The organism is Gallintestinimicrobium sp., assembly GCF_046968865.1.
In the GTDB taxonomy this organism is placed as follows: domain Bacteria; phylum Bacillota; class Clostridia; order Lachnospirales; family Lachnospiraceae; genus Gallintestinimicrobium; species Gallintestinimicrobium propionicum.
Genome location: NZ_JBKVPW010000023.1, coordinates 1 through 47,207 on the forward strand (window position 1 = coordinate 1; position 47,207 = coordinate 47,207).

Sequence of the window (47,207 nt, forward strand, 5' to 3'; positions counted from 1 at the left end):
TATCGCCCCTCATTTCTATTTTATCTTGTTTGTACCCCTTGTACACCGATGTTTGGGAGTGTTTATAATTGGATTAGGAATAAAAGATATGTTTTCTAAGAATCCCGTTGGATTCTGGGCTAATGCCGAAACAATAAAAGTAAAAGATGTGAAAGGTTACAATCGTGCGAGCGGACTATTGTTTATAATCTATGGAATCATTTTTGTTATATTAGGAATTTCGCTGTTAGATGGTCAAAATACACCATACGTTCTGTTGTCGGTTATTGGTGTGATGGTGGAAACAATTGTAATTATGGCTGCTTATAGTTTAGTTATCGTTAAAAAGTATGAAGAGAAGTAAATAACTTTGAAGTTGCAAGGAGGAAATTATGAAATTTATGCAAACAGAGAAAAAACAGCTATTGATCTATGTGATTATAGCATACGGAATCACATATGTAATGGGACTTCTGATGTGGTATGGCTATGGAAAAGGTCTTAATCTCAGCGCTTTTCCAAATGCGCAGATGCTGTATCCAGCAGCAGGTGTGATGATGGCTTATTTAATTACCAAAAAAGGAGATAAAAATCTTCCAACGGCTTTTTACATATTCTTTGTAGCTCTCACGGCGGTGCTGGTTGTCTGCACGGCGGCTTCTGTTCTGGCTCCCCAAAATAGAGATCTGATGAGCATGCCATATTCTCAGTGGGCACCGATCATGGAGTACGTTATAATAGGTGGCAGCGTTATTTTCTGGATTCTTCTTCTGCAATCCGGTAAAGAAAAGCGCAGAGCCTATGGACTGAACAGCGAACATTGGAATATATCTATTCGTATGATCCTGTTGTTTATTGGATTATATCTTCTCAGATTTGTGATTGCCAGTGCTCTGAGCGGCCAGCTTTCTGAATTTGGCAAAATAATGGCAAATCCTACTACCTGGATCATATTTTTTACTGTTTTGGTAAACTTTTTCCTTTCAGTAGTGGCATTCTTTGGAGAAGAATACGGATGGAGATATTATCTTCAGCCTCTTCTTCAGAAGAAATTTGGACTAAAAGGCGGCGTAATCCTTTTGGGCTGTGTGTGGGCTGTATGGCATCTGCCAATAGATTTCTTCTATTACACTACGCCGGATATGGGGCTGGCGGCTCTGGCAAGCCAGTTTGTTACCTGTATTTCACTGGGGATTTTTATGGCATATACTTATATGAAAACCCAGAATATCTGGGTTCCGATAATTATTCATTTTCTGAACAATAATATGGTGGTAGTTTTTTCAGGAACGTACTCTGCGGATGTACTTCAGAATCAGCAAATCCACTGGGGAGATATTCCTGTGGCACTGGTAATGAATCTGCTGATCTTTGGATGGGTGATCTTTCTGAAGTCATTTAAGGAGAAAAAAGCATAATATTGAATTCATTCAAATCATTTAGAACAATTTGCAGGAGTACCGGCATTTTTAGGAATAGTTATTTAAATTTCATGTATTGCAGATTGGATGATATTTGCAAAAATTGAAGTGGCATAACTTATAATAGGTTAATCATAATTGTAATCAAAAATCAATGTCCATTCTGTGGCAGATCGTAATAGCTGAAACATTCGGGTTTACGGATGCTTCGTATTCTCGTGTGATCTTTTCAAATTCTCGAATAAATGATTTAATCTCAGTTTTAGAAACTTTCAGTAATTTCAAGTAATAACAAATGAGAATAATATAGTCACCAATAGTTTTGAAATTTATGTAAGGCATTCCCATTTCTAAAATCAGACACTGCTTCATTGGTCTGGATGGATCCATTTTTTTGAAACGGGTATCGTATACTACATCATTATGGGCAATAGCATTTCTCAGATCCTTTAAGGCATATACATATTTATAAAGCAATTCCCGATAGGTATCACTGGATAGATTTATGCCGATTGAACGGGATACTTTTTCACGCATATCAATAGTCAGACAGGAAAGTAGATAACCAAAATCGCCCATAGTAAGAATTTCGAAAATTGCCCAAATTGGAACCTCATTATAGTTGACATTATTATAAAAATGGGTGATTTTAGGGTTCTCTTTGCGGTATGCAGCGGCTATGGCATTTTGTATGGAACCTTGAAGATTCAGTTTGTTATTTTGGTATTTCTTTTTTATATCTTCGCGAGTTCCAGCCGGAGCATTTTTGTAACTGCTGATTGCTTTATCATACATATCATAGACACTGCTTGAATCTATTTCTGTCATAATTGTGTTTAATGCAATATTTTTAAGGGCAGTTTCAATAAACATCATTTTTCCATATAAAAGAGACTTTAGTTTTGTGTCATTGAAGTGCTATACTAACATAGATAACATGATGGCAATGATAATGCTAAGGTGTTCCGACATAAAGGTTCAACTGTCATGGGAAACGGATGAATGGTCTTCCTTCTTCTGCTTGGGCTAGGATATCCGGTATATAAATCAGCCGCAAGGGTGCATGCACCACTCCGTGGAAACCCTTGCCCCTGATTTATATACCAGATGAAAAGTAGTCAAGCAGAATAAAGGATAAGTATGTTGCCAGAGGCAGCTACCTGCTCACACATTCTGATGATGCCTCAGGTATGAGAGAGATTTCGGAGAAGGAGGCTGCTGAGCTTGGTATAGATCTTACAATGATAAAGGTCTGTAGAAGATTTAGGCATCTTGCGAAATTAGACAGGCTACGAATTGATATGACTGAGCATCGTAGTGGTTTAAATAAGCACTTGTTTGGATATATTGAGTACTGCGGTATGACATCTTTGGATTTTGTACGGCAGTATCAATAAAGAAAATGGTAATGTTTCGTTGAATGTTTTTGTGCAACGAGGGATGAGAGTGCTACCGTTGTCGATGATTGGATTTTGCTGTAAGGATATATTTTCGTCTATCTCGCTATTGATTGATTCACTTGTTATTCAGACAGATGCTAACAGTAAGCAGGTAGCGGATTTTGCATTAATCACTTTTGTACAGTCGCTAAATCTGACAGATAATCAAAGGCATGAATTAATTAGCCTGTTAGATGATAAGTACAGAGTCTCAAGTATAATGGCTATTGCAGCTGGAAATTTAAGTATCTAAACAGGTGAAAAACAATCGTGTAGAATGGAGTAAGGTATGGTTTTAGATCACACAAAAGTTGTTTATACGGCAGAAGATGAGCAGGGATTCACATTTCGACAAATCAATGATGAGGATGCAGCCGTGGAGCTTAGGGCACGGAGAAAAAAGAGGAACAGGTGGGTTTTGATAGCATTTGTGGCATTGCTCATAGGTATGGTTGTCAGCACTTTTTTCAATTTTGATGGGAGTGATATCTTTGTTTGTCTGTATTATGTTATAGTAATATTTATAGCTGGAGCATGCGTTCTGACAGAGAATGCAAATATAAGACAACTGAGAAAAAAGCAGGTGTTACAGCATGATGTTGTACTTGTGCAAAAGCAACCAGTGATTGAGACGGAGTCTTATGGCGCTGAAAATATCCGGGATACGAAGCGGTTTTACCCAATATTGGGAAGGGATGTACATTCGGGATATGAGAGTACGTGTTTCCTTTCAGAAGAAGACTATAAGAAAAGAGAAATTGGTGACACGATAACAATGACACGATTTATATGGAAGTAGGGAATGATTGCTGATGTATCCATTGCATTTTCTGGGGTAGTAGCATCAAGTGTATTGATTACAAAACGTAGATCGCATTCTAAATGAGATTTTCTTATATGATCTCTCGGAAGGGAAATATAAAAAAAGATCTGGCGATTATGTTTAACCACGGAGATATCGGCGAAATTGTCTGCAGAGGATACGAAGATGATGAACGGAGATTCCGCTCGTTATTTTTAAATACAGGAGCATAATGTGATGAAAAAGATGTATTTCCTTAAAGATAGAAAAGAGGCGGTTATCGATCGACTGACCTATATGAGTAAACATAGACAGGAGTATCTGCAGGATAAGGAACATGGCATGATAACGCTTCAGTTCAAGCAAGGCATGCCGGTGATTCGTTTCTCATCAGGCAGGGTAACGTCATATTGGGATTTTTCTTTTGATGGGAAAAAGATGACCGTGCAGCGAAGGTGTTCTTTATCTGATAAAATTATCTGGGTAACATTTTTGATTATAGATTTGTTTATTTTATATTTGTTCAGACAGTCGATATGGCTGGGGCTGGCATGGTTTTGTGCGTTGCTGTTACTGGAAGTATTACCGTTCTATGCGCTGGAATCTTGTGTTACTTTTAGACATGTGAAAATGTTTGTGACTCATTATCTGGCTGATTATATAGGGGAAAGCGAGGAAATCTACGAAATGTAAAAGTGGTTGATGGGAAGGTTGTTCCTAAAAAAATAGAGTATACAATGATGGAGAAATAGAAAATGATTATTGCGATTGTAATAGGCGTCTCATGTCTGTTCTGGATCATAGCTGCCATATTGTTTGTATGTGCAAAAGGTGTGGATCGCAGGATTAGTAAGTCGAAGAAAGACTGCGTGGAGAAGACGACTGCGACAGTTGTGGATGTTGAAGAAGTCTACAAGAGAAATGTGGATACCTATAATTACACATGGTATCCCGCATACGAATTTTATGTAAATGGCGAACGGGTAGTACAAAAGAGTGTGATTGGAACAGGAAAAAATTCTGTTCAAACAGGGCAGCAGACAATCTTATATTATAATCCGGAGAATCCACATATGATATATGTTCCGGCAGAAAATCAGACGTCTGTATCGACGATCCTGAAAATAATAGGGATTGCTTTTGTGATTTGCGGATGTTTAGCGGGAATCATTGGTTTCGTTGTGTCTAAGAATATGTAAACATATAGCGTGAGATATTTACGGACAGATGATACAGGTTCTGATAATATAATTGAGATTAAGGGGGCAATGATTGTATAATTTAATTTATCAAAAAGCAAGGAGGGATTTGATATGACATTGTACTACAAGAACTGAGATCGTATTACAACAAAGATTGACGTTGATTATAAGACCAATACAGTTACAAAATCTGTAAAAAGACGCATGGGCGCTTGGAGGGTGATTATTACTCCATTGAATTTGCATAATTCGGAAAGTTTGGTGATCATTTATGGAAATGAACAAAGATTACGATGGCGGAAGGCTTTCCGCATCAAAAGGCAATCATGGTGTAGCTGGTAAGTCAAGCGTGTTCTGAATGTAAGTTAGTTTTGGGGTGTGAAAATTTCCGCACCCTTTTTGCGTTCTGTAGAATTAGATTTTGCGTATGATTGAGTATTGTTGAATGCATGAATAAAAAAATGTTTATTGAAAACCGCTAATGTTTTACTTTGACTGTAAACGCTGAACTTAAATAAAATTCAGTATAGGGATATAGATATTATTCATTATACAACCAATTTTTATGGATGGACACGCCCAGTAAAAGCTAAGATGGCAAGAGACACTTGTGATACATTGCATTTATCAGAAGAGTATCCAAGTATTGAAAGTTTTTCAAATGCTGAGGGGAATATTTATAAAACGATATGTGAGTTTGAGATGTCACTAAGAAGAATGAAAGATGAGTAATTCCATCAACTTTTTCCACCATTTACCAGACTATAGAAACATACTACAATGTCAATAAATAAAAGAGCGGTGTTTGCATTATGACCAAAGAATTACGCGGAATTATTGAAAAGATGGTATCTGAGAATCCTGATATCATGCAGATTGCAACGGATTGGAGCCCAAGTAATATTGGTACAACGATCTGGGTTCAATTTCCTAGTATAGAAGATCAGGAGTTAGCTAATCAGTTTATGGAGAAATACACTGATTATGTAAACGATTTGTTTACACCAGATTACATGTATGATGATAGCCATACTCTAGTATTCCCTCAGTTAGAAAGATTTGATGATGATCCGAATACACCATTAGTTTATGATAAGAAAAGAGGAATTATAGATGCTGTATAACTGTACGTTGACAAATGACAATCAATATATTTGCAAGGAGTGACCTATAAAGTAGCAGAGGTATTCCTATTTGGAGCAGATCCATACTTGGAATATTTGCTCATCATCATTTCATCTGTGTAGTAAAGATCGAGATTCCCAAAACGATCGATAATATCCCAAGTGTCACGGGAAATGGCATCAGGATTCGGATAATATTTGCGAAGATTTTCAACAACAAAGTTTGGTAGTCGGAATGACTGCCGCAGTTAACAGGTAACAAAAAATTGCCTTCAATAAAAAACTTACCGGCTGTGCCGGAACAATATGCTTCTTGATTAAATAGGCGCGAAGCGCCACATTTTGGAGACATATGTCAAGTGTTTTTGGTGAAAAAAGTGGGGGATTTTAATAAAAATGGAATCTGAAAGCCTTATATTTACTGGCTTAGAGATTCAGAGAGAGTATTTATATGAAACGGGGGTACACATTGAGAAAAATAAATTGGGTAATACCTGGTGGCAGAAGCAAGCGCATGTTTCTTATGCTAGGATGTGTGTCATGGATACTTATGCTTCTGTGTAGTTGCGGAAGAAATCTGCCTGATTCAGAACAGGTGATTAAACGATATTTGAAGGAAAAATACAATCAGGAGTTTCAGATTGTACATACTGAGAGAAAAAATATTGGTCAGAATTTTGGTGAGTTCATAAATACTGGGGAGGCAGTATCACTAAATGAATCAGATGATGCTTTTTCATTTACGATTTATGAAGATGGAAGAATCACAGATAATTATCCCAAGGTGATACTTGGGAATCAGATCAAACAGGATATTTATTCAATATTAGATCACGGGAAACTAGAATACACGAATGTTGATATTCGTTTCATAGAGAGTGATCAGGAATATGTTACTTTTGAGGATTATAAAAGCAACCATAATGTTTTAATATTCAGTGACTTGAAAGGTTTGGAGACCAATGTCGATAAGAATATTGAAAATGCATATGACCTTTTATGTGCACTGAGAGACCAAGGCTATTATTTTTGTTTGACAATAGATATTGATAAAGCCAGTAAAACGATTATTTATGATCAAGACAATGAAATGATTTCCAAAGATTCATTCATTCAAAAGTTCAGTTAACCGGAATGTATGCAAGGTGGATTGCTATGCCGAAAAATAGTAATAGTGGAAGTGATCTGGCAACATATATTGCAAGCAATGCGGAACTATTGACAGAGCAAAATTATACAGATATTGATGCGTTGGTCTTTGCAGAAATTATTCATAGGGGGTTTTACGGATGAGGAAGGTGAAGTTTTTACGAATAAATATTATTAATTTCTTATTGTAAGAAGAGATGATAGCCTACAAAAGTAGGAATGAGAAATCGTACGTGACTATCTGAAAAGATATGAAGGAATGAATCATGAGTACATTATTTGTAGATGCAGATAAGCTGGAGGCACAATCAGAGAATATAAATTTGTGCAAAACTGCAATAAAAATGTAAATATAACGCTTCATGAAATCATAGATGAGATACAACTGGGAGAGAGTACGGTTGAAATTAGAAATGCAATAGAAATTATCAAATTTATACTGGGTTTTATTCCAGTGATCAACTGTATTACGGATATATATCAGTTGGTTGATGATGTGACTCAGGCATTGAGCGATGATGGAAAAATAAGTAGTGGTGAGTAGTTGGCACTAGGTGCCGATGTAATATTTTTAGGACTGGATGTTGTGGCGGCTGGTGATATTATAAAAGCAGTTAAGGTAGCGAAGGTTGCAAACACAGAGGCAAAAGCCGCCAAAAAGGTGGCGGAGCAGGCAGCAAAGACTGCAGAAAAAAAGGCAGCAAAGCGTGCTGGATCGGTACCAACGACAAAAGCTGCGCAAAAGGCAACAAAAGCGGCAAAAAATGCAGTTCGAAAAGCAGCTCAGGCAGATGAAGCAAAACAAATTGCAACGGGGGCAGCCAAAGATGTTATCAAGAAGGTGACAGAGGGTGCCGCGAATAATGTGATGGATGAGTATGTGGCTACACCGGAAAATGCAGGTATGCCAAATGCAGTAAAGAGAGAATCAAGAGATAACTTGATATTATCTTATTGATCAGACGATGGGAAGGAATACAAAAGGGAATGTATCGATTGAAAGTGCAGCATATATTGTATTTGATAGCAGTAGTGTTTGGTGTAATTGGCTTTTTGAATTTTCAGAGCTCTATGCGTACATCATCCTATGAGAAAGTATCTGGCTACATAACGGATGTAGAGGAAACATCAGAATTGACGAAGGCAGGATATAAGCCAAGATATAATTATATTATTCATTGGTTCCGTGATGGTGAGGAATATCAACGAGCTGTATATGAAGCATTATCGGAGCCGGATGAGTCCGCAACAGAGTTTTGGGCAAGCCTGGATAATACAGACGCTATAGCTTCTGAACCGGCGGGTATTCGGACAGAGGCTTATCTGAACTGGCTGGTTGCCGCTTTGAGTGCGATCCTGGGGGGGATGATAGATGCCAGAAATACCAGGAAAACGGGAAAAAACAGAAGCAGACGTAGAGATGAAAGGGAAAATGCGCAGATTCTATGGTCAGTTGTTGCATTTTGCATGGCTATTGGTGTTGCTATTACAGGATTTTCACTATGGATTTCGTATAGAGACGGTTATTACATAAATTCGGTTATGAAGGATTTACTTCTTGTTTTTGCCATTGGATTCATTGGCTGTCTGATCGGAGTGAAAAAGAACAAGACAAAATAGGGGCTAGTGATTCATATTGGGAAAGATAATCATGAGAATCATGGAACGGGCTTGTGTTTTGAGTATCATGGGTTTATAGTTCAAAAGAATACAGGAAACGTGAATTGGAATAAGCACTGAGGGGAAATGGCTAATTTAAAAAAATGTGATTTTATGGTTCATCCTAATGAACTACGGAAATGCATAATAGAGATTGATGAGGTATGGCATGAGTTGTCACAGCAACAGCGCTATTTAGCCGAGATTACAAATCAGATTCATGGACATGCCCATGCCCATATGTCTATAGATATTATAGAACAGCAGAACGAGCGGCTTAGGCAGGAGTGTGCTGATGTGAGAGAACTGATGGCTGGTTTGCGTGCCATTCATACCTTTTACGAGAAAAATGAGGGTATGATTACGGGTAACTGAAGCGGTGAATGTGTGGCTGGTTGAAAATGGGGATGGATATCATGGCAGGATAAAAGGTACTTCTGAACAAACGCTTAGGGAAAATATACTGGCTATTGTAGATAGTATCGAAGACTGTAAAGCAAGGACAACGGTATTGTCAATCATTAATTATTTAATACAATTATATAAAACAGCATCAGATGCGGGAAGCCCAAATGCATTTGGAACAGCAATCGGTGTAGGAGGATTGATTACAGGTGTCGTAGCAGATATTATGGGTGGAATGAATAGTGGTTTGTCGCAAAATGCTATAATTGCTGATGTCATTGTTGATGTGGCGCTGTGGGGAGTGACCGAATATGGTGATGATGTGGGGCAGGCAGTAGGCGCTATGGTTGGTTCCGGAGGAGACCCGGCAGGAATAGCTATTGGAAAAATTGTTGGTTCTGCGGTTGGTGGAGTGGTAGGAAACGGTGTTTCTATAGCTATGAATGTGGATTTAGATGGTGACGGAGAAACTGGAAAAGAGTTATGATTTATGGGAGAAAACAGAAACATTTGGAGTCGAACAAAGAGTACGACTATATTGCATGTTTATATCCGGAGGGCAATCTGAGAGCGGATAAATGTGTTTTTTTCAATAATGAGGATATTGCAGAAATTATTCATAGGGGGTTTTACGGATGAGGAAGGTGAAGTTTTTACGAATAAATATTTGACTGCTGGGGTGAGACAATGAAAAAAATCCAAACGAATCAGACGAAAGAGAAATTCTATGAAAAATTGAATATGGAATATCAAAAAGAGCGTAACCATGACAAATGGCATCCGTGTACACATCTGATAAAAAAAGATGGGAAGTATTATGTATATTATCGTTCAGGAAAAAATGTCTATAAATGGTCTGTGCAATACCTTGAGGATCAACAGATCATTGAACTGCAACATGTGTGGAATATAGCGGATTATGTGATGTGGATTCCGTTAGCGGCAATGGATGTATTTTTTGCGTGCTTTTGTGTGTTCAATAAACTATGGCAGTATATACCTGTATTATGCATGGTAATTGCAGTACTTGAATTTCTGCCCTATTATGTGTTTGTGGCTCGTTTAGGAGAAAATGTAGTGACGAAGTATATAATAAGCTGTTTGGAAGACAAGGATCTATAGAACAGATACTAGGATGAATGATATGCTGAAAGCAAGGAAATCTACGAAATGTAAAAGTTAATGAAATGTTTGTGCCTGATTCTGGGCAGCAGACAATCTTATATTATAATCCGGAGAATCCACATATGATATATGTTCCGGCAGAAAATCAGACGTCTGTATCGACGATCCTGAAAATAATAGGGATTGCTTTTGTGATTTGCGGATGTTTAGTGGGAATCATTGGTTTCGTTGTGTCTAAGAATATGTAAACATATAGTGTGAGATATTTACGGACAGATGATACAGGTTCTGATAATATAATGAATAATATCTATATCCCCCATTTGAAATGGGGGCCGAGGCAAAGCCGGAGCGTTACCTAGAGTATTAAAAAACTCCTATGCTATAATGATATTGGTTTCGCAGGCCATATCAAAAGCATAGGAGATATCCAAAATGGATAATCAAAGTATAACACATACACGATGGAACTGCACATATCATATTGTTTTTATTCCAAAGTTTCGAAGAAAAATAATGTATGGAGAAACGAAAAAGGATTTAGTGGAAATCATAAAAAAATTGTGTGAGATGAAGCAGGTGCAACTTATTGATGGAAAGGTGTGTGTAGACCACGTACATATTATTATGTAGCGTTGTTTTTTCTGTGGCAGTTCAAAGAAAACGTTCATTTGTTGAAGGAGTCGTTATCGAAAAAAACGAGCAGTTTTTATTATTTTGATGAAGAGGGATATGCAGGGATTTATAATTGATAGGACGAAATCTCCGGAGTTTTCGGGCAAAATAGATTTCGTCCTTTTTCCTGTCCAAAAGGGAAAAGTTTTCAAAAATATAGACATGAGAAAATATGAAGTGCTATAATAAAACTCATGTTTTTATTCATGACAATAGAATGTGAATATTACGGTACGGCAGAGCCGCCAGTCCGGTGTGGCGAGAGCCACCTGTCCGGACTAACGGAGCCACTCCATTTTGTTTATTAAGTTTACTTTGCCATTGCTGGATCCAGTCCATATATTTCTCTCATAGAGAGGTCTTTAGACGGGTCAACACTTTCAATATCGATCTTATAGGAATCATACGATATACGATCCATGATAGCATCGGCAAGAGTACTTTCACCATCACAGATTTGCTGGTACCATTCACTTTCACGGAACTGAGAACAAAAGATCGTTGAAGATTTTTTACGTCTTTTATGTATCAGTTCAAAAAGATTTCTGGCTTCAGCTTCTGTCAGTTTAAGAAGCAGCCACTCATCAATGATCAATACTATTGGCTTGGTATATTTCTTCAGGACAGTTGCGAAAGTCCCATTGTCCCTGGCAGTCTGTAAGTCCAATAATAGATCGGGAAGTCGTACATACCGTACTGAGTAATAGCGCTTGCATGCTTCCATACCAAAAGCACAGGCCATATAAGTTTTACCACTCCCAGTTGCTCCAGTAATAAAGATGTTCCGGTATTCTGTAATGTATTCACAGGTTGCCAGACGGTTGATCAGTGCTTTGTTCAGCTTTCGTCCAGAATGGTAATCGATCGCTGCGATGCTGGCATCTGGCTGTTCAAACTCAGCCTGACGGATCAGTCTTTTCAGACGATTGTTTTTACGGTTGCTGTATTCGACATCAATAAGCATGCCGAACCGATCTTCGAATGGAACTTCCTTCATTGCAGGATCATCTATCTGGATGCGGAATGCATCTGCCATAGCAGTCAGACGCATTTCAATAAGTTTATCGATTGTACTTTGATTTGTCATGCTTGTTTACCTCCATAGTATCTGGCTCCTCTGGTTATGCCGTGTGGTTTTACTGCCTGAGATGATTCTGATCCGGTATCAGGTTCATCCTTTGTTGCGGCCAATAGATTTTTGATACTTTTATAGCTGGGTTTACCGGAATAAGAGAGCGCCGTGGCGCAGACCTGTTCCAGTTTTTCTGGCGAATGTTTTTCTGCCAGTTTCAATAATCCCATGCAGCTTCTGTAGGATTGCTGTTCAATCCTGCCGGAGGTAAGTATTGCATCGACAACCTTACTTGTGTTAATTCCAATCGAATCAGCCCACTTACGGAACCGTTCACCGTTCCATTCCAGATATTTCTGGTGTTCCGGTGGCATATGTTCTGTCACTGTAGAATACTGACCGCTTCTTCCATAGAGCCGTCTGTGAGAGGCAATACGATTGTGATTATAAAATATTTCAACCGTTGTATCTGTTATACGCACATCAACCTTATTTTTGATATACTGATAAGGCACGGAGTAGAACATTCTGTCTACTGCGATGTGATAGTTAAACTGGACGGTGGCTTGTTTCCACTCAGCCAGTTCAAAAGGTGTAGCAGGCAACGGCGCCAGTAATGGCATTTCTTCCCCAAGAAATAAACTGAGTCTGCTACATTCCTTTTTCTGGAATTTACGGGCATTGTAGGCATCCAGTTTTTCACGGATTGAAGCATTCAATTCTGCAAGAGAGAAAAACTGCTCATTGCGAAGGGCTGCTGTTATCCATGTGGATATCTTTCCTACTGATCCCTCTACATTCGGTTTATCCTTAGGTTTCCGGACTCTGGCCGGAAGGATGGCAAGATTATAATGTTCTGCCATCTCATGATAAGTTGTGTTTAAGGCAGTGTTGTACCAGTCACTCTTTTTATGATTCACTGCGGTTGTACAGTTATCAGAAACGAGCATAGGTGTGACACCGCCAAAGAAATCAAACATCTGGACATGAGCTTTGATCCAGTTGTCGGTTTTCTCATTCATATATGCTTTTACAAAAGCATACTGACTGTAAGTTAATACACCTACAAATATCCATGCATCCGTGATTTCCCCGGTGTCCGGATCAATGATGTGAGCAGGATCACCGGCCCAGTCAACTTCAATCTGTTCACCTGGTTTTCTGGGGATATGCATGGTAGCCCTGCGTTTTTCTTCATCCTTCTGGATATAGTAGCAGAACTGAGAATACATTAGAGGCTCTTCGCTGCTCATGCGGCACTCCTCGCAGTATTCTACCCAGAGAAGCTTTTTGTTTACGCCGTTCCGCAGAAGTTCTTTGCGGATGTAGTCAAAGTTTGGCATGCGTTTATTCGTTGCCGACTTATCCTTAGGAAACATCAGCTCCTCTAGTGCGCTGTCGGTCATGTCGAAATCCAGCGGCCATGAAAGATTGATTTCCGCTGCCTTTTTCAAAACCTTAGCGACTGTGTTTCTGGATACACCGCAACTCTGTGCGATGTTCCTCTCACTGAATCCTAAGCTTTTCAAGCGTAGGATTTCACGATACTTGGTCATAACTTACGACCTCCTTTATCTGTATTCACACCAAAGGTGTGTATTTACAGTATAAAGGAAATATATGTAATAGAGCCCAATAAGGCGGCTCTGAATTACCGGAATATATGGCGCTCATTCTCCGGAATGGTGGCTCTCAAAGTCCGGACAGGTGGCTCAGAGATCCCCGGAATAATCAGAATGCTCGCAGAGCGTGCATTCTATTGTAATCAGCACGGGCTTTAAGCGGGAAAATGGGGAAGCAGACACATGAAAAACAGAAAATATGATCTGGCTGCGTTTATGATGGCTGTGCTTGTCGGCGCGGCTGTTTTGTTTGGATGCGGTGAGCCTTCAGGAGCGGTATCCAAAGAAGAGCCGCTTACCGTATATCTTTGGGAAAATTCTTTGATCAAAAATCTGGTACCTTATATTCATGAACAGCTTCCGGATCAAGACATAGAGTTTATCGTTGGTAACAATGATACCGATTTATATAGTTATATGGAAGAACATGGCGAGCTGCCGGATGTGATAACGGTGCGGCGGTTCTCCGGAACAGATGCACAGGATTTACAGCCGTATCTTATGGATTTTTGCGGTTATGATGTTGTTTCCAGGTATTATTCCTATGCATTGCAATATTATAAAAATTCTGACAATGAAATTCAATGGCTGCCTGTCTGTGGTCTGCCGCAGACGATCATTGCCAATAAGACACTGTTTGATCAGTATGGTATAAAAATCCCGTCAAATTATCAGGAATATGCAGAGGCCTGCCAGCAATTTTATGAGAATGGAATCAAACCCTATTCCCTGGATCTTGCAGAAGACTGGTCTGCCCATGAAGTGATTCAGGCGGGTGCCATTGGGGAATTCACAAGTCTGGATGGAATTGAATGGCGAAGCGGCGCAGAAACCTCATCGAGGGAAGTAAAATTTGACGATGGATTATGGAAACGTATTTTTTCAGAAACCAGCAGGTTTTTAAAAGACTCTCATTTGGGGAAAGACGATATTCTTGTTAATGCAGATATTGCATACCAGACTTTTGTAGAAGGAAAAGCAGCAATGTTCCACGGATATCCGGCACTTATGCAGCAGCTGCAGACACAGATGGACGCGAAGCTGATCTGCATTCCTTATTTTTCCCAGACCTCAGAGGAAGCCTTTGTGTATATGACTCCGTCTTTAAATATTGCATTCAATAAAGACCTGGAAAAAGATCAGGAAAAGCTGGAGACTGCATTGGATGTGCTGGATTGCATGATCTCAGAAGAGGGACAAAGGCTGATCGCCAATGGAAGATGTGTGATCTCATTGAATACCAATGTTCCGACGATGATGCAGGATATATCCGGTCTGGAAGATGAAATGAAAAGTAATTCCATTTATATCCGATATTCTGCTCAAAAATCCTTTCCTGCCAGTCTGGAAGCTATTCATGGTTTGTTGTCAGGCGAGATGGATGAAGCCCAGGCATATGATGCTTTCCGCAGTGCAATGAACGCGGAGGATACAGAAGAAAAGGCAGTGGTAAATTTTGACCGGGAGTATTCCATAGCACTGAATGATAAAAATGGCCGTGATGCGGCATCCTCTATTTTAACTACGGTTCGAGTTGAAAACAATGCGCAGCTGGCAATTGCACCATATTATTATTTCACCGCTTCTATTTATAGGGGAGAATGTACCAGCAGTCGTGTTGCTCTGATGACAGCAAAGAGCTCAGACACCTCTCTGTATTTTGCAAAAATAAACGGGGAACAGGTTTGGAAGCTTGTAGAGAATTATCTGGATCATACAGAGGATGAATTTTCTATAACAAATAAATACGAATTGCCCATTCTGTCCGGGATGAAAATAACCGTCCAAAAGGAAGAAAACGGATTTTTGTTAAAAGATATCGTGGTAGATCAGGAAAAAATAGACAAAGAAAAGGAATATTCCATTCTTCTTACAGATGTCACAAGGTCTATTTTGGAAAAAACAACTCCGGGATGTAGGATAAAACAGCTTCCGGATATGACGTTATCCAGTGCGTGGACTGCATTTATGGAAAAAGGACAGCAGCCGTTGGCACCGGAGGATTACATAGAGGTTGAAAAATAAAGTGCAGATGGAACAAGCAGCAGTGAAAAGAAAAAAAGTAATCGTTCCGTTCCTGATAGGGCTTCTCCTTCTTTCAAGCATAGTCTTTATAAAGCATCTTATGAACAGGATGAACAGCTATATCGAGAAAAACGGAAAAATGAGTATGGGAGCTGTTGTGGAACAAATGCAGCAGACCTATGAACTTCAGACAAATGGATACTATAGCCAGCTGCATTTGGTGGAAGGCTATCTGCTTCAGAAAAAGGAACTGTCCCTGGAAACAGAAGAAAACCGTAATTTTTTTGAGGCGTGGGAAAGGGAATCGGAAAGTACACTCCTGTTTCTTCAGGAAAATGGTAAGGCAATCACTGCAGACGGAACGAAAATGCGGATTGATATTCCAAGTAAGCTTCTGTTGGATTTAAGGAACGGACATAATATTGCAAAACTGGTTGCCTGGAATCATGAAGAAATACAAAACGGTGCTTATTTGGTTGCGATTTCATGTCAGCCATATCGCATTGATGGAAAAACGTATACCGCAATTGGAACGGCATATAATCATGCAAAATTAGATTCTATGCTAAAGCTTAAGGGATATCATGGAAATGCCTATCTGTTTCTGTTGGATAACGAGGGAAACATTACATATACGAATCAGAGTAAAGATGTATTTTTCCGGAATTATTCTCTGTTAAAGCACTTAAGGAAGAGCCAGGCTATCACAGAAGGTGAGGCAGAAACACTTCAAAAAAGACTTGCAGCCAGAGAACAGGGAGTAGAGCTTTTGGGTGGAAAATCGCCCTATTATCTGGGCTACTGTCCGATAGAAAGCAACCATTCCATGTTGATCTGTATTGTGGCAAAAGGTGTTGTCGATAATACCCTGACAGAGTATCAGAAAGTGGTATCATTTACAACAATGTTTATGGTAGGCTTTATCATTTTACTCTTTGCCGGATTATTTTACAGTGTTTCCAGACTCAGTATCGCAGATCAAAAAGCAAAATATGAAAAAAGAAATAATGAACTTCAAATACAGGCGATGAAGGAATTGGAAGCATCGAATCAGAATCTGAAAGAGGCAAAGAATATTGCAACAGAAGCTTTACAGACAGCGGAAAATGCAAATAAGGCGAAAACAGATTTTCTATCCAATGTGTCCCATGACATTCGCACACCCATGAATGCAATTGTTGGTATTACAGCTTTGATCCGACATAATGCAGGGGATAAGGTCAAGGTATTGGAGTATGTAGATAAAATTGATATATCCGCGCAGCACCTGTTAGGGATCATTAACAATGTTTTGGATATGAGCAAGATCGAAGCAGGAAAAACAGCTTTTCAGTATACGGATTTTTCTATTTCGGATCTTTTGCAGGATTTGAATGCGATGTTCCATTCACAGGTAGAAGAAAAAAATCAGACCCTTACAATTACAAAAGAAAAGATCCGGCACGAGTGGGTAAATGGAGATCAGGTTCACCTGATGCAGATTTTTAGCAACCTCTTGTCCAATGCGGTAAAGTATACACAGGAGGGGGGAGCAATTCATTTTGTGGCAGAAGAATGTGAAACAGCCTCCACGGTCTATGCAAGGTATCGCTTTTTCGTCCGTGATAATGGAATGGGAATGTCAGATGCTTTTAAAGATACGATCTTTGATGCCTTTACCCGTGCAGAAAACTCTGTGACAAATAAGATACAGGGAACCGGACTTGGAATGGCCATCACCAGAAATCTTGTGGAAGCCATGGGAGGCACGATTTATGTAGAAAGTAAACCCGGACAGGGAAGCTGCTTTGAAGTGCTTATAGATCTGAAAATTGCAAAAGAGCGGCCTGCATTCCTGTCATCAAAGGAAGAAGAAACGCCGAACGGAGCGATCCTGGAGGGAATGCACTTTTTATGTGCAGAGGATAATGAACTGAATGCAGAGATTTTGACAGAGCTGTTAAAAATGAAAGGTGCTGAGTGTACGATTTGTGAAAATGGGCAAAAGGTGGTGGAGACCTTTGAACAGTCTGTGCCCGGAGCGTATGACATGATCCTGATGGATGTGCAGATGCCTGTCATGAACGGTTATGATGCTGCAAGGGCAATCCGAAGGAGCCTACACAAACAGGCAGGGACAATTCCGATCATTGCAATGACTGCCAATGCCTTTTCGGAGGATATCCGGCATTCTCTGACAGCCGGTATGAATGCCCATATTTCAAAGCCTGTTGATATGATGCTATTGGAAAAGACCATCCGAAGTATAAAATCCGGTGGGGGGTCCGAAACGCAGGCTGATAAGGAATAGCGATGAATGGGAAAAGAGGTTTGCAGATGGGTAAAAATAAGAAAATCCAAAGCCCGTGGATGCGAAATTACTGATAACAATGATCAACGAATTAACAGAAACATATTAACGGCTATAGAAAGGAAATCAGGATGGCAAATTTTAAAGAACGTTATCTGGCAGGAGAGATCGAGTTTGAAGAAATCGATGACTATGTGGACGAATGGAATAACAGCGATGATATCCGAACACTCGCACAATTTCTTGGCTTGAATGAAGAGGAAGAGGATGTGTGGATCGACGAAGGCGACGATGCGCTCTATGAGCTCTTAGAGCAGCAAAGGGAAGGCTGAAACTGTGAGGAAAGAAAAAATGATACAAAAATATCAGGAGGAGAAAGCAATGCTATACTTTGATAGTGACTACATGGAAGGCGCACATCCTGCAATCTTACAGCGCCTGATGGAAACGAACATGGAGCATACCTACGGCTATGGAAAGGATGCCTATTGCGAATCTGCAAAAGCAAAAATCCGCACAGCATGCCAGTGCCCGGAGGCGGAAATTTATTTTCTGGTCGGCGGGACCCAAACAAATGCGACCGTGATCCGGGGATTTTTAAAGCCCTTCGAGGGGGTTATTGCAGCGGATACCGGACATATCGGTGTCCACGAGGCTGGTGCAATTGAAAGCGGCGGCCATAAGGTGCTGACGATCCCACACAAAAACGGGAAGCTTGAGGCTGCAGCGGTAAAGCACTATCTGGAACGCTTTTATCAGGACGGCAGCTGTACCCATATGGTGCAGCCCGGCATGGTTTATATTTCCCATCCGACCGAATATGGAACACTCTATACAAAAGAAGAGTTAAAGGCGCTTCGAAGGGTCTGTGAAGAATATCAGCTGCCCCTGTTTTTGGACGGTGCGCGTCTGGGCTATGGACTTTGTGCACCGGGAACAGATGTGACACTTGCAGATCTGGCAGAGTTGTGCGACGTGTTCTATATTGGAGGCACAAAGGTGGGCGCACTGTTTGGAGAAGCCGTAGTTTTCCCGAAAAAGAATACGGTTCCGGGATTTTTTACCCTGATGAAGCAGCAGGGGGCGGTGCTTGCGAAGGGACGTCTGCTGGGGATTCAATTCGATACGCTTTTTACAGAAAATCTGTATTTGAAAATTTCTGCGCATGCGATCGAGATGGCCATGAGGATCAAGGAGCTTCTGACGGAGCATGGGTGTCCGCTTTATATCAATTCCCCGACGAATCAGCAGTTTGTCGTATTAAATGCAGCACAGCGGGAAGCGCTGAAGGATCGTGTCAGCTGTGAAACCTGGGAAGAGCTGGAAAATGGAGCAGCTGCAGTGCGGTTTGCATCCAGCTGGGCAACAAAGTCGGAAGATGTAGAAGAGCTGGGACGGATTTTAAAAACGCTGCCGTGAACCGAATGTATAAAAATGGAATCGCCTGATTAGAAAAACCGGAAAATCTGTTCCAACGCCACACGCAGGTATTGTCGTAAGGCATCTGGAAAGATTTTCCGGTTTTTGCATCAATAATAGAATGTTACTGTTTGATGGAATATACGCTCTGTATGTTACAGATAAAGCAGTTCGACTTCGAAGCGTTGGTCAGAATTCATACACCTTACTGTATTTTTCTTCAAAATAGCGAAGCAGTGGCTGTGCACTGATTTCCTTGCCGCAGACCCGTTCGATAACCTCTTTGGAGTTATACATGCTGCCAAAACGATGGATCTTTTCCTTCAGCCAGTGGGTGATGTCGAGGATCCTTCCGTTTTCCAGAACCGTATCCAGATCTCCGAGATCCTTTTGGATCGCTTCAAGATACATGCCGTCATAAATGGAGCCCAGCAGGTAGGAGGGGAAATATCCAAAGGAGCCGTCTGACCAGTGCATATCCTGCAGGATGCCTTCTGCATCGTTTGCAGGAGTAATGCCAAGCAGCTCCTGCATTTTCTGATTCCAGAGAGCTGGCAGGTCATCGGTCTTTACATTGTCTCTGAAAATTGCTTTTTCTATCTCGTAACGCAGGATGATATGCAGACCGTAGGTCACTTCATCCGCTTCCGTACGGATCATGCTGGGGTGTACGTCGTTGATCGCTTTTATAAACGTATCAAATGGGACGGTTTTAAATTCTGGAAGCAGCGCGGACATTTTTTCGTAAATTGGTGTCCAAAAGTGTGGGTTTCTGCCGAGGATATTTTCGTAAAAGCGGGACTGGCTTTCGTGAAGTCCCATCATATTGATCTGGGCTGCGGCAGTATGCCAGAAATCCTTATCGACATTTTGCTCGAAGATTGCATGACCGCCCTCGTGAATGGCGGAGAATATCGAAGAAATCGGATTGTCGGCATAATAGTGGTTTGTTACGCGGACATCGCCGGGGCAGAGCGTTGTCGTAAAGGGATGCATACTCTCGGCAACCGCGCCGCAGTCAAAGGAAAAACCGATATAAGAAAGCAGCAGCTCCTGGACCTTTTTCTGAGCATCCGGGTCAAAGGTCTGCTGCAGGGCAGACAGATCCGGTTTGGGAGCTGCCTCGATTTTGGCAAGCAGCGGAAGAAGTCCTTCTTTTAGTTCTGCAAAAATGCGGTCGATCGTTTCCGTATCCATACCGTCCTCAAAAAGACCGACCAAAAATTCATATACATCCTGATCTGGCTCCATGTAGTGGACATATTCTTTTGTCATGGAGATGACCTTATCCAGATGGGGCGCAAATACGGAGAAATCAGAAGCCTCCTTGGCTGCCTCCCAGGCTTTTTCGGAACGTGCCTTTTCTGTGACATATTCCGTGTAGAAGGCTTCCGGAATGCGCTTGAAGCGTTCGAAATCTCTCAGGTTTCGCCGGATCGTAAGCTGCATGGCGGGAGACAGCTGATCATATTCTTCGGGAGCAGAGAGTTTTTTTAACAGGCTGCCGTATTCGTCCGCCGTCGAAAGGCGGAAGGATTCCGTGGAAAAATAGCCTACCGCGGACAGCTTTGCTTCGATGCTGTCTTTTGGAGCTGCGGTCTGCAGGTCCCAGTAGAGCAGGGCAATCGCCTGATCGTATTGTTCGAGTCTGGTCTGATAGGCCTGAAATTGTTCGAGTGTCTGTGACATAATGTCCTCCTTACAGGATACTTTTTGGGTCGGACAGGAAGTGCCGACCGTTTCTTTTTAAAGTATACCCTGAGAATAGCAAAAGAACAAGGCGGGAATGCCCTGTTCTTTTGCGTCAATAGAGATCAGCGCTTCAGCCAGCCCGCCGGAAGCTCATCCAGGGGTGCAGGCATCTGGAAAGTCTTACCGATCCTGGCAAATTCCTGCGCAAGATTTTCGTCCACCAGACCGGTTGTGGAAGGGGAGAGATTTAACATGAAGTTGACATTCTGGGGGAAATAATCCTTCATTTTGGAAAGTGCCCATTCTGCGTTTGTAACGGGCGTTGTCGGATCTTCGTCTCTCCAGAACCATGTCTTTGTCAGTTTGTTGCAGCTGATGCCGGGACCGTTGAAGCTATGGTCGACTTCCTGACCGGCGGCGTTTTCATAAAATACAACGTCGGTACCGGACAATCCGTCCTGACAGCCGATGTTCATCAGCATACAATCGGGCTGCAGAGATTTCACAAGGCGGTCGAGCTCCTCGAAGGGAAGCATCTCATAGGAGGGACCACCCCAGGGAGCATTCCAGCCGTCTACGATCAGGAATGGGATTTCTCCATAGTTTGTAAGAAGCTCGGTCACCTGACCGAAGATTTTTTCTTTCTGCGCTGTTGTGCAGGATCTGTGACCGGTTTGAGCAGTCAGGTCGAGCACGGAAAAATACAGACCGGCAACAATTCCCTCGCTGCGGAACGCGTCCAGATAAGCGGCAACGACATCGGTTTTGTTTGTCGCATTTTTCACACAGTGATCGGTATAGTCGGAGGGCCAGAGATCGAAGCCCTCGTGGTGCTTGCTTGTCAGGGCAGCGAACTGGCAGCCGGCGCTTTTAGCGATTTTTGCCCATTGCTTGCAGTAGTCGGGAGCGGTCGGGTTAAAGTCTTTTTCATCAAACGGGAACTGCCTGGGCAGATCGCCGTTTTCATGGTCGTATTCCCAGTCGATGATGTCGGGGTTGTTGTGGAACTGGAAGGTTGCGCTGTTAAAATGGATAAATGTGCCAAAGCGCAGATTGATAAATTTTTTCTGCAGAGCTTCTAACTGTGTCATTGGATAAACTCCTTTCTGGTGTCTTGAAATAAATGGATTTGTTTTTCTCGGGCGAAATTGTATTGCCGCTGTCTGAACTTATCGTAGGATGAATTGGTAAAAAAGACAATAGAAAACTTAAAATAACAAAATATATATGATATAATCATAAAATAACAAATTTTTTGAAGCAAAAAGAAATGGAGAAAATATAGGGATGCAGTTTGGAAAGGGAATTCTTCCGGCAAAGGAATATTTATCGAACGGGCTTTTCAGCATACAGAATTGCTATTCGGAAGCGGAGAGCAGCTTCAATCAGCAGCTTCATTTTCATGATTTTTACGAGCTGTCGCTGATCTATGAAGGAAGCAGCCGGTTCCTGATCAACGGAAGCAGCTTCGTTGCGGCGGCAGGCAGCCTGCAGCTGATTCGACCATCGGATTATCACAGACAGATGACGGATACAGGGAAACATATCCTCTAAGGAAGTATGTGCGGCGTGCGGATTCTTTTCCTATTCTTATTTTCTGACGGCATTTCGCCAAAAATATGATATATCACCGGGCACCTTGGCACGCAGCTGTCAAAATGCGATACAAAAAACTTACAAATAGGACGATATTGTATAATATAACAAAAGAAGAAACAAAAAAGTCAAGGATTTTGTTGACATTTTCAGATGAAAGGGGTATCTTTTAAGAAAAAAGAAAAACTGTCCGATAGGACAGGAGGGGTGACAATCATGCAGACAGCAACAAAAAAAGAGACAGCACTTGGAATCAGACAGATGGCGATGATCGGTGTGATGACAGCGGTGACCTGTATAGCGGCTCCGTTTTCCATTCCGATCCCGGTCAGCCCTGTTCCGCTTTCCCTGACAACCTTTATTTTGTATCTTTCCGTTTACATTCTGGGCACCAGAAATGCATTCATCAGCTATGTGATCTATCTGCTTCTGGGTCTGGTGGGACTTCCGGTATTTTCCGGTTTTTCCGGTGGCTTTGCAAAGCTTGCAGGACCGACTGGAGGATATCTGATCGGCTTCCTGTTCATGATCCCGCTGACCGGTATTCTGTTTGAGAAGACCGGCAAAAGCTTCTGGAAACAGTTCGGTGCGATGGTTCTGGGAACGCTGGTATGTTACCTGTTCGGTACCGTATGGCTTTGCCTGCAGCTGAACTTAGACTTCATCGGAGGTCTTGGTGTGGGGGTTATCCCTTACCTGCCCGGTGATACTGCAAAGATTATTTTAGCAGCACTGATCGGACCTGTGATCGTAAAAGCGTTAAAACGGGCGGAATAAGAAGAATCCCGAGAGGAAGATTTTTCCCTGCGGCAGCTCGCAAAAGCGAGAATCCCGGAGGCGGACGTCAAAAGCGTTCGCCTCTTTTTCTTGCATATTTTTCATCGAACTGCTATGTTTATAGATGGCGCAGCTGCCGCATACAAAAGCAATTGAGGAGAAACTGGCATGAAAAAAGACGATATGATTATGAAAATGGGGATTGTCCATATCCTGGATTCTGTGGTTGGAATGCCGGTGCTTTCGGACTGTCCGATCGATATGGGTTCGAATCTGTGCGATTTTTTAAAGGCTCATATTGAAAAATTTACAGAGAGCGACGATATGAAGGTCTGCCAGTTTTCTGACGAATCTGAGGTGATGGGGCTGATCCAGAACTGTAACGCCGAAAATTTTGTCCAGACGAGCAGGGCATTGTGTGAAAAGCTCTATGGGATCATGAATTCGAATATCGATATTCCGGCGGCGGACGTTGCGGTTGTCGTTTTTTCTGCGGAGGGCGTCGATTATTTCGGATTTTTGAAATTAAATTATAAAACTTCCTATACCCATGCGACGAAGGCTACCGAAACCGGAGAAAATTTAAACGATATCATTTTACAGAAAGCGATCCTGCCGTCTGCCGGACAGAAGCTTTCTGAGGCATTTTTAGTGAATCTGTCGAATGGAGAAATTTTGCTGACAGAGAAAAAATTCGAAGTAAATGGTGAAAAAAAGCTGTACTTTTCCGAACTGTTTCTGGAATGTCATGCACCGATGTCTCAGAAGACAAAGCTGGATATCGTGACAAAAGCAGTGGAACAGGTCAACAAAAAATACTATGGAGATGAGGACACCCGGCGAAAGATGGAAGTCAAGCAGGCGATCTATGATGAGCTGGAGGAAAAGGGGAGCCTGGAGGTCGAAGCGGTCAAGGAGAAAGTTTTTAAGGACAGTCCGCAGATGCAGGCAGACCTGGAGGAAAAGCTGGAAAAATATAACATGGAAAAAGAAATTGTCAGGCCCAAGAGCGAGGCGACGATCAAAAAGTTCCAGAAGCAGCATCTGACGACGGACACTGGCATCGAAATCACGATTCCGATGGAAGAATATAAGGACCCCGAGAAGGTAGAATTTATCACAAATCCCGACGGGACGATTTCCGTGCTGATCAAAAATATCGGGCATTTGAGCACCAGATAAAAAATGCCCTGATAAGTACCTTCCAACGTGAAAGCTTTTACGCTTTTGTTCCTAAAAAAGACCACAACAAAGCGTGCAGTGGGCTTGAAAAGCGTTTCAAAAGTAGTATGATAAAGAAAAAAGGGAAAATGGAGGAATCATTGTTATGGCAAGAAAAGTAGTGCTGGCAGGCGCATGCAGAACAGCAATCGGCGTAATGGGAGGAACTCTTTCCAAAACTCCCGCGCCGGATCTGGGCACTGTTGTAATCAAAGAAGCCCTGAAAAGAACCGGAATCAAACCGGAGCAGGTAGATGAAGTATATATGGGCTGTGTCATTCAGGCAGGTCTTGGTCAGAACCCTGCAAGACAGGCAGCAGTCAACGCAGGGATTCCGGTAGAGGTTCCTGCAACTACGATCAACGTACTGTGCGGCTCCGGCATGCACTGTGTAAATCTGGCTGCCAAGCTGATTGCCTCCGGTGATGCGGATATCATCGTAGCTGGCGGTATGGAAAATATGTCCATGGCTCCTTATCTTCTGTATAATGCAAGATTCGGTTACAGAATGGGCGCTGGAAAGATGGATGATGCGCTGATCCGCGATGCCCTGACGGATGCATTCGGCGGCTATCATATGGGTATTACTGCTGAAAATATTGCAGAAGACTGGGGACTGACCAGAGAGCAGCTGGATGAGTTTGCAGCATGGAGCCAGCAGAAGGCACAGAAAGCGATTGCAGAGGGCAAGTTCAAGGACGAGATCGTTCCGATGGAAGTAAAACAGAAAAAACAGACCGTTGTATTTGATACTGATGAGGGACCCAGACCGAATGTAACGGCAGAGAGCATCAGCAAGCTGCGTCCTGCATTCAAAGAGGGTGGTGTCGTAACCGCCGGCAATTCTTCCGGTATCAACGATGCAGCGGCAGCGCTGATCGTTATGAGCGAAGAAAAGGCAAAGGAGCTGGGCGTAAAGCCGATGGCTACCTGGGTAGCAGGCGAGCTGGCAGGCGTAGAACCCCGCATCATGGGTATTGGACCGGTTGCAGCAACCCGCAAGGTAATGAAGAAAGCCGGCTACGAAATCGGCGACTTCGACCTGATTGAGGCAAACGAAGCATTCGCAGCACAGTCTGTAGCAGTTGCGCATGACCTTGGCTTCAACAACGATATCTTAAACGTCAACGGCGGAGCAATCGCCCTTGGTCATCCGGTAGGAGCATCCGGCTGCCGTATTCTGGTAACCTTACTTCATGAGATGGAAAAGAGAGATGCAAAGAAAGGTCTTGCTACTCTTTGTGTTGGCGGCGGCATGGGCTGTGCAGCGATCGTAGAGCGCGAGTAAGACAAAAAACTTCGATAACCTTCCAGATGTTTTGGATAGAATTTCATAACAAAATTTCAAAAACGGTTCTGCTGAGCTCTATAGGGTTGGCAGGACCGTTTTTGCCGTGGGTTAGAAAAAAACTTCCGGACTGGATTTTGCTGTAGCAGAGGGAAACCATGCGCCTGAAAATCCCTGCATGTTCTTCTGGCACGGAATCTGAAAGTGTGCTAAAATATTTGTATACTGCGATTTTTATCGGAATGGAGAAGTTAATTTATGGCAAATACTGAAAAGGTCCGTTTAAATAAATATCTTTCCCAGGCTGGCATCTGTTCGAGAAGAGAAGCGGATGTCCTGATCGAAGGGGGAAAAGTGTCTGTGAATGGCAAGATTGCAGATCCGGGTATGCGGGTCAACGATCTGGACAAAATTACAGTTGAGGACAAACCGGTCGGACATCGGGAAAAAAAGGTGGTGCTGGCTTATTACAAGCCGGTTGGAGTGACCTGTACAGAAAAGGACAAGCACGCCCAGATCACGATCCGTGATGTCGTCGAATATCCGGTACGTGTAACCTATGCAGGACGCCTGGACAGAGATTCGGAAGGCCTTTTACTGCTGACAAACGACGGGGACTTAATCAATGGTCTGATGCGTGCGGCAAACTTTCACGAAAAGGAGTACCTCGTCCGCGTCAATAAACCCATCAGCCGGGATTTCCTCAAAAAAATGTCGGACGGTATGCTGTTAAAGGATTTAAATGAGCGTACCCGTCCCTGCTTTGTAAAGGAAGAAGGAAAATTTGTCTTCCGTATTATCCTGACGCAGGGCTTAAACCGCCAGATCCGCCGGATGTGCAAGACCATCGGCTATGGCGTTATAAGCATCAAACGTGTGCGTGTAGCAAACATTCTGCTGGGGAAATTAAACCCGGGCGATATTCGTGCAGTCACCGGTGCAGAGTTAAAAGAGCTGTACTATGAAGTTGGAAAAAATGCCAGCCGTCCGGCGCGTCCTGCATGGGAAAAGGAACGGCAGCCTGCTGCGAAAAAAGAAGCCCAGACCGGCGCTGCAGAGCCAAGAGTGAACGGACGCATAGCGAATGCAGGAATGCAGCGCAGCGGGCAGAATCCGGCTCACCGAAATGCAGGTGGCTACGCAAAAACGGCTGACCGCAGGCAAGGTACAGACGGTGCTCGCAAAGCAGAGCAGCGCGGTACCTACCGGAGTACCGCCGACAGCCGCACAAATGGTACCTACCGGAGTGCCACCGACAGCCGCACGAATGGTACCTATCGGAATGGTTTCAGATCCGGACAGACAGGAGCACAGAAAAAACGATATGAATGATACAGACAGAATGAAAGAACTGGTCTCGAAGTTGAATGAGGCTGCAAAAGCCTACTATGCCGAAGACCGGGAAATCATGAGTAATTTAGAATATGACAGGCTCTACGACGAGCTGGTTGCCCTGGAAGAAAAGACCGGAGTTGTGCTGGCAGCGAGTCCGACCCAATCGGTTGGTTATGAAGCAGTAGACGAACTTCCTAAAGAGCGTCACGAAAGCCCGATGCTTTCCCTTGGAAAAACGAAAAGCCGGGAAGAACTGGCAGACTGGCTGGGAGATCAGAAAGGTTTGCTTTCCTGGAAGCTGGACGGTTTGACCATCGTGTTGACATACCGGGACGGAAAACTGTTTAAGGCGGTCACGAGGGGAAATGGCGAAATTGGCGAGGTCATCACACCGAACGCCAAAACCTTTGTCAACGTGCCGTTGCAGATTCCTTATCAGGGAGAGCTGATCCTGCGGGGAGAAGCGGTCATCACCTATGCGGATTTTGAAAAGATCAACGGCGAAATCGAAGACGTGGACGCTCGGTACAAAAATCCGAGAAACCTCTGCTCCGGTTCCGTGCGCCAGCTAAACAGCCAGATCACTGCGCAGCGAAAGGTGCATTTTTTTGCATTTGCGCTGGTGCGTGCAGAGGGTGTGGATTTTAAAAACTCAAGGGAAGAACAGTTTATATTCTTACAGAAGCAGGGCTTTGAAACGGTAGAATATAAAGCGGTAACTGCGGACACGATGCAGGAGGCGGTTGCCTGGTTTGAAGAAAAAATCACAGATTACCCGGTTCCGTCTGATGGGCTGGTGCTGCTTTTGGACAATATCGCTTACGGAGAGTCGCTTGGAAGAACAGCGAAGTTCCCGCGCAATGCCATTGCATTTAAATGGGCGGACGAGCAGGCGGAGACGACGCTGCGCGAGGTGGAGTGGAGCGCGAGTCGTACCGGACTGATTAACCCGGTTGCGATTTTTGACCCTGTGGAGCTGGAGGGGACAACCGTAAGTCGCGCCAGCGTTCACAATGTCAGCATTGTAAAAGAATTAAAGCTCGGCATCGGCGACCGGATTACAGTCTATAAGGCAAACATGATTATCCCGCAGATCGCGGAAAATCTGACCAAAAGCGGCACACTGGAAATTCCCTGCACCTGTCCGGTCTGTCAGGGAGAGACCCGAATCGTAAAAGAAAACGATACGGAGACGTTAGTCTGCCCGAACCCGGACTGCGATGCCAAAAAGATCAAATCTTTTACGCTGTTTGTCAGCCGGGACGCGATGAATATCGACGGACTTTCCGAAGCAACGCTGGAAAAATTTCTGGCGGAGGGCTTTTTGCATACCTATGCGGATCTGTTCCATCTGGACAGACACCGGGATGCGATTATACAGATGGATGGATTCGGCGAAAAATCGTATCAGAATCTCGAAGCAAGCGTTGAAAAAGCGAGACATACAAATCTTGCACGCCTGATTTACAGCCTTGGAATCCCGAATATCGGAATTGCCAATGCACGGATGATTTGTCGGGAATATAAAAATGATCTGGACAAAATGCTCGCTGCACCTACAGAAGAGCTGGCGGCGATGGATGGCGTAGGACCAGTCATCGCAGGTGCGTTTGTGGATTTTTTTGCCCAGGGAAAAAATAAAACTGCGCTGGAGCTTTTATTAAAGGAAGTGGAGCTGGAGCAGGAAACCTTTTCAGAAGAAGCCCTGCCGCTTTCCGGGCAGTCCTTTGTTATTACGGGCAGCCTGAACCACTTTGAAAATCGCAGTGCCTTAAAGGAAAAGATCGAAGCCCTCGGCGGAAAGGTAACCGGAAGCGTGACGGGCAAAACCGTCTGTCTGATCAACAATGACAGTACCTCCAATTCCGCCAAAAATAAAAAAGCGCGGGAGTTGGGCATAGTTGTACTGACAGAAGAAGAGTTTATGAAGCAGTATCTGGAAAAATAACCGTTCGGACGAATTTATTCAAAAGAAGCGCCGCACAGCGGCAGGAAAGTGAGAGAGAAAATGCCGATTAAAATACAGAGTGATCTGCCTGCCAGAGAGATTCTGGATAATGAAAATATTTTCGTGATGGACGAATATCGTGCGATGCACCAGAATATCCGCCCATTGCAGATCTGTATTCTGAATCTGATGCCGGTCAAACAGGATACGGAGCTGCAGCTTCTTCGGTCGCTGTCCAATACGCCGCTGCAGGTGGACGTGACCTTTATGAAAATGAACAGCCATCTGTCTCTGAATACCTCCGTCACTCATTTAAATAAATTTTACAATACATTTAACGAATTGAAAGAAAACAAATATGATGGCCTGATCATCACGGGCGCACCGGTGGAACAGATTCCCTTCGAAGAGGTGGATTACTGGAAAGAACTCTGCGAAATTATGGAGTGGTCAAAGACCCACGTCCATTCGACCTTCCATATTTGCTGGGGCGCCCAGGCGGGGCTGTATTATCACTTCGGACTCGACAAACGCCTGTTGCCGGAAAAGCTTTTCGGGGTATTTGAACACCGTGTGTTAAACCGCAAAGAGCCGCTGGTGCGTGGATTTGACGACGTTTTCTGTATCCCCCACAGCAGACATACCGAAACGCCTGCAGCGCTGATCCATGCCTGCAAAGAGCTGACCGTTATGGCGGAATCGGACAAAGCGGGAGTTCTTTTATGTATGACTGAGGGCGGACGCCAGATTTTCGTCATGGGACATCCGGAATATGACCGCTATACGCTGGACGGGGAGTACAAGCGCGATCGCGACAAGGGACTGCCGATCCATGTGCCGGAAAATTATTACCCGGAGGACAACCCGGAGAAGAAACCGTTACTTTCCTGGCGTGCGCACTGCAACGGATTGTATACAAATTTTTTGAATTATTACGTATATCAGACCACTCCGTATGATGTTCGGGAGATTTGAGAAAATAAGGGTGGAAATGATTCATCCCTTTGCGAAAAAGGGATTAGTTGTTTACTTTTTGAAAAAAATAGCTTATAATCAACTATGAATGAAAAAATGTTGTAGAAATACAAGAAGGAGAAGGATTATGGAAATTTCAGCTTTACAGAAAGCCAGATATGAGTATGCTCCGAAGCTTCCCGGCATGCTGAGACACGGCATTGCAGATATCTGCGTTAAGGAAGGCGAAGAGACTCAGAGCGTTGCAGATCAGGAGAAGATCAAAGCGCTGTTCCCCAATACCTACGGTAAAAAGGAGATCACTTTCCAGAAAGGTGCGAACACTTCCGTTGCGAAGAAGCAGGTTGTAGGCGTTATCCTTTCCGGCGGACAGGCTCCTGGCGGACACAACGTTATCTGCGGTTTATACGATGCATTAAAGGCAACCAACCCGGAGAACGTACTGTACGGCTTCAAGAACGGTCCGAGCGGTCTGATCGAAGACGATTATCTTGTTTTTGATGACGAGTATATCAATGCATACAGAAACACCGGCGGTTTCGATATCATCGGTTCCGGCAGAACCAAACTGGAGACTCAGGAACAGTTCGCAATCGCTGCTGAAGTCTGCAAGAAGCACGGTATCACCGCAATCGTTATCATCGGTGGCGACGATTCCAACACCAACGCAGCTGTACTGGCTGAGTACTTTGCTGCAAACAACACCGGCGTACAGGTGATCGGCTGCCCGAAGACCATCGACGGCGACTTAAAGAACGAAGATATCGAGTGCTCTTTTGGTTTCGATACCGCTGCAAAGACCTACAGCGAAGTAATCGGTAACATCGAAAGAGATGCAAACTCCGCTAAGAAATATTGGCACTTCATTAAGGTTATGGGCCGCAGCGCTTCCCATGTTGCTCTGGAGTGCGCACTGGAAACCCAGCCGAACATCTGCCTGATTTCCGAAGAAGTTGCAGCAAAGAAGATGTCCCTGTCCCAGATCGCTGACTACATCGCTGATTCTGTAGCAAAGAGAGCAGCAAAGGGCATGAACTTCGGTGTTGCAATCATCCCTGAAGGCGTTGTAGAATTCGTTCCCGAGTTCTCCGCACTGATCGCTGAGATCAACGAGCTGTTAGCAGGCAGCAAGGCAGATGCGTTCAATGCACTTCCTACCTGGAAAGAAAAATATGCGTTCATCGAAAACGGTCTGTCTAAAGAATCCATGGCTGTATTCGCAATCCTGCCGGAAGGCATTCAGCAGCAGCTGTTCCTGGAGAGAGATCCTCACGGCAACGTACAGGTTTCCCTGATCGAGTCCGAGAAGCTGTTCTCCGCTCTGGTAGCTGACAAGCTGGCTGAGAGAAAGGCTGCAGGCACATACAACGGTAAGTTCAATGCACTGCATCATTTCTTCGGTTACGAAGGAAGATGTGCATTCCCTTCCAACTTCGATTCCGATTACTGCTACTCCTTAGGTTACAATGCATTCATGCTGATCCAGTATGGTTACAATGGTTACCTTTCCAAGGTTTCCAACCTGTCCAAACCGGCAGCTGAGTGGGTTGCAGGCGGTATGCCCATCACCAAGATGATGAACATGGAGAGAAGACATGGCGAAGACAAGCCTGTTATCCGTAAGGCTCTGGTTGAGCTGGATGGCAAGCCCTTCAAATACTTCGAGGCACACAGAGAAGAGTGGTCTGAGAACACCTGCTATGTATATCCGGGTGCAATCCAGTACTACGGACCTGCAGAGGTTTGTGATATCACAACCAAGACTCTGGCTCTGGAGAAGGGCGAATAATTCCCTCGACTTCAAAAATCAACAATAGAATGCACGCTCTGCGAGCATTCTATTGTCATGAATAAAGGGCGCCGCAAGACGTATACGGCAGAATGTGCTTTGTGTACATTCTGCTGATAATAAAACAGCCGCATCACAGATGAGAAATCATCCGGGTGCGGCTGTTTTTATTTCATAGGAAAATGCGTCCTATGAAATAAAAACGCGCTACGAGGATGCGCACTCGGCGCAGGGGTAGATGGTTGCCGAAGCAACCGCGCCTCGGCGCGAGAATGTGCTTTGGCACATTCTTTTATGAACCAATGTGTAAAGAGCATTAAAAAACCCGATCAGGTCAGTCGCAAAGGGCATACCAACCAGATCGGGAAGGGGGTCTTGGATAATAGTTTTAGTTCGCGGGCGCTTCTTCTTCGTTTAAATTCTCCTCACAAACCTCTTCAAAAGAACGGTGCTCTGCGAGTGCTTCTTCCTTTGCATGCTGGAAAAATGCTCTGGTTTCTTTTACAATGACACCGCTTAATGCGAACAGCGCGATCATGTTCGGGATAGCCATCAGACCGTTGAAGATATCAGCGATGGTCCAGACAGCGCTCACCGTCATGTAAGGTCCGATAAAGACAGCCAGAATGTAGATCCACCGAAAGATCTTAACGTGCTTCATATTGCCGCCGCTTAAATATTCCAGGCAGCGTTCACTGTAGTAATCCCAGCCCAGGATTGTCGTAAAGGCGAAGAATACAAGGCAGAGCATCAGAATAAAGGAAGAAAACTGTGCAGGAAACGGAAGACCATGCTGGAATGCATAGGTTGTAACCTGAACACCTTCCAGACCTTCTATCTGCCATGCACCGGTCAGGACGATGGAAAGGCCGGTCAGGGTACAGATGATGATCGTGTCGATAAACGTACCGGTCATGCTAACCAGACCCTGGCGGACAGGAGAGTTCGTCTGAGCAGCAGCCGCTGCGATAGGCGCACTTCCCAGGCCGGCTTCATTGGAGAAGATGCCGCGGGCAACACCCTTCTGCATTGCGATGAGCATGCTGCCGACTGCACCGCCGGTAATCGCTTTTGGAGAAAACGCTGCAGTTACGATGGTTGCAAACGCTGCAGGCACTTTGGTGATGTTGCAGCAGATCAGGATCACTGCGAATACAAAATAGATGACCGCCATGAAGGGAACGATGATCTGGCTGACGCTTGCAATTCTCTTGACGCCGCCGATCAAAACAGCTGCGACGCAGAAGGAGAGAATCAGGGAAGCAATGACAACGGACCAGGAATATTCGCCAAGGAACGGCAGAATTTTTACAGTAAAGGCATCGTTTGGATCAAAGAAACCATGTACTGCACTGGAAATACCATTGACCTGGCTGAAGGTACCAATGCCGAAGAGACCGACACAGACGCCGAAGAAGGCGAAAATCTTTGCGAGCCATTTAAAATTTTTGCCCATGCCGAGTTCAATATAGTAGAAGGGACCGCCGAGGCTGTGTCCGTCTTCGGCAACAGTACGGTATTTGACTGCCAGCAGACCTTCGGAGTATTTGGTTGCCATGCCGAGAAACGCTGCTACAACCATCCAGAACAGAGCACCGGGACCGCCTGCACAAACCGCTGTAGCGACACCGACGATATTTCCGGTACCGATCGTTGCACTCAGTGCGGTACAGAGTGCAGAGAAGCTGGAAATTTCACCTTTTCCGCCTTCCTCATTTTGAAGCATCCATTTCAGTGCAAGGGGAAGCTTACGAATCTGGAGTAGACCGAGACGGATGGTCAAAAGCAGTCCGCCGGCGATAATCAGTACCATCAACGGTACACCCCAGACAAAGTTGTCGATTATATTCAGAGCTTGATTGATAGAAGTCCACATGGTATTCGATCCCTTTCTTATTCTTTGCTGCAACAGATATTCTTTGTTACAACAGATTTTTGGCCGCAGATGTCTTTCTGATGCCATGCTACGCTATGCGTAAGGAAAGCGTTTCGAAATGAAAGAAGGGATTTGGAATCACTCGTGAAAATAGAAAGGGCAGTGTGCCGGACTGGTTTATTCGCCGGAAAAACGAAATATCCGCTGCGCAGACAGATATCGTTTAAAGCATGATAGAATATAAGATTGCGAATATTCTATGCTGCGAATAAAAAGAGACTGCACCAAAAAGAAATCCTTTTTGCGTCAGTCTCAGGAAGATACAGAATACTTGCGTAATATCTTCTCTGTCCTTTTACCTGAGAGATTCATACGAGAAATTCGTATGTTGCACCTTCGGCCCCCGGCTGATCCGGGTGTCTCCAGAGAGTCGATCCATTTACAGTTGCGCTGCAAACTACAGCACCTGAGAGTTTTACTCCTTCGGTAGACAAAATGTCTTTTCCTGCAAACTTCATTTCGAAATTGCCTATGGGCAATATGATATACGCAAATGTGATATTTTTCAAGAGAAAAATTAAATTTTTATAAAAATCCGCCGCAAAAGTCAGAACTCTGCGGCGGATGTATTCAAAATGCGATTTTTATCAGAACAGTGATGAGCTGCTTTGGCACAAGCTACAGCTGCTCGGCGCGCTTTAGGGCGTCATCAATATGAGCACAGAAGTTGTCGGCACCGACTTTTTCGATAAAGCCGTTTTTTTCCATGACACGCCAGGGTTGTTCGTTGACATGGGAGAAAATCAGCTGAATGCCCTTTTTCTGACAGTCCTCGTAGAGCTTTTCAAGGTTATGCATGGCGGTCGCGTCGATGGCGCTGACACTTCTCATACGAAGGACGAGACAGCGGCGCTTTTCGTCGAGGGTGATTTTCAGAATCTTATCCGCAGCGCCGAAAAAGAGGGGACCACTGATTTCATAAACTGTAATGTGATCGGGTACAACGCGCAGGGCAAGGCTGTCCGCATCGTCGTCCTCATCGACATATTTCCAGCCTTCTACTTCTGTAACGTCGCTCATACGTTTCATAAACAGAATCGCAGCGAGCAAGATGCCGACCTCGATGGCAACGACAAGATCGAATACGACCGTCAGAACAAAGGTGCTGACCAAAACGATAATATCGCTCTTCGGAGAGGTTTTGCAGAGGTTGACAAAGGTTTTGATGTCACACATATTATAGGCAACCATAAACAGGATCGCTGCGATAACCGGCATAGGAATCAGGGCAGCGTAGGGCATCAGGACAACCAGGATCAGCAGAAGGACAACAGAATGCACCATTCCGGCGATCGGAGTGCGTCCGCCGTTTTTGATGTTTGCAGCGGTTCTGGCGATGGCTCCGGTAGCGGGGATGCCGCCGAACAGCGCGGAGGTGATGTTTCCGGCACCCTGTGCGATCAGTTCCATATTGGAGCGGTGACGGCTGTTTACCATGCTGTCCGCAACGACACAGGAGAGCAGGGACTCGATTGCTGCTAAAATCGCGATCGTAAAGGCGTCTGGCAGGACGTTCTGAACGGTTGTCAGAGAGAACGCCGGAAGCGAAATCGCTGGCAGCTTATTAGAAATTTCATATAGATCCCCTATCGTATTGACGTTCAGGTGCAGACCAGCTACCGCAGCACTGCCAGCAATTACGGCGATCAGGGAAGCGGGAATCCGCTTTAAAAAGCCGGGAAGCATCGGCCAGAAAATCAGGATAGCGAGGCTGAGAACGCCAACAAGCAGCGCTTGTACGTTCAGCGTGCCGATAAAGACGAAAACAGCCTTTAATTTATCCATCGTTTCAATCAGCGGTTCATCGGTAACGATGCTCAGACCGAGAAAATCCTTGATCTGACCGATAAAAATCGTTACAGCGATACCGGAGGTAAAGCCGGTTGTGATCGTATATGGAATAAACTTAATGAGGTTGCCGAGGCGCAGCAGACCCATCAGGATCAGAATCACGCCTGCCAGCAGAGTAGCGATAATCAGTCCGTCCATGCCGTTTTTTGCAACAATTCCGGCGACGATCGTTGCAAATGCTGCAGTCGGACCTGCGATCTGGACGCGGCTTCCGCCCAGAAAAGAGATGACAAAGCCTGCTGTGATCGCAGTGTAGATGCCTTTTTCCGGTGTGACGCCGGAGGCAAGGGCGAGGGCGATGGACAACGGAAGAGCGATGATTGCAACGATAATGCCGGCAACCACATCTTTGACAAACTGCTCACGGGTGTAGGTTTTCATGACAGAAAACAGCTTCGGTTTTAATTTTTCCATGTGGAAAGTTCCTTCCTTTGAGTAAAATAAGAGACGGTAGACTGTACGATTTTAGAAGATATATTCGAATGATAAAAAAAGAATATAAATCATTAAATTTTTATAAAAACGCACGTTTTTTATCATAAGACAAATTATAAGAAATTGCAAGAAAAATCGATAAAAGCAAAATCTACGCCTGAGAGGAAGAGTGATGAAAAAGAATCCTGCTCTACAGGATTCTCCGCCTGCGGCGGGTCGCGTAAGCGACATTCTACCATTCCGCCGCAGTGCGATCCTCGCGGAGCGTTTTTATCGTATAGAAACGAAGTTTCCTATACGATAAAAAAGGAGATGCAAAACTGCATCTCCTTTTCAAAAGGTCAATATGTTGCAAGTGCTGATTACAGCTGAGGACCTGCAGCAACCAGAGCCTTACCAGCTTCGTTGCCCTCGTATTTTGCAAAGTTCTTATTGAATCTTGCAGCCAGGTCTTTTGCTTTTTCTTCCCATGCGGAAGCATCAGCATAGGTGTCGCGAGGATCCAGAATAGCAGGATCTACGCCGGGCAGCTCGGTGGGAACTTCGAAGTTGAAGTAAGGAATCTTCTTGGTAGGAGCTGTCAGGATAGCGCCGCTTAAGATCGCATCGATGATACCACGGGTATCTTTGATGGAGATACGCTTGCCGGTGCCGTTCCATCCGGTATTTACCAGATAAGCCTTAGCGCCGCTCATTTCCATCTTCTTAACCAGTTCCTGTGCATACTTGGTAGGATGCAGTTCCAGGAATGCCTGACCGAAGCAAGCGGAGAAGGTAGGAGTAGGCTCTGTGATGCCGCGCTCTGTACCAGCCAGCTTAGCTGTGAAACCGGACAGGAAGTAATACTGAGTCTGCTCAGGTGTCAGAATAGATACCGGAGGCAGTACGCCGAATGCATCTGCAGACAGGAAGATAACGTTCTTCGCTGCGGGAGCAGAAGAGATCGGACGTACGATGTTCTGAATATGATTGATCGGGTAGGATACACGGGTGTTCTCGGTTACGCTCTTATCCGCGAAATCAATCTTGCCTTCTGCATCCAGAGTAACGTTCTCAAGCAGAGCGTTGCGTTTGATCGCATTGTAGATGTCGGGTTCGGACTCCTTGTCCAGGTTGATAACCTTAGCGTAGCAGCCGCCTTCGAAGTTGAATACGCCATTGTCATCCCAGCCGTGCTCATCATCACCGATCAGCAGACGCTTGGGATCTGTAGACAGGGTGGTCTTACCGGTACCGGACAGACCGAAGAAGATAGCGGTGTTCTCGCCGTTCTTATCTGTGTTAGCGGAGCAGTGCATGGAAGCGATGCCCTTTAACGGCAGAAAGTAGTTCATCATGGAGAACATACCTTTCTTCATTTCACCGCCGTACCAGGTATTGATGATAACCTGCTCGTGGCTTGTAATATTGAACATAACAGCGGTCTCGGAGTTTAAGCCGAGTTCCTTGTAGTTTTCAACTTTAGCCTTGGAAGCGTTGTAAACAACGAAATCGGGCTCGAAGTTCTCAAGCTCTTCCGCAGTGGGCTTGATGAACATGTTGGTTACGAAATGTGCCTGCCATGCTACTTCAACGATGAAACGGATTGCCATACGGGTATCTTTGTTTGCACCGCAAAATGCATCCACAACGTACAGTTTCTTATTGGAAAGTTCTTTCTGAGCGAGTTCCTTGACTGCCTGCCATGCTTCCTGGGTAGCGGGGTGGTTATCATTCTTGTATTCGTCAGATGTCCACCATACAGTATCCTTGGAATTTTCATCAACAACGATGAATTTGTCTTTGGGAGAACGTCCGGTGTAGATACCTGTCATAACGTTTACAGCACCCAGCTCGCTGACCTGTCCCTTTTCATAACCTTCCAGTCCGGGTTTGGTCTCTTCTTCGAATAATACTTCATAAGAAGGATTGTAGACAACCTCGGTAGTTCCGGTAATACCATACTTGCTTAAATCGATTACAGCCATTTGTATTAACCTCTTTCCTTTCCTTACATTTCCTGCATTGCAGGTTCTGGCAGATTGTTTCAAAAAAGGAACAAATCCGCTTCATTTATATATTATACATATTTAAAAACTAAAATCAACTAAAAAAATATAAACAATTCCTGAACTCGCAGATGTTTTTTTTACAGTTCGCTATTCATTTTGACGATTTCGCAAAAGCTGCTGGAATGCCTTATATTGGAAGAAACAGAAATAATGCTCGTAGAGCCAGCTGTTTTATGGCAAGAATTGCTTGCCAGGCTTTTTTTACACAGATTTTTACACCCTCGAATAAAAAAAAGCGTGCATTTTATGAACCGGCATGGTATTATGTAACTTGAGTTAGTCAATACTAACCTAATAAAACCAATGCACCGTTTCAGTGCAGAAAATAAAGGGGTAACGGAATGAGTGTTGTAATTATCGGTGGAAATGAGAGAATGGTAACGCAGTATGAAAATATCTGCAAGGAGCATGGCTGTAAGGCGAAGGTTTTCGCAAAGGAAAACGGTTCCTTAAAAAAGAAGATCGGTTGCCCGGATTTGCTGATTTTGTTTATCAGCACAGTTTCCCACAAAATGGTCATCAGCGTGACGCAGGAAGCGAAGAAGAATCAGATTCCGGTAGCACGTGTACATACCAGCAGTGCGACAGCACTTCACGCGGTTCTGGAAGAGCATTGCGCAGCATTCACATAAAACAGCTGCCTGTTAATGGTGGCTCCGAGGGGCTTCTGAACAGCATGTCTTTCCTGATTAGAAAATAGATAACGATTGTCATGTCGCTCTGTTCCATATATAATAAAAGAAGTAATCGTGAGAAAATAAAGAGGAATTTCAGTGATGGAACAAGATACAGAACAACAGATCTCCGGTCAGCAGTCAAAGTCACCGCGGATGCATCTGCAGCAGGGGTTGCTGGAAATTTACTGCGGCGACGGAAAAGGAAAGACGACAGCGGCGCTGGGGCTTGCACTACGGGCGGCAGGCTGCGGTCTACGCGTGCATATTGTGCAGTTTTTAAAGGGAACAGAGACAGGGGAGCTTGCGTCTCTTGCGCAAATTCCGCAGATCAGCCTGGTGCGCTGCGACAAGAACTGGGGATTTACCTTTTCCATGACGGAGCAGGACAAAAAGGAGATCACCGTGTGTCACAATCAGATGCTGCAGGAGGCGATTTCCATGGCAAAAAGCGGAGAAATCGACGTGCTGATTTTCGACGAATTTCAGGCGGCGTACGCGCATGGACTGCTCGACAAAGAAACGGCAAAAGATTTTATTTTGAAAAAACCGGCGACGCTGGAGCTGGTGCTGACCGGACGAAATCCTGATCCGGTATTTTTGGAGGCGGCGGACTATGTGAGCGAAATCCACGGGGTGCGTCATCCGTACCAGAAACAGATTCCGGCGCGGAAGGGAATCGAGTTTTAAACGGGATTATTACCCGAAGCGAAAAAATTGTCCAGTGACAAAATGGGGGTTCAGCGTTATGCTAGACGGGATGAAAGCATAGAAGGAGCTGAATTTGCCTTGAAACAGGGAAAAAAGAAGAGCTGGCTGAAATATGTCCTGGTATTTGGATTGATTTTCTTTGCCTGCTTGTATGAAAGAAATTTTCTGGCGCAGGCGGCGGAAAAAATCCGCAAATTGCCTGACTGGACGATCTTTATAATTATTGTGTTATCGTTGACCTATCTGGTCTGGGAAGGAACGATCATCTGGCTTTTGATTCGGCAGTCTGTAAAGCATTATTCCTGGATGCAGGGCGTGAGATGTTCGTTTGTGTGCAGCTTTTTTCGGACGACAACCCTTGGAAGCGGAGGCGGGGTCGCACAGATGTATGAAATGAACCGGGACGGACTTCCGCTTGCACGCGGGGCAGGACTGTCCATGGTGCAATACATTTTCCATAAAGTATCGATTACGCTGTATGGTCTGATTGGCTTTCTCTGTCTGCTGTTTGCGAAGGATGAAAGCGTCTCCGGCTATACGGCGTTTCTGGCAGCGGGAATCGGTTTGACGGCGCTGATTACCGCAGTGCTGCTTCTGGTAACGGCATGCCCGCCGTTTTCCAATTGGGGATTTTTGATTGCAGAACGGCTGTGTCATGGAAAATGGCAGGATAAACGGGATAAAATGAAAGCGCAGATTGATTCCATGCAGGAGGAATCGCTCCGATTGTTAAAGCATTCGCCGCGAACGGCAGGAGGTATTTTTCTGTGCGATTTTGCAAAGCTGACCTGCTGGTATCTGGTTCCCTGGTTTGTGTTGTCGGCAGACCTTCCGGTTTCCCTCTGGGAGATTGTGTGTATTACAGCCGCGGCACAGATGCTGGCGGGTGTAATTCCGACGCCCGCAGGGCTGGGTTCTCTGGAATTTGTTTTTCTGATGTTTTCCACAAAGATCGTAGGAGCGGCAGAAGCAGGTGCAGCCATGATCCTGCTGCGGTGTGCGGTCAACATTATTCCATTGGTCCCGGGCGCGTTGCTTGCCCTGACAGACCGCAGAAAAAAGAAAGGAAGCCGGGAATGCCCGGCAGAGTAAGTTATGGTACCTGATCTTGCAAGAATGTCAGTGATAATCAAATCGCAGCATGAAACCTCCGTGATGACGGGGAATTATGAAATGGGCTATGCCTGCGGGCTGCTCTGTAAGCTGGCGGGCAGGGAGGTTCCGCAGTGGGAAACTCCGGTTGAATTAAAAGACCGTGTGGCAGAGCTTTTAACTGGATATGAACCGACGAATGAACGGGAAAAGAACGTTATCCATATGCTGCATTATTACCATCCGGATGAAACCGCAGACGAACAGGTAAAAGAGCTGATTGGATGGGGGTATGACGAGCAGCGCCTCTGGCAGATGCAGAGGAAGTAGTGACTGGCACAGATGTTTTTTGTACTGCAGAATCATAGAAAATTTGAGATTGCAACAATAGAATGCACGCTCTGCTAGCATTCTATTGTCATGAATTAAAAACCGGACTGGGAATCCTTATGAGAGGAAACACAGACCGGTTTTGTTTGTCTATGGAAGGTGCGTCACCATGCCAATGCCGGTGCGAAATTTTTACTTCGCCAGACCCAGCAGATCATCATAGAAGTTGGGATAACTGATTTTGACACAATCCGCATCTTTAATAGAAGTAACGCCATCGGCTGCCAGCGCGGCAACCGCGAAGCTCATGGCAATGCGGTGGTCGAGATAGGAATCGATTTCTGCGCCGTGAAGTGTTTTTCCTCCACGGATTATCATACCGTCGTCCGTAGGTGTGATATCACAGCCCATCGCGCGCAGCCCGGCAGTCACCGTGGCAATACGGTCAGATTCCTTGACCTTTAATTCAGCGGCGTCACGGATCACAGTCTGTCCGTTGGCAAATGCAGCCATTACGGCAATCATAGGAATTTCATCGATCAGTGCCGGGATCAGATTTCCCTCTACAGTTGTTCCATGCAGGGAAGAAGCAGAGACGAGCAGATCAGCAACCGGTTCCCCTGCGCAGACACGTTCGTTTAAAACAGTCAGGTTTCCACCCATTGCGCGGATCACGGTCAGGATTCCTGCGCGGGTAGGATTGATGCCGACATTGCGGATCAGAAGCTCAGAGCCAGGGACCAAAAGACCTGCTGCCAGGAAATAAGCTGCGGAAGAGATATCGCCGGGGACAAAAATCTGCTGCGCGTACAGCTCGTTTCCTGGTGTGATCGTTGCAGTCAGTCCGTCAGAGCAGATATCTGCGCCGAAACCGGAAAGCATCAGCTCCGTGTGGTTGCGGCTGAGAGCGGGCTCTGTTACGCTCGTCGGACCATCTGCATAAAGACCGGCGAGCAGGATCGAGGATTTGACCTGTGCGGATGCGACCGGCGTGGAATAAGTGATCCCGTGCAGGCTGCTGCCGGTGATGTGAAGCGGCGCGCAGCCGTTTTTACGGACGCTTTCGATTTTTGCACCCATCAGAGAAAGCGGCTCCATAATGCGCTTCATCGGACGCTTCTGAATGGAAGCGTCCCCAGTCAGCGTTGTTTCAAAGGTCTGACCACTTAAAATGCCGGAAATCAGCCGGGTTGTCGTGCCGGAATTGCCTGCATCCAACACCTCAGAGGGCGTAGACAGCCCGTGTAAGCCTTTCCCGTGTACTAAAATGCGCTCCGGTGTATTTTCAATTTCAATGCCGAGTTTTTGAAAGCAGCTGATTGTTGAAAGACAGTCCGCTCCTTGTAAAAAATTCGTAACCTCTGTCGTTCCCTGTGCGATTGCTCCGAACATCACGCTGCGGTGGGAGATCGATTTATCTCCGGGGACGGTCACTTCTCCACGCAGCGCTTTGCTGGCTGTCAGTTCCATCATACCATTAAAATCCTTTCCGTTTATCAATTTTTTCAGATATGCGTTACATAGCCGCGTCTGTTCAGCAGCTGAATCGCCTTTGTAATCGAATCTTCTTCGTAAAATTCAATTCGCAGGACGCCTTCCTGTGCCTCCCGATTATGGACGATGCCGATATTTTTGATGCTGATGTTGTTCAGCGCCAAAAGCGTGGAGACGGCGGCGATAGAACCTGCTTCATCCGGGATATCCAGACGGATAGAGTAATCCTTTTTGATCGGGCCGCTTCCGGCGTCAATAAAGGAATCGCGGTATGCACGTGCACCGTCAAAAAAGGTATAGAGCGAGGCAGAATCGTGTTCCTGCAGCTCTTTTTGAACGACGCCAAGGGCGTCGATATAATCCTGCAGCAGTCTGGAAATATTGACCGTGTTGGTCATGCAGATCTGCTCCCACATGACAGGGGAAGAGGAGGCGATCCGCGTGATATCCTTAAACCCGCCTGCAGCGATGGATTTCATCAGTCCCTGAGCATCGTCATGATCCTGTACCAGATGGACGAGGGCGGCAGCAACGATATGAGGCAGATGGCTGACAGCAGCGGTCACATAATCATGCTTCTGGCTTTCCACCTGCAGCGGGATCGCTCCCATGGAGGTGACAAGCCCCTGGAATTCTGCGATTTTCGCAGCGGGAACCTGCGGCGCGGGAGCGAGAATGTAGTAGGCGTTTTCCAAAAGGCCCGCCTTGGAATTGGCAAAGCCGATTCGCTCGCTGCCCGCCATCGGATGTCCGCCGATAAAGCAGTCCGTTAGTCCCAGAGAGTGGATCAGCGAATTGATCGGCGTCTTGACGCTCCCGACATCGGTCAGGATACAGTTCTTTTTGCGATAGGATAAAATTTTTAGCAGGTTCTCATCGTTGTGGGAAACGGGCGCGCACAGGAAAATATAATCGCAGGCAGTAAACGCGTCGCAGGGAGCCGGATAGGCTTCATCCGCAATTTTCTGTTCTGTTGCGAGCTTCAACGTTTCTTCGTTTGGGTCGCAGGCGATGATGACAATATCCTTCCGGTTGGCCTTCAATGCCCTGGCGATGGAACCGCCGATTAGGCCGAGTCCGACAAAACCACAGGTAATCATGACAGTAACTTACTCCTCAATTTCTGCCCGCAAGCTTCCAGAACGGATCGAGTTCTTTGGAAAGACGGGCGAATTTTTCAAAATTCAAAGACTGAGGACCGTCAGAAAGAGCGCAGGCAGGATTGTTGTGCACCTCGATCATCAGACCGTCCGCGCCGCAGGCAACGGCAGCTTTTGCCATCGGAGGCACATAACGGTAAGCACCTGTCGCATGGGACGGGTCTACAATAACCGGCAGATGTGTCCGCTCCTTTAAGACGGGAACCGCGCTCAAATCCAATGTATTTCTCGTGGAAGTTTCATAAGTGCGGATACCTCTTTCACATAATACCACATTTGGGTTGCCTTCCGCCATAATATATTCTGCGGCATTGAGCCATTCGTCAATCGTCGCGCACAGACCCCGCTTTAATAAAACCGGAAGACCGGAACGTCCGGCTTCTTTTAATAAGATGAAATTCTGCATATTGCGGGCACCGATCTGGATCATATCGACATATTTGACCGCTGCTTCGATCGCTTCCAGGCTGACAACCTCGCAGATCGTCGCCAGATCGAAGGCTTTTCCGGCCTCCTTCATGTATTTTAAGCCCTCTTCTTCAAGACCCTGAAAGGAGTAGGGGGAGGTACGGGGCTTATATGCACCGCCGCGCAGGATGGTCGCGCCGTTTTTCTTGACTGCTTCGGCGATCAGCATCAGCTGGTCGTTGGATTCCACCGCGCAGGGACCTGCCATAATCGTCCGGGTGTTCGGTCCGATAGAGGTGCAGCCGACCTTTACGACAGACGGCTCCGGATGAAATTTCAGGTTTGCGAGCTTATAGCTTTCCGTGACGGGAACGATTCTGTCCACGTCTGCAAGCAATGCAATATTTTCTGTGGAAAGACGGGATTTGTCACCGACTACGCCGATGATCGTAACCTGTTCGCCCTGGGACAGATGTGCGGTCAGACCGTTTGCTTCAATATACTGTGTGACAGCCTTTATATTTTTATCCGCTGCCTTCGGTTTCATTACAATGATCATAAGTAAAGTCCTCCCTTGAGTGAAAAATCTTCGATTCTGTATCTTCTTTTCGAAAAATCTCCTTGTAATATAGCACTTTAAAGTGCGAAAGTCAATTGTATCCTGTATAAATATTATATAAGAATACACGGGAAAGTCTAGCTTTTACAGAACTGGCGAAAAGATTTTCAGATAGCCAAAGAAAAACATGTCCAAAATGACGAAAAGGCTTGCTAAAAATGTGAAAGTTTAGTAGAATATCCACATGGGGAAATTGGGAATGATTTTAATCATCTAAAAATCTTTGACAGAATACCCAGAATTTGCAACATACGGAGGAATGAAGATGAACATTTACACAACTGACAAGATCCGTAACGTGGTTCTGTTAGGCCATGGCGGTTCGGGCAAAACCAGTCTGACTGAGGCAATGGCTTATCTGGCTGGCATTACATCCAGAATGGGTAAGGTCACAGACGGCAATACCGTCAGTGATTATGGCAAGGAAGAACAGAAGAGACAGATTTCGATTAATACCTCCGTTGTTCCCATCGAATGGAACGGCGTGAAGATAAATATTTTGGATACTCCCGGATATTTTGACTTTGTAGGCGAAGTAGAAGAAGCAGTAAAGGCTGCAGGCGCTGCCATCATCGTAATCAACGGCAAATCCGGCATTGAAGTCGGCACCGAGAAGGCATGGGAGCTCTGCGAAAAATATAAACTGCCCCGTTTTGTCTATGTTACCAACATGGACGTGGATAACGCTTCCTATCGTCAGATCGTAGAAGATCTGAAAGAAAAATACGGTAAGAAGATCGCACCGTTCAACCTGCCGATCCGTGAAAACGAGCACTTCGTAGGCTATGTCAACGTCGTATCCGAAACCGGTAACCGCTGGCAGGGCAAGGAGGTTGTTCCCTGTGAGATCCCGGATTACAACAGACCGAATCTTGAGATCTGCAGAGAGACGCTGATGGAAGCGGTTGCAGAAACGAGCGAAGCGTTCATGGAGCGCTATTTTGGCGGCGAGACTTTCTCCGAATCCGAAATTCGTGCAGCGCTGCGTACTAACGTTATTGATGGCTCGATCGTTCCCGTATCGATGGGCTCAAACACCCTCTGCCAGGGCGTTTACACGCTGCTGGATGATATTGTAAAATACGTTCCCAGCCCGGAAGACAGGATATGCGCAGGCATCAGCTTAAAGACAAACGGCATTTTCCAAGCGGATTATGATTTCTCCAAAGCGAAATCTGCATACATCTATAAGACGATTTCCGATCCTTTCATCGGTAAGTATTCCCTGATTAAGGTTTGCTCCGGTGTACTCAAAACGGACGATACGATGTATAACAGCGACAGCGATGTTGAGACAAAGATCGGCAAGCTGTATGTGATGCAGGGCAACAAACCGATCGAAGTGAGCGAGCTGCATGCCGGCGACCTCGGCGCACTTGCAAAGCTGACCGGCGCGAAGACCGGTGATACGCTTTCCACCAAGGCAAATCCGGTTGCTTATGCGAAGACCGAATATTCCAAGCCTTATACTGCAAAGCGCTATAAAGCGGTTAACAAGGCGGATATCGATAAGATTTCCCAGTCTCTGCAGAAGCTGACAGACGAAGATAAGACGCTGCGCGTAGTCAACGATTCCGAGAATCGTCAGACCCTGCTTTACGGCATGGGTGAGCAGCATCTGGAAGTGATTGCAAGTCGTCTGGAAAACGAATATAAAGTAAAGATTGAACTTTCCAAACCGAAGGTTGCTTACCGCGAGACGATCCGCAAGAAATCCGACGTTGAATATAAATATAAGAAACAGTCCGGCGGACACGGTCAGTATGGTCACGTTAAGATGCGTTTTGAGCCCTCCGGCGATCTGGAAGCTCCTTATGTATTCGAACAGGAGGTTGTCGGCGGCGCAGTTCCGAAAAACTACTTCCCGGCAGTAGAAAAGGGTATCGCAGAAGCCGTTCAGAAAGGTCCTCTGGCAGCATATCCGGTTGTCGGTGTAAAGGCTGTTTTATATGATGGTTCCTATCATCCGGTTGACTCTTCCGAAATGGCGTTCAAGATGGCTGCATCCCAGGCGTTTAAGAAGGGCTTCATGGAAGCGGGCCCGGTTCTGTTAGAGCCCATTTCTTCTCTGAAAGTAACCGTTCCGGATTCCTATACCGGCGACGTTATGGGCGATTTAAATAAGAGACGCGGCAGAGTGCTCGGCATGACGCCCGTTGCAGGCGGCAAGCAGATCATTGAAGCGGATGTTCCGACCTCCAATCTGTATGACTACTGCACAGATCTCCGTTCCATGACCGGCGGACGCGGCGTATACGAATATGAGTTTGCAAGATATGAGCAGGCTCCCTCAGACGTACAGGAAAAAGAAATCGCAGCGAGAGCAGCAAAGGTTGCAGAAGGCAGCGAAGAATAAAAAAGGATGTGCCTTGGCACATTCTCGCGCCGAGGCGCGGTTGCTTTAGCAACCATCTACC

The 47,207-nt window shown here is 45.0% G+C and carries 43 protein-coding genes, 1 pseudogene and 1 riboswitch; of the genes and pseudogenes, 33 read left to right on the forward strand and 11 right to left on the reverse strand.

Going from position 1 to position 47,207, the window contains the following annotated elements; all coding sequences use genetic code 11:
- Position 1: 1 nt before the first annotated feature.
- Both ACLTOQ_RS14995 and ACLTOQ_RS15000 read left to right on the forward strand, forming a co-directional pair.
- Positions 2 to 343: a hypothetical protein gene (locus ACLTOQ_RS14995; protein ID WP_412319833.1), complete on the forward strand. Its 342-nt coding sequence runs from the start codon at positions 2 to 4 to the stop codon at positions 341 to 343.
- Positions 344 to 371: 28 nt separating this feature from the next.
- Positions 372 to 1,397 (forward strand): CPBP family intramembrane glutamic endopeptidase, encoded by a 1,026-nt coding sequence (locus tag ACLTOQ_RS15000; protein WP_055145949.1) that lies wholly within the window; start codon positions 372 to 374, stop codon positions 1,395 to 1,397.
- Positions 1,398 to 1,544: 147 nt separating this feature from the next.
- Here ACLTOQ_RS15000 and ACLTOQ_RS15005 read toward each other — a convergent pair.
- Positions 1,545 to 2,297, reverse strand: a pseudogene (locus ACLTOQ_RS15005) (Abi family protein); the annotation flags it as partial.
- Between the two features lie 831 nt (positions 2,298 to 3,128).
- Between ACLTOQ_RS15005 and ACLTOQ_RS15010 the strand changes: the two are divergent.
- The 13 genes from ACLTOQ_RS15010 (at position 3,129) to tnpA (ending at position 10,938) form a co-directional block, all read left to right on the forward strand.
- Positions 3,129 to 3,638 carry a hypothetical protein gene (locus tag ACLTOQ_RS15010; RefSeq protein ID WP_349174471.1) on the forward strand — a complete coding sequence of 170 codons (510 nt, stop codon included), beginning with the start codon at positions 3,129 to 3,131 and terminating at the stop codon, positions 3,636 to 3,638.
- Positions 3,639 to 3,878: 240 nt separating this feature from the next.
- Positions 3,879 to 4,334 (forward strand): hypothetical protein, encoded by a 456-nt coding sequence (locus ACLTOQ_RS15015; RefSeq protein ID WP_412286984.1) that lies wholly within the window; start codon positions 3,879 to 3,881, stop codon positions 4,332 to 4,334.
- 62 nt (positions 4,335 to 4,396) lie between these two features.
- Complete coding sequence (locus tag ACLTOQ_RS15020) at positions 4,397 to 4,840, forward strand: DUF3592 domain-containing protein (protein ID WP_412286983.1); 444 nt, start codon at positions 4,397 to 4,399, stop codon at positions 4,838 to 4,840.
- 815 nt (positions 4,841 to 5,655) lie between these two features.
- A complete protein-coding gene (locus tag ACLTOQ_RS15025; protein WP_249752832.1) occupies positions 5,656 to 5,967 on the forward strand; it encodes a hypothetical protein in 312 nt (103 codons plus the stop codon).
- A 451-nt stretch (positions 5,968 to 6,418) separates the two neighbouring features.
- Complete coding sequence (locus ACLTOQ_RS15030; RefSeq protein WP_007886487.1) at positions 6,419 to 7,096, forward strand: hypothetical protein; 678 nt, start codon at positions 6,419 to 6,421, stop codon at positions 7,094 to 7,096.
- A gap of 26 nt (positions 7,097 to 7,122) precedes the next feature.
- The gene (locus tag ACLTOQ_RS15035; protein ID WP_015561472.1) at positions 7,123 to 7,260 is read left to right on the forward strand and encodes a hypothetical protein; all 138 of its coding nucleotides are present in this window, start codon (positions 7,123 to 7,125) and stop codon (positions 7,258 to 7,260) included.
- A gap of 400 nt (positions 7,261 to 7,660) precedes the next feature.
- Entirely contained in the window at positions 7,661 to 8,074 is a 414-nt protein-coding gene (locus ACLTOQ_RS15040; RefSeq protein ID WP_412271960.1) for a hypothetical protein, read from the forward strand.
- 29 nt (positions 8,075 to 8,103) lie between these two features.
- Positions 8,104 to 8,736, forward strand: coding sequence for a hypothetical protein (locus tag ACLTOQ_RS15045; protein WP_308728436.1), 633 nt, complete (start codon positions 8,104 to 8,106; stop codon positions 8,734 to 8,736).
- Positions 8,737 to 8,862: 126 nt separating this feature from the next.
- Complete coding sequence (locus tag ACLTOQ_RS15050) at positions 8,863 to 9,150, forward strand: hypothetical protein (protein ID WP_337622937.1); 288 nt, start codon at positions 8,863 to 8,865, stop codon at positions 9,148 to 9,150.
- 10 nt (positions 9,151 to 9,160) lie between these two features.
- On the forward strand, positions 9,161 to 9,667 hold the full coding sequence (locus ACLTOQ_RS15055) for a hypothetical protein (protein WP_337622938.1): 507 nt from the start codon (positions 9,161 to 9,163) through the stop codon (positions 9,665 to 9,667).
- The gene (locus ACLTOQ_RS15060) at positions 9,664 to 9,819 is read left to right on the forward strand and encodes a DUF4176 domain-containing protein (protein ID WP_308728439.1); all 156 of its coding nucleotides are present in this window, start codon (positions 9,664 to 9,666) and stop codon (positions 9,817 to 9,819) included. The genes ACLTOQ_RS15055 and ACLTOQ_RS15060 overlap by 4 nt, the downstream gene beginning before the upstream one ends.
- A gap of 48 nt (positions 9,820 to 9,867) precedes the next feature.
- Positions 9,868 to 10,302 carry a hypothetical protein gene (locus tag ACLTOQ_RS15065; protein ID WP_055196192.1) on the forward strand — a complete coding sequence of 145 codons (435 nt, stop codon included), beginning with the start codon at positions 9,868 to 9,870 and terminating at the stop codon, positions 10,300 to 10,302.
- A gap of 438 nt (positions 10,303 to 10,740) precedes the next feature.
- The gene (gene tnpA / locus ACLTOQ_RS15070; protein ID WP_412271953.1) at positions 10,741 to 10,938 is read left to right on the forward strand and encodes an IS200/IS605 family transposase; all 198 of its coding nucleotides are present in this window, start codon (positions 10,741 to 10,743) and stop codon (positions 10,936 to 10,938) included.
- Positions 10,939 to 11,290: 352 nt separating this feature from the next.
- On the opposite strand, the gene istB is transcribed toward tnpA, so the two are convergent.
- Both istB and istA read right to left on the reverse strand, forming a co-directional pair.
- A complete protein-coding gene (gene istB, locus ACLTOQ_RS15075) occupies positions 11,291 to 12,067 on the reverse strand; it encodes an IS21-like element helper ATPase IstB (protein WP_178637156.1) in 777 nt (258 codons plus the stop codon).
- Entirely contained in the window at positions 12,064 to 13,608 is a 1,545-nt protein-coding gene (istA, locus tag ACLTOQ_RS15080) for an IS21 family transposase (RefSeq protein WP_195523345.1), read from the reverse strand. The genes istB and istA overlap by 4 nt, the downstream gene beginning before the upstream one ends.
- A 249-nt stretch (positions 13,609 to 13,857) precedes the next feature.
- Here istA and ACLTOQ_RS15085 point away from each other — a divergent pair, with 249 nt between their 5' ends.
- From ACLTOQ_RS15085 to ACLTOQ_RS15100, 4 genes are all read left to right on the forward strand, one after another.
- On the forward strand, positions 13,858 to 15,699 hold the full coding sequence (locus ACLTOQ_RS15085) for an ABC transporter substrate-binding protein (protein WP_412319836.1): 1,842 nt from the start codon (positions 13,858 to 13,860) through the stop codon (positions 15,697 to 15,699).
- 100 nt (positions 15,700 to 15,799) lie between these two features.
- Positions 15,800 to 17,989, forward strand: a complete 2,190-nt coding sequence (locus ACLTOQ_RS15090; RefSeq protein WP_412319838.1) for a hybrid sensor histidine kinase/response regulator — start codon at positions 15,800 to 15,802, stop codon at positions 17,987 to 17,989.
- Positions 17,990 to 18,120: 131 nt separating this feature from the next.
- Entirely contained in the window at positions 18,121 to 18,321 is a 201-nt protein-coding gene (locus ACLTOQ_RS15095; protein ID WP_021914339.1) for a hypothetical protein, read from the forward strand.
- 49 nt (positions 18,322 to 18,370) lie between these two features.
- Entirely contained in the window at positions 18,371 to 19,408 is a 1,038-nt protein-coding gene (locus tag ACLTOQ_RS15100; RefSeq protein WP_337673677.1) for a threonine aldolase family protein, read from the forward strand.
- 189 nt (positions 19,409 to 19,597) lie between these two features.
- On the opposite strand, the gene ACLTOQ_RS15105 is transcribed toward ACLTOQ_RS15100, so the two are convergent.
- Both ACLTOQ_RS15105 and ACLTOQ_RS15110 read right to left on the reverse strand, forming a co-directional pair.
- Positions 19,598 to 21,097, reverse strand: coding sequence for a carboxypeptidase M32 (locus ACLTOQ_RS15105; RefSeq protein ID WP_021914337.1), 1,500 nt, complete (start codon positions 21,095 to 21,097; stop codon positions 19,598 to 19,600).
- Between the two features lie 125 nt (positions 21,098 to 21,222).
- Positions 21,223 to 22,191, reverse strand: coding sequence for an alpha-L-fucosidase (locus ACLTOQ_RS15110; protein WP_412319841.1), 969 nt, complete (start codon positions 22,189 to 22,191; stop codon positions 21,223 to 21,225).
- 196 nt (positions 22,192 to 22,387) lie between these two features.
- Between ACLTOQ_RS15110 and ACLTOQ_RS15115 the strand changes: the two genes are divergently transcribed.
- The 9 genes from ACLTOQ_RS15115 (at position 22,388) to ACLTOQ_RS15155 (ending at position 32,029) form a co-directional block, all read left to right on the forward strand.
- Positions 22,388 to 22,654, forward strand: a complete 267-nt coding sequence (locus ACLTOQ_RS15115; RefSeq protein WP_412319843.1) for an AraC family ligand binding domain-containing protein — start codon at positions 22,388 to 22,390, stop codon at positions 22,652 to 22,654.
- On the forward strand, positions 22,644 to 22,784 hold the full coding sequence (locus ACLTOQ_RS15120; RefSeq protein WP_412319864.1) for an AraC family transcriptional regulator: 141 nt from the start codon (positions 22,644 to 22,646) through the stop codon (positions 22,782 to 22,784). The genes ACLTOQ_RS15115 and ACLTOQ_RS15120 overlap by 11 nt, the downstream gene beginning before the upstream one ends.
- A 128-nt stretch (positions 22,785 to 22,912) precedes the next feature.
- Positions 22,913 to 23,473, forward strand: coding sequence for a biotin transporter BioY (locus ACLTOQ_RS15125; RefSeq protein WP_021914334.1), 561 nt, complete (start codon positions 22,913 to 22,915; stop codon positions 23,471 to 23,473).
- A 168-nt stretch (positions 23,474 to 23,641) separates the two neighbouring features.
- Positions 23,642 to 24,655, forward strand: coding sequence for a nucleoid-associated protein (locus ACLTOQ_RS15130; protein WP_412319845.1), 1,014 nt, complete (start codon positions 23,642 to 23,644; stop codon positions 24,653 to 24,655).
- 145 nt (positions 24,656 to 24,800) lie between these two features.
- Positions 24,801 to 25,982 (forward strand): acetyl-CoA C-acetyltransferase, encoded by a 1,182-nt coding sequence (locus ACLTOQ_RS15135; RefSeq protein ID WP_021914332.1) that lies wholly within the window; start codon positions 24,801 to 24,803, stop codon positions 25,980 to 25,982.
- Positions 25,983 to 26,240: 258 nt separating this feature from the next.
- The gene (locus tag ACLTOQ_RS15140; RefSeq protein WP_412319847.1) at positions 26,241 to 27,314 is read left to right on the forward strand and encodes a pseudouridine synthase; all 1,074 of its coding nucleotides are present in this window, start codon (positions 26,241 to 26,243) and stop codon (positions 27,312 to 27,314) included.
- Positions 27,307 to 29,265 (forward strand): NAD-dependent DNA ligase LigA, encoded by a 1,959-nt coding sequence (gene ligA / locus ACLTOQ_RS15145; protein WP_412319849.1) that lies wholly within the window; start codon positions 27,307 to 27,309, stop codon positions 29,263 to 29,265. Before ACLTOQ_RS15140 ends, ligA begins: the two co-directional genes overlap by 8 nt.
- A 60-nt stretch (positions 29,266 to 29,325) precedes the next feature.
- Positions 29,326 to 30,240, forward strand: a complete 915-nt coding sequence (gene metA, locus ACLTOQ_RS15150; protein ID WP_337672963.1) for a homoserine O-acetyltransferase MetA — start codon at positions 29,326 to 29,328, stop codon at positions 30,238 to 30,240.
- A gap of 127 nt (positions 30,241 to 30,367) precedes the next feature.
- The gene (locus ACLTOQ_RS15155; RefSeq protein WP_021914328.1) at positions 30,368 to 32,029 is read left to right on the forward strand and encodes a diphosphate--fructose-6-phosphate 1-phosphotransferase; all 1,662 of its coding nucleotides are present in this window, start codon (positions 30,368 to 30,370) and stop codon (positions 32,027 to 32,029) included.
- Between the two features lie 388 nt (positions 32,030 to 32,417).
- Here the strand turns inward: ACLTOQ_RS15155 and ACLTOQ_RS15160 are convergent, their stop codons facing one another.
- The 3 genes from ACLTOQ_RS15160 to pckA form a co-directional block, all read right to left on the reverse strand.
- Positions 32,418 to 33,905 carry an alanine/glycine:cation symporter family protein gene (locus ACLTOQ_RS15160; protein WP_412319852.1) on the reverse strand — a complete coding sequence of 496 codons (1,488 nt, stop codon included), beginning with the start codon at positions 33,903 to 33,905 and terminating at the stop codon, positions 32,418 to 32,420.
- Positions 33,906 to 34,242: 337 nt separating this feature from the next.
- Positions 34,243 to 34,341: riboswitch (glycine riboswitch) on the reverse strand.
- Between the two features lie 242 nt (positions 34,342 to 34,583).
- Positions 34,584 to 36,230 (reverse strand): SulP family inorganic anion transporter, encoded by a 1,647-nt coding sequence (locus tag ACLTOQ_RS15165; RefSeq protein ID WP_308728455.1) that lies wholly within the window; start codon positions 36,228 to 36,230, stop codon positions 34,584 to 34,586.
- A gap of 383 nt (positions 36,231 to 36,613) precedes the next feature.
- Entirely contained in the window at positions 36,614 to 38,218 is a 1,605-nt protein-coding gene (gene pckA, locus ACLTOQ_RS15170) for a phosphoenolpyruvate carboxykinase (ATP) (RefSeq protein ID WP_021916389.1), read from the reverse strand.
- A 425-nt stretch (positions 38,219 to 38,643) separates the two neighbouring features.
- Here pckA and ACLTOQ_RS15175 point away from each other — a divergent pair, with 425 nt between their 5' ends.
- From ACLTOQ_RS15175 to ACLTOQ_RS15190, 4 genes are all read left to right on the forward strand, one after another.
- Entirely contained in the window at positions 38,644 to 38,934 is a 291-nt protein-coding gene (locus ACLTOQ_RS15175) for a DUF2325 domain-containing protein (RefSeq protein WP_118495580.1), read from the forward strand.
- 144 nt (positions 38,935 to 39,078) lie between these two features.
- On the forward strand, positions 39,079 to 39,666 hold the full coding sequence (locus ACLTOQ_RS15180) for a cob(I)yrinic acid a,c-diamide adenosyltransferase (RefSeq protein WP_412319854.1): 588 nt from the start codon (positions 39,079 to 39,081) through the stop codon (positions 39,664 to 39,666).
- A 99-nt stretch (positions 39,667 to 39,765) separates the two neighbouring features.
- Positions 39,766 to 40,779 (forward strand): lysylphosphatidylglycerol synthase transmembrane domain-containing protein, encoded by a 1,014-nt coding sequence (locus ACLTOQ_RS15185; protein ID WP_412319856.1) that lies wholly within the window; start codon positions 39,766 to 39,768, stop codon positions 40,777 to 40,779.
- Between the two features lie 3 nt (positions 40,780 to 40,782).
- The gene (locus ACLTOQ_RS15190; protein ID WP_412319858.1) at positions 40,783 to 41,109 is read left to right on the forward strand and encodes a DUF3837 domain-containing protein; all 327 of its coding nucleotides are present in this window, start codon (positions 40,783 to 40,785) and stop codon (positions 41,107 to 41,109) included.
- A 192-nt stretch (positions 41,110 to 41,301) separates the two neighbouring features.
- Here ACLTOQ_RS15190 and aroA read toward each other — a convergent pair whose 3' ends face one another.
- The 3 genes from aroA to aroF are packed head-to-tail and all read right to left on the reverse strand — an operon-like array spanning position 41,302 to position 44,730.
- Positions 41,302 to 42,579, reverse strand: a complete 1,278-nt coding sequence (gene aroA / locus ACLTOQ_RS15195) for a 3-phosphoshikimate 1-carboxyvinyltransferase (protein WP_412319866.1) — start codon at positions 42,577 to 42,579, stop codon at positions 41,302 to 41,304.
- Positions 42,580 to 42,614: 35 nt separating this feature from the next.
- Entirely contained in the window at positions 42,615 to 43,703 is a 1,089-nt protein-coding gene (locus ACLTOQ_RS15200; RefSeq protein WP_412319860.1) for a prephenate dehydrogenase/arogenate dehydrogenase family protein, read from the reverse strand.
- Between the two features lie 16 nt (positions 43,704 to 43,719).
- On the reverse strand, positions 43,720 to 44,730 hold the full coding sequence (gene aroF / locus ACLTOQ_RS15205) for a 3-deoxy-7-phosphoheptulonate synthase (RefSeq protein WP_021916396.1): 1,011 nt from the start codon (positions 44,728 to 44,730) through the stop codon (positions 43,720 to 43,722).
- A gap of 325 nt (positions 44,731 to 45,055) precedes the next feature.
- On the opposite strand from aroF, the gene ACLTOQ_RS15210 reads away from it, so the two are divergent.
- Positions 45,056 to 47,146 (forward strand): elongation factor G, encoded by a 2,091-nt coding sequence (locus ACLTOQ_RS15210; protein ID WP_412319862.1) that lies wholly within the window; start codon positions 45,056 to 45,058, stop codon positions 47,144 to 47,146.
- Positions 47,147 to 47,207: the final 61 nt, after the last annotated feature.

What these genes read in the sequence shown, in the direction of transcription:
- ACLTOQ_RS15000 (WP_055145949.1), top strand. Translation starts at nt 372, where the DNA reads ATGAAATTTATGCAAACAGAGAAAAAACAGCTATTGATCTATGTGATT.
- ACLTOQ_RS15010 (WP_349174471.1), top strand. Translation starts at nt 3,129, where the DNA reads ATGGTTTTAGATCACACAAAAGTTGTTTATACGGCAGAAGATGAGCAG.
- ACLTOQ_RS15015 (WP_412286984.1), top strand. Translation starts at nt 3,879, where the DNA reads ATGAAAAAGATGTATTTCCTTAAAGATAGAAAAGAGGCGGTTATCGAT.
- ACLTOQ_RS15020 (WP_412286983.1), top strand. Translation starts at nt 4,397, where the DNA reads ATGATTATTGCGATTGTAATAGGCGTCTCATGTCTGTTCTGGATCATA.
- ACLTOQ_RS15025 (WP_249752832.1), top strand. Translation starts at nt 5,656, where the DNA reads ATGACCAAAGAATTACGCGGAATTATTGAAAAGATGGTATCTGAGAAT.
- ACLTOQ_RS15030 (WP_007886487.1), top strand. Translation starts at nt 6,419, where the DNA reads ATGAAACGGGGGTACACATTGAGAAAAATAAATTGGGTAATACCTGGT.
- ACLTOQ_RS15035 (WP_015561472.1), top strand. Translation starts at nt 7,123, where the DNA reads ATGCCGAAAAATAGTAATAGTGGAAGTGATCTGGCAACATATATTGCA.
- ACLTOQ_RS15045 (WP_308728436.1), top strand. Translation starts at nt 8,104, where the DNA reads ATGTATCGATTGAAAGTGCAGCATATATTGTATTTGATAGCAGTAGTG.
- ACLTOQ_RS15050 (WP_337622937.1), top strand. Translation starts at nt 8,863, where the DNA reads ATGGCTAATTTAAAAAAATGTGATTTTATGGTTCATCCTAATGAACTA.
- ACLTOQ_RS15060 (WP_308728439.1), top strand. Translation starts at nt 9,664, where the DNA reads ATGATTTATGGGAGAAAACAGAAACATTTGGAGTCGAACAAAGAGTAC.
- ACLTOQ_RS15065 (WP_055196192.1), top strand. Translation starts at nt 9,868, where the DNA reads ATGAAAAAAATCCAAACGAATCAGACGAAAGAGAAATTCTATGAAAAA.
- tnpA (WP_412271953.1), top strand. Translation starts at nt 10,741, where the DNA reads ATGGATAATCAAAGTATAACACATACACGATGGAACTGCACATATCAT.
- istB (WP_178637156.1), bottom strand. Translation starts at nt 12,067, where the DNA reads ATGACAAATCAAAGTACAATCGATAAACTTATTGAAATGCGTCTGACT.
- istA (WP_195523345.1), bottom strand. Translation starts at nt 13,608, where the DNA reads ATGACCAAGTATCGTGAAATCCTACGCTTGAAAAGCTTAGGATTCAGT.
- ACLTOQ_RS15085 (WP_412319836.1), top strand. Translation starts at nt 13,858, where the DNA reads ATGAAAAACAGAAAATATGATCTGGCTGCGTTTATGATGGCTGTGCTT.
- ACLTOQ_RS15090 (WP_412319838.1), top strand. Translation starts at nt 15,800, where the DNA reads ATGAACAGGATGAACAGCTATATCGAGAAAAACGGAAAAATGAGTATG.
- ACLTOQ_RS15095 (WP_021914339.1), top strand. Translation starts at nt 18,121, where the DNA reads ATGGCAAATTTTAAAGAACGTTATCTGGCAGGAGAGATCGAGTTTGAA.
- ACLTOQ_RS15100 (WP_337673677.1), top strand. Translation starts at nt 18,371, where the DNA reads ATGCTATACTTTGATAGTGACTACATGGAAGGCGCACATCCTGCAATC.
- ACLTOQ_RS15105 (WP_021914337.1), bottom strand. Translation starts at nt 21,097, where the DNA reads ATGTCACAGACACTCGAACAATTTCAGGCCTATCAGACCAGACTCGAA.
- ACLTOQ_RS15110 (WP_412319841.1), bottom strand. Translation starts at nt 22,191, where the DNA reads ATGACACAGTTAGAAGCTCTGCAGAAAAAATTTATCAATCTGCGCTTT.
- ACLTOQ_RS15115 (WP_412319843.1), top strand. Translation starts at nt 22,388, where the DNA reads ATGCAGTTTGGAAAGGGAATTCTTCCGGCAAAGGAATATTTATCGAAC.
- ACLTOQ_RS15125 (WP_021914334.1), top strand. Translation starts at nt 22,913, where the DNA reads ATGCAGACAGCAACAAAAAAAGAGACAGCACTTGGAATCAGACAGATG.
- ACLTOQ_RS15130 (WP_412319845.1), top strand. Translation starts at nt 23,642, where the DNA reads ATGAAAAAAGACGATATGATTATGAAAATGGGGATTGTCCATATCCTG.
- ACLTOQ_RS15135 (WP_021914332.1), top strand. Translation starts at nt 24,801, where the DNA reads ATGGCAAGAAAAGTAGTGCTGGCAGGCGCATGCAGAACAGCAATCGGC.
- ACLTOQ_RS15140 (WP_412319847.1), top strand. Translation starts at nt 26,241, where the DNA reads ATGGCAAATACTGAAAAGGTCCGTTTAAATAAATATCTTTCCCAGGCT.
- ligA (WP_412319849.1), top strand. Translation starts at nt 27,307, where the DNA reads ATGAATGATACAGACAGAATGAAAGAACTGGTCTCGAAGTTGAATGAG.
- metA (WP_337672963.1), top strand. Translation starts at nt 29,326, where the DNA reads ATGCCGATTAAAATACAGAGTGATCTGCCTGCCAGAGAGATTCTGGAT.
- ACLTOQ_RS15155 (WP_021914328.1), top strand. Translation starts at nt 30,368, where the DNA reads ATGGAAATTTCAGCTTTACAGAAAGCCAGATATGAGTATGCTCCGAAG.
- ACLTOQ_RS15160 (WP_412319852.1), bottom strand. Translation starts at nt 33,905, where the DNA reads ATGTGGACTTCTATCAATCAAGCTCTGAATATAATCGACAACTTTGTC.
- ACLTOQ_RS15165 (WP_308728455.1), bottom strand. Translation starts at nt 36,230, where the DNA reads ATGGAAAAATTAAAACCGAAGCTGTTTTCTGTCATGAAAACCTACACC.
- pckA (WP_021916389.1), bottom strand. Translation starts at nt 38,218, where the DNA reads ATGGCTGTAATCGATTTAAGCAAGTATGGTATTACCGGAACTACCGAG.
- ACLTOQ_RS15175 (WP_118495580.1), top strand. Translation starts at nt 38,644, where the DNA reads ATGAGTGTTGTAATTATCGGTGGAAATGAGAGAATGGTAACGCAGTAT.
- ACLTOQ_RS15180 (WP_412319854.1), top strand. Translation starts at nt 39,079, where the DNA reads ATGGAACAAGATACAGAACAACAGATCTCCGGTCAGCAGTCAAAGTCA.
- ACLTOQ_RS15190 (WP_412319858.1), top strand. Translation starts at nt 40,783, where the DNA reads ATGGTACCTGATCTTGCAAGAATGTCAGTGATAATCAAATCGCAGCAT.
- aroA (WP_412319866.1), bottom strand. Translation starts at nt 42,579, where the DNA reads ATGGAACTGACAGCCAGCAAAGCGCTGCGTGGAGAAGTGACCGTCCCC.
- ACLTOQ_RS15200 (WP_412319860.1), bottom strand. Translation starts at nt 43,703, where the DNA reads ATGATTACCTGTGGTTTTGTCGGACTCGGCCTAATCGGCGGTTCCATC.
- aroF (WP_021916396.1), bottom strand. Translation starts at nt 44,730, where the DNA reads ATGATCATTGTAATGAAACCGAAGGCAGCGGATAAAAATATAAAGGCT.
- ACLTOQ_RS15210 (WP_412319862.1), top strand. Translation starts at nt 45,056, where the DNA reads ATGAACATTTACACAACTGACAAGATCCGTAACGTGGTTCTGTTAGGC.